Source organism: Actinocorallia aurantiaca, from assembly GCF_039533685.1.
Taxonomy (GTDB): domain Bacteria; phylum Actinomycetota; class Actinomycetes; order Streptosporangiales; family Streptosporangiaceae; genus Actinocorallia; species Actinocorallia aurantiaca.
This window is the reverse complement of sequence record NZ_BAAATZ010000003.1, coordinates 188,849-244,198: the sequence shown is the minus strand read 5'-3', so window position 1 is coordinate 244,198 and position 55,350 is coordinate 188,849. Positions and strand designations below refer to the sequence as shown.

Here is a 55,350-nt window from a genome sequence, read left to right as displayed (position 1 = left end):
TCTGAGGGCGACCACCGGGTCGAGCCTGCCCGCGCGGCTGGCCGGCACCACGCCGAAGAAGACGCCGACCGCGGCCGAGACGGTGAACGCCATCACCGGGGACCACCAGGCGATGACCGCCGGCACGGGCGAGAGCGCCGCGATGGCAAGCGCGGTCCCGACGCCGAGCAGGATGCCCAGCACCCCGCCGGTGGAGGTGAGGAGCACCGCCTCCACCAGGAACTGGGCCAGGACGTCGCGGCGGCGCGCGCCGAGCGCCTTGCGCAGGCCGATCTCCCGGGTCCGCTCCCGCACGCTGACCAGCATGATGTTGGAGACCCCGACGCCGCCGACCAGCAGCGAGATGGCGGCGATCGCGGCCAGCAGCCCGGTGAGCGCTCCCAGCACCGTCCCGATGGTCCCCAGCAGCTGGGTCTGGGTGACGGCCGAGTACCGCTCGCCCTGGTGCCGGGATTCCAGCGTCTCCACCAGCCTGCCCTGCAGCGGTTCGACGGCTTCGGCGTCCGCGGCGCGCACCGCCATGTAGTCGACGCGGGTGACGCCCAGCATGCGCTGCGCCGTCGTCAGCGGGATCTGCACCTCGTTGTCGCGGGACTGGCCGAAGGTCTGGCCGACCTCCGCGAAGACCCCGACGACCCGGAACCTGCCTCCGCCGATCGTCACCTGCCTGCCGAGCGGGTCCACCTCGCCGAACAGCCTCTCGGCCGCCTGGGAGCCGAGGACGACGACCCTGCGCCGGGTCTCCACGTCGATCTCCGACAGGTGGCGGCCCTTGGCCAGCGTCCGGACGTAGACGTTCGCGACGTTCTCGTCCGCGCCCAGCAGCGAGGCGAACACCTCGGAGGCGCCGGCCCGCACCACCTCGCTGGAGCTGAGCCCGGCCGTCACCGCGTCCTCGCCCGCGACGCGGCGCAGCGCCTCGACGTCCTCCAGGTCGAGTCTGCTGACGGTGGGGCCGCCGGAGTCGAGGCCGAACTCGCCGGGCACCACGAAGATGATGTTGGAGCCGAGCCCCTCGATCTCCCCCTCGACCATGTCCCGCGCGCCGCCGCCGATCGCCACCAGCACCACGACCGCCCACACGCCGATGATGACGCCGAGCATGGTGAGCAGGCTCCGCATCCGGTTGACGCGCAGCGCCTCGAACGCCACCCGGAACAGTTCGGACGTCCTCATGCGGCGGTGTCCCGTTCGACCAGCCCGTCCCGGATGTGGATCTGGCGGCGGGCCCGCACGGCGACGTCCGGCTCGTGCGTCACCAGGATGACCGCCACGCCCTGCTCGGTGTTGAGCCGCTCCAGCAGGGCCATCACCTCCTCACCGGTCCTGGTGTCGAGGTTGCCGGTCGGCTCGTCGGCCAGCACCAGCTGCGGCTCGCCGACCAGGGCGCGGGCGATGGCCACCCGCTGCTGCTCGCCGCCGGACATCTGGTTGGGCCGGTGGTCGAGCCGGTGCCCCAGCCCGACCTTCTCCAGCGCGGCGACCGCGCGTTCGCGTCTCTCCGGCCGCGGCACGCCCCGGTACATCAGCGGCATCCCGACGTTGTCGACGGCCGTCGTGCGGGCCAGCAGGTGGAAGGACTGGAAGACGAAGCCGATGTGCTCGTTGCGCAGTTCGGCGAGTTCGGAGTCGTCGAGCGCCGCGACGTCGCGGCCGCCGACCCGCAGCACTCCCGAGCTGGGCCGGTCCAGCGCGCCGAGGAGGTGCATGAGCGTGGACTTGCCCGAGCCTGACGGGCCGAGGATCGCCGCGTACTCGCCCTGCCCGATGGTCAGGGTGACGCCTTTGAGCGCCTCCACCCGCACGCCCTCCATCTCGTAGACGCGGGTGACGTCCACGGCTTCCAACGCCGGGACGCTCACCCGAGCTCCTGCCCCTGGCGCACCGAGTCCGCCGAGCCCACGACGATCCGGTCGCCGTCCTTCAACCCGGTCAGCACCTCGACGGACGCGTCGCCCTCCGCGCCGAGCGTGACGGTCCGCCGGACGGCCTCGCCGTTCTCGACGACCCACACGGTGCTGTCCCGGCCGCTGCTGACGACGGCGCTGGTCGGCACGACCAGCGCGTTCTCGACCTCCCGCACCTTCAACCGGACGATCGCGCTCATCCCCGGCTTGGGTTCGGGTGCCTTCGAACCGTCCGGCAGGGTGCCGTCCTCCAGTGTGAGCTGCACCTTGTAGGTGACGCCGCCGCCGGAGTTCTCCGAGGGGGTGACGCCGACGCTGTAGACCTTCGCGCCGTAGGAGGCCTCGGGCAGCGCGTCGAAGTCGGCGTCCGCCTCTCCGTCGCGCTTGACCCGGAGGATGTCCGACTCGTCGATGTCGGCGGTCAGGCGCAGCTCGGACACGTCGGTGATGGTCACGACCGCCGCGCCGGAGGAGACCGGAACACCGACCGCGATGGACGAGGGGTCACTGGACGCGCCGGGCAGGCTCAGCCCGCCGGTCAGCCCGGCCAGGGACGAGGGCATCAGGCCGGAGAGCGCCGACGACGAGCCGTTGCCCCCGGCCGGGCCGCCGAGACCGACCACGCCGGAGAACGGCGCCCTCAGCACCAGCCCGTCCACCGTGCGTTCGGCGGCCTTCACCGCGGCCCGGGTCTGCACCCTGCCGGAGGCGCCCAGGGACGACAGCGCCGAGGTGATGCTGCCCAGCCCCGTGTTCAGCCGGGTGACGGCGAGCTGGGCCGCGCCCGCGGCGGTGGCGTAGTCGCCCTCGGCCTTGGCGATCTCGGCGAGCGCCTTGGCCCGGTCCTTCGGGTCGCGGATCTTCCTGGCGGCCTCGCGGGCCTTCTTGAAGCCGCGCCGGGCGATGCGGTCGGACTGGGCGCGGAACGAGCCGAGGCTCAGGCCCGAAGGCATCGAGGCGCCGCGCGCCGCCTGCCGGTCTGCCTCCCTGGCCTGGTCGAGCTGCTCCTCTGCCGTCGGGGAGTCGATCCGGGCGAGCACCTGCCCCTTGCGCACCCGGTCTCCGTCCCTGACCGGGAGCCGGGTGATCGTGCCGTCGGCGGGGCTGCGCAGGGTCACGTCCGCCCTGGCCGTCAGGGTGGCGGGCGCCTCCACGACCTCGGCGACCGAGCCGCGGGAGACGGTGCCGAGCCTGGGCCGGTCCTCCTCGCCGCCGCCGGAGCAGCCGGACAGGAGCACGGCGGTGAGGGCCAGGGAGAGGACAGGGGGAAGGAACCGTAGCGATGCCACACCGGCATGCTATTTCTCCATAAACCCCAGAAACAGAGTCCTGGCGCAGAAGTAAGCGGAGCCTCAGCCGCCCGCGAGCTCCCTGCCCCGGTCGCGGGCCGCCTCGATCGCCTCCAGGACGGCGGCGCGGACCCCGTGCTTCTCCAGCTCGCGGATGGCCGAGATGGTCGTCCCGCCCGGCGACGTCACCGCCTCGCGCAGCAGCACCGGGTGCTCGCCGGAGTCGCGCAGCATCACCGCCGCGCCGACCGCCGACTGGATCACCAGCTCCAGGGCCGCGGCGCGCGGCATGCCCAGCAGGATGCCCGCGTCGACCATGGCCTCGACCAGGTAGTAGAAGTAGGCCGGGCCCGAGCCCGACAGCGCGGTCGCGGCGTCCTGCAGCGACTCCGGCAGCCGGGTCACCTTCCCGACGGGCCGCAGCAGCTCCTCGGCGAGCGCCAGGTGCTCCTCGCCGGCGTGCTCGCCCGCGGAGATGACGCTCATCGCCTCGTCCACCAGCACCGGGGTGTTCGACATGACCCGGACGACCGGGACGTCGGCCGACAGCCGCTCGGAGATGAAGGAGGTGGTGATGCCCGCCGCCATCGACACGACCAGGGTCCCCGGCGACACGTGCGGCCCGATCTCGGCCAGCAGCGTCCCCATGTCCTGCGGCTTCACCGCCAGCACCAGCACCGAGGCCTTGGCGGCGGCCTCGGTGTTGGCCACCGACTCCACGCCGTAGCGCTCGCGCAGCGCGGCGGCCCGCTCCTCGCGTCGGGCCGTCACCAGCAGCTCCGAGGGGCGGCGGCCGGCCCGCAGGACGCCCGCCAGCAGCGCCTCGCCCATCTTGCCGGTACCGAGAATCGCGATCATCACACACCTGACCTGGTAGTTAGGACGACTCGCAAGCCTAATGGCCCCCCGGAACCGCTATGAGCGGGTGAGGAGCGCGCGCAGGAAGAAGGCCAGGTTCGCCGGGCGTTCGGCCAGGCGCCGCACCAGGTAGCCGTACCACTCCGAGCCGTAGGGAACGTAGACCCGCACCCGCGCGCCCGTCTCCGCCAGCCGCAGCTGCTCGTCCGGGCGGATGCCGTAGAGCATCTGGTACTCGAAGGAGCCGGAGTCCCTGCCGCGGATGAGCCGCAGCGCGTCGGCGATCTCGATCAGCCGGGGGTCGTGGGTGGCGACCATCGGATAGCCGGGCCCGGCCATCAGCGTCCGCAGGCATCGGACATAGGACTTGTCGACCTCGGACCTCCTGGTGAAGGCCACCTCCGGAGGCGGGTCGTAGGCGCCCTTGCACAGCCGGACCCGCGAACCCTCGTACGCCAGCCCGGCGCAGTACTCCTCGGCGCGGCGCAGCTGGGCCTGGACCACCGCGCCGACCCACGGGTACTCCCCGCGCAGCGCGTCCAGGACGCGCAGCGTGGAGCCGACGGTCGTGTGGTCCTCCATGTCCAGGGTGACCGTGGTGCCCGCCCGAGCGGCCGCCGCGCAGACCCGGCGGGCGTTCGCCAGCGCCAGGTCCTCGTCCAGCGCCTGGCCGAGCGCGGTGAGCTTGACCGAGACCTCGGTGTCACCGGGCAGCTCCGGCAGCAGCTTCTCGTACGCCCGTACCGTCGCCTCGGCCCCGGCCCGGTCCCGGACGTCCTCGCCCAGCCGGTCCAGGCTGACCAGCAGCCCGTCGGACAGCAGCCGCGACGCGGCCTCCAGCGCCCGCTCGGAGTCGTCCCCCGCGACGAACCGCCGCACCACCCGGCGGGTCACGGGAGCGGTCACGACGGCCGTGCGCAGGGCCGGGCTGCGCGAGGCCGCCAGCAGGGTTCGGCGGAGCATCTCCTCACCCTAACTCCGGAAGCCCTCTCAGGGCGTCCGGCGGGGCAGCGTCACCGCGCCGACCAGCAGGGAGAGCAGAGTCGCGACCGTGATGACGGCGATGTCCGCGACGAAACCCGCGCCGAGCTCCGACGAGACGGTCAGATCGCTCATGGCGTCCACCGCGTACGACAGGGGCATCACGTCCGACAGCGCGGACAGCACCGGCTGCATGGAGTCGCGGGGCGCGAACAGGCCGCACAGCATCGCCTGCGGCAGGACGAACGCCGGCATGAGCTGGACCGCCTGGAACTCCGTCCGGGCGAACGCGCTGGCGAACAGGCCGAGCGCCACCCCCAGCAGCGCGTCCAGCAGCGCGATCAGCACCAGCGCCCACAGCGGCCCGGTGACGGTCAGCCCCAGGAACAGCAGCGACACCCCCATGATCACCGCGACCTGGGCCGACGCGACCACCGAGAACGCCAGGGCGTAGCCGATCAGGAGGTCGAGCTTGCCCAGCGGGGTCGTCATCAGCCGCTCCAGGGTGCCCCCGGTGCGCTCGCGCAGGGTGGCCACGCTGGTCACCACGAACATGAACGTGAACGGGAAGATGCACAGCAGCATCGGCCCGATCCGGTCGAAGGTCCGCTGGTCGTCGAAGACATACCGCAGCAGCACCATCATCAGCGCGGGGACGGCGACGAGCAGCGCCAGCGTCCGGTGGTCGTGCCTGAGCTGGTCGAGGATCCGGCGGGCCGTCGCCAGGGTCACCTTGGGGTTCACACCGTCTCCCGTTCGGTGATGAGGCGCAGGAACGCCTCCTCCAGGTTGTCCGTCCCGGTCTGCGCGCTCAGCTCCTCGGGGGTCTCGTCGGCCAGGATCCGCCCGTCGCGCATGAGGATCAGTCGCTGGCAGCGGGCCGCCTCGTCCATCACATGGCTGGAGACGATCATCGTCGTCCCCTCCTCGGCCAGCCGGTGGAACAGCGTCCACAGCTCCTGCCGCAGCACCGGGTCGAGGCCGACCGTCGGCTCGTCCAGGACGACCAGTTCGGGCGCGCCGAGCAGCGCCACGGCCAGGTTCGCCCGGCCCAGCTGCCCTCCCGACAGGTCTCCGGCGAGCTGGTCCGCCTGGGGGGCCAGGCCGACCTGCTCGATCACCCGGTCCGCGTCCGCCTTCGGCGCGCCGATCACCCTGCCGAAGTACCGCAGGTTCTCCCGCACCGTCAGGTCCAGGTAGACCGCCGGGCTCTGGGTGGCGTACCCGACCCGGCTGCGCACCTCCTTGGCGCCCGCCGGGCGGCCCAGGACCTCGACCGTCCCGCTCTCGACGACCTGCACCCCGACGATCGCCCGCATGAGCGTCGTCTTCCCGCAGCCGCTGGGCCCCAGCAGCCCGACGACGCGCCCCCGGGGCACCTCGAAGGTCAGCCCGTGCAGCACTTCGTGTCCGCCTCTTCGTACCTTCAGGTCCGCGACCCGGACGGCATAATTCACCATATGGTGAATTTAAGGCGGCACCGGAGGGCCGTCAAGGATTCGGAACGGGACAAAGACCTGTCTCCGTGGCCAGGCGACTGCGGAGAGCGAGAATCCCTCAGCCCAGATAACGCTGGAAAGTCGGCGCGAGCAGCTCCACCAGCTCCTCCTCCGTCGCCCGGACCACCGGCTCGACCTCCAGCACGAAACGCATCATCACCATGCCGAGCATCTGGGCGGCGGCCATCGCGACCCGCTCCGGCGGGACCCCCAGCCGCTCCACGACCGGATCCAGCAGCGCGGCGGTCATGAACTCCCTGAGCATCGCCGCGCCCTGCTCGCCGGCCGTGACGGAACGGAGGATGGCCAGCACCCTGGACCGCATCTCCGCGTCCTCCCACAGACCCAGGATCGTCCGGACCACCCGCTCGCCGATCTCCTCGCGCGGCCCCTCGAGGAGTTGCGGCACCAGCCGCGCCGGATCGACCGGGAACTCCATCGCCTCGACGAAGAGGGCCTCCTTGCCGGCGAAGAAGTGGTGGACCATCGCCGGATCCACCCCCGCCGTACGGGCGACCGCCCGCAGCGAGGTGCCGTCGAAGCCCCTCTCCGCGAACAGCTCGCGGGCCGCCTCCAGGATCAGCGGCCTGGTGCCGGCCGATCCCCGGCGGCGCCCCGGCCTGGCGCCCTTCTCCGGCCCGGCGTCCTTACGCGCGGACACGGTCAGCTGGTGCGCTGCCGCGAGACCTCGCCGGAGGCCGAGACCTCCCAGGTGTCGCTGGCCGCCAGGTGCAGCCGGGCGAAGGCCAGGGCCTCGGCGAGGTCCTCGATGCGCTCGGCCCGCGAGGTGGCCTTGCGGGTGTTGACCTCCAGCACGACATGGCCCTGGAATCCCTGCAGCGCCAGCCGCTCCAGGATCTCCCCGCACGGCTGGGAGCCGCGGCCCGGCACCAGGTGCTCGTCCTTGTTGGGGATGCCGACGCCGTCCGCCAGGTGCAGGTGCCGCAGCCGCTCGCCGTAGCGGTCGGCCATCGCCAGCGCGTCGCTGCCGGAGACCGCGGTGTGCGAGGTGTCCAGCGTCAGGTGGGGGTAGTCGTAGCCCGTCGGGTCCCAGTGCGGGGAGTACATGCCGAGCTCGGTGCCGCGCGCCTTGGCGGGGAACATGTTCTCCACCGCGAAGATGACGTCGGTCTCCTCCTGCATGCGCGCCAGGCCCGTCTCGAAGTCCCGGGCGTAGTCGCGCTGCCAGCGGAACGGCGGGTGCACCACCACGACCTCGGCGCCCAGCCGCTCGGCGATCTCCTTGGAGCGCATCAGCTTGCCCCACGGATCGCGGCCCCAGACCATCTGGGTGAAGATCAGGCAGGGCGCGTGGATCGACTTGATCGGCATCTGGTGGTACTCCGACAGCCGGCGCAGGACGTTGAGGTCCTGGGAGGCGGCGTCCAGGGTGACCATCACCTCCACCCCGTCGTAACCCAGCCAGGACGCCATCTCGAAGGCGCTCGGCACCTTCTCGGGATACACCGAGGCCGTGGACAGCGTGATCGGGGCGTCGGGCACCCTGATCGACTTGGCTACGTCGTTGCGGGACAAGGCTCCTCGCTCTCTCGCCGTTCTGTCGAAAGCCTATGCGTTCCGAGCCGTGACGGGACCTGTACCCGACGGGAATCAGGGACGAACCATCAGCACCGTTGGCTAACCTCGGTCCGTGGTAGAGATCGCCCCCGGTGCCGTCCCCAGTCCCAACATCTGGAACACCCCCCAGGTCTACGAGTTGGAGAACAAGGCCGTCGACCCCGACGGGGTGCTGGCCGGGGCGATGCGGGAACTGCGCCCCTGGGACGGCGCCACCGTCCTGGACGTCGGCTGCGGCACCGGCTTCCATCTGCCCTTCTTCGCCGCGTCCGCCGCCCGGGTGATCGGGGTGGAACCCCACTCCGGGCTGGCCGCCGCGGCCCGCCGCCGGGTGGCCGGACTTGATCATGTGACGGTGCGCGCCTCCGCCGCGCAGGCCCTGCCGCTACCCGACTCCAGTGTCGACGTCGTGCACGCCCGCTGGGCCTATTTCTTCGGACCGGGCTGCGAGCCCGGCCTGCGCGAGATCGCCAGGGTGATCCGGCGCGGCGGCACGGCCTTCATCATCGACAACGACGCGACGCGCTCCACCTTCGGCCGCTGGTTCCGGACCTGGCTGCCCGCCTACGACCCGGAGGGCGTGGAGCGCTTCTGGGCCCGCCAGGGCTTCTCCCGCCGTCCGCTGACCATTCGCTGGGCCTTCGCCGACCGTTCCGAGCTGGAGGCGGTGCTGAACATCGAGTTCCCCGCCGAACTGGCCGCCCGCTTCCTGGCCGAGGTCCCGGGGACCGAAGTGGACTACGCCGTCAATCTGTGGCATCGGTCCTACTGACCCCGACGGGACTTCCACAGCTAGACAGTCTGTATAACAATGCCGGGAAACAGGAGGTCTTTTATGAGTCGTCGTCATGTGATGCTGGCGGCCGCCCTCGGACTGGGCGCCGCGGGAGCCGCCGGCGGAGTGGCCCTGCAGCGGCACGCCGTCCGCCGTCTCCAGCTGCGCCCCGACCCGCACGCGGGTGAGGGCTTCGGCACGCTGCGCGGCACCCCCGTGTCGGTCCTCGCCGACGACGGCACCCGCCTGCACGCCGAGATCGACAACGACGACCGCGACGACCTCGCCATCGTCTTCTGCCACGGCTGGACCCTCACCGGGGACTCCTGGCACTTCCAGCGCAAGGCCCTGCGCGGCCTGGGCCGGCTCGTCTTCTGGGACCACCGCGGCCACGGCCGGTCCGGCACCGCCGACGACCGCACCGCCTACACCGTCGACCAGCTCGCCCACGACCTGCGCGCCGTCATCGAGCAGACCGTCCCGCCGCAGACGCCGGTCATCCTCGTCGGCCACTCCATGGGCGGCATCACGATCATGAAGTTCGCCGACGAGCACCCCGAGCTCATCGGCTCCAAGGTCAAGGCGGCCGGGCTGGTGTGCACCTCCTCCGGCGGCCTGGACGAGGTCACCCTCGGGCTGCCCGCCGGGCTCGCCCGGATCAACCGGCTGCTGCTGCCGCGCGGCATCAGGGCCGCGGGCCTGGGCTCCGGCGTGCTGGAGCGCGTCCGCCACCTGGGCCGCGACGCCGCCATGCTGGTGGAGGACCTGATCGCCTTCGGCCCCGACGCCAGCCCCTCCGCGGTGCGCTTCAGCGAGGACATGATGGCCCAGACCAGGATGGAGGCCCTCACCGGCTTCATCCTGTCGATGATCGGCACGCCGGAGCTCAGCCCCTGCGCCACCCTGCAGAAGGCCGAGACCCTCATCATCGCGGCCGAGAACGACGCGCTCACCCCGGTCGAGCACAGCCTCACCATCGCCACCAAGTGCCCCGAGGCCCGGCTGGAGGTCGTCTCCACCGCCGGCCACATGGCGATGATGGAAAGGCCCTCGCTGGTCAGCGACCACCTGGGCGACCTGATCGAACGCACCCGCAAGACCCTGTGATCCCGCGCGGGCGGGGGAACGCCTCCCGCCCGCGGGCACTCCCGGCCCGCCACTGCCGGAACCGAACGTCCGGCCGGGGCGCCTCATGCCCGCGGGCACTCCCGCGAGGCGGTTCGGAGCCTCGCCCGGAGGCCGTCGACGGGCTTCTCAAGAGCACGCGCGGCGGCCGTCACCGGCCGCTCGCGACGCGTCCCGTCAGACGTAGCGCTCCAGGATGCTGGACTCCGCCAGCCGGGACAGGCCCTCGCGCACCGAGCGGGCGCGCGCCTCGCCGACCCCGTCGACGGCCTGGAGGTCGTCGATCGTCGCGGCGAGCAGCTTCTGCAGGCCGCCGAAGTGCTCCACCAGCCGCTCCACCACGAGATTGGGCAGGCGCGGAACCTTGGCCAGCAGCCGGTAGCCCTTGGGGCTCACCGGCAGGTCCAGCGAGTCCGCGCCGCTGAAGTCCATGGTGCGGGCGACGTCGCCCAGCTCCAGCAGGTCGTTGGTGGTCAGCTCGTCCAGCGCGGCCAGGACGTCCTCGACCGGGCGCTCGCTGGGCCGGTAGTCCCGGACGATCAGCTCGCGCTCCTCCTCCACGCCGGAGACCAGCTCCTCCAGCTGCAGGGAGAGCAGCCGCCCGTCGGTGCCCAGCTCCACCACGTAGCCGTCGATCTCGTCGGCGATCCGGCGCACCATCTCCAGCCGCTGGACGACCGCGGTGACGTCGCGCACGGTGACCAGGTCCTCGATCTCCAGCGCCGACAGCGTGCCGGAGACCTCGTCGAGCCGCAGCTTGTAGCGCTCCAGCGTGGCCAGCGCCTGGTTGGCCTTGGACAGGATGGCCGCCGAGTCCTCCAGGACGTAGCGCCCGTCCAGGTACAGGGCGATGATCCGCATGGACTGGCTCACCGAGATCACCGGGTAACCGGTCTGCTTGGCCACCCGCTCCGCCGTGCGGTGCCGGGTGCCGGACTCCTCGGTCTCGATGGTCGGATCGGGCACGAGGTGCACCGCGGCCCGCACGATGCGCGTGCAGGAGGAGTCCAGCACGATCGCGCCGTCCATCTTGGCGAGCTCGCGCAGGCGTGTGGCGGAGAACTCGACGTCCAGGGCGAACCCCCCGGAGCACACCTCTTCCACGGTCTTGTCGTAGCCCAGGACGATCAGGCCGCCGGTGTGACCGCGCAGGATGCGCTCCAGGCCGTCACGAAGAGACGTCCCCGGAGCCACCGCCGCCAAAGTGGCGCGGCGCCTCTCGTCGACGATTTTTTCTTGTGCTGGCACTTGACCCCCGCAGGTCGCCGGTCGTCAACGAGGCGCGCCCTCGATCTTCCACCGGAAGAACACTTCCGAAAGACGCCCCCCGAAGGAGAATTCGGAGCGGACAGCTTATCGAGGCCGCTTCCCTCCCTGGTGTGACGCCTGATCCGGCCTATCGGTTCCCTTCTTTTTCCGCGCGGAAGGCCGGACCCTCCCTTCGGAAGGTCAGAAGCCGCCCCCGACTCCATACCCCGGAACCGTCCGGGGTCCACCCGGCCCCGCCCGGAATCGACTTTCCCTCAGGTCACACTCCCCTGCCTCCCGCCGGAACACCGCCCGGAGACGCCCACGGCGGCGGCCGGCACCTCCCTTCGGCCTCGGCGGCCTCCGGTGAGACGAGGAGGGCTCGCGTGCCCGTCGCGGTCACCGGCCTCTGCATCGCGGGCGCTTCAGGGGGCGGTGAAGGCCACCCGGGTGGCCTCCGCCAGATGATCCACTTCGATGACCTTCATGCCCTCGAACTCCACGGCGCCCAGTTGCCGCAGCGGCGAGCCCTTGCCCAGCTCCAGCGCCCCCCGGGGCACGAGCGCGCTGCGGAACCCCAGCCGCGCCGCCTCGCTCAGCCGGCGCTGGGCGCCGGGCACCGGCCGCACCTCCCCGGCGAGGCCGACCTCGCCGATCGCGATCAGCGTGGGCGACAGGGGCTGCTCGGTGTCCGAACCGGCGACGGCCAGCGCCACCGCGAGGTCCACCGAGGTCTCGGTCAGCCGCACCCCGCCCACGGTCGAGACGTAGATGTCCTTCTCGTGCATCTTCATCCGGGCGCGCTGCTGCAGCACGGCCAGCACCATCGCCACCCGGCTGGACTCCAGGCCCGAGGTGACCCGTCGGGGCGAGGGCAGGAAGCTCGGCCCCACCAGCGCCTGCACCTCGGCGACCAGCGGGCGCCTGCCCTCCAGGGTGACCGTGACGCAGGTGCCCGGCACCGGCTCCTCCCGGCGGGTGAGGAACAGCCCGCTGGGGTCGGCCAGGCCGACGATGCCGACCTCCGACAGGTCGAAGCAGCCCAGTTCGTCCGTCGGGCCGTACCGGTTCTTCACCGCGCGGATCATCCGCAGCCTGCTGTGCCTGTCGCCCTCGAAGTACAGGACCACGTCGACCAGGTGCTCCAGGAGACGCGGGCCCGCGATCGCGCCCTCCTTGGTCACGTGGCCCACCAGGACCACCGTGATGCCGCGCTCCTTGGCGACCCCGATGAGGTTGGCGGTGACCTCCCTGATCTGGGTGACCCCGCCCGGCGCCCCGTCGGCGTCCGCCGAGCCGATCGTCTGGATCGAGTCGACGATCAGCAGCCGGGGCTCCACCGTCTCGACGTGGCCCAGCAGCGCGCCCAGGTCCGTCTCGGCGGCGAGGTAGAGCTGCGCGGCGATCGCGCCGACCCGGTCGGCCCGCAGCCTGACCTGCTCGGCCGACTCCTCCCCCGTGACGTACAGCACGTTGCCCTGGTCGGCGGCGAGCGCCGCCACCTCCAGCAGCAACGTGGACTTGCCGATGCCGGGCTCGCCCGCCATCAGCACCACCGCACCGGGCACCAGCCCCCCGCCGAGCACCCGGTCGAGCTCGTCCATCCCCGTCGGCCGGCTCTGCGACGAGCGCACGTCCACCTCGCCGATCGGCCGGGCGGGCGAGCTCACCGGGCCCGCGCTGACCACCCGCGGCGGCGTCGCCGCGCCCGCCTCGGCGACGGTGCCCCAGGCCTGGCACTCACCGCACCGCCCCACCCACTTGGCGGTCTGCCAGCCACACTCACCGCACCTGTAGGCGGGTTTCACTGCTTTGGCCATGTCCAGACCCTAGGCCTCCGCACCGACAAAAGCGCTCCCGCCTCAGCACTCGGAGCCGCGCCCGCCCTCCTCCGGAGCGCACCGCCTCAGCACTCGGCCCTGCGCCCGCCCTCCTCCAGGGCACACCCCTCAGCGCTCGGAGCCGCCTCCGCCCTCCTCCGGAGCACACCCCTCAGCGCTCGGAGCCGCGCCCGCCCTCCTCCAGGGCACACCCCTCAGCGCTCGGAGCCGCGCCCGCCCTCCTCCAGGGCACACCCCTCAGCGCTCGGAGCCGCGCCCGCCCTCCTCCAGGCCACGCCCCTCAGCGCTCGGAGCCGCCTCCGCCCTCCTCCGGAGCACACCCCTCAGCGCTCGGAGCCGCGCCCGCCCTCCTCCAGGGCACACCCCTCAGCGCTCGGAGCCGCGTCCGCCCTCCTTCAGCACGAACACGCTCCGCTCGGTCTTCACGCCGCCGCCCTGGGCCTGGACGGCGTAGGTGCCGGGCAGGGCCTTGGCCCTGGGCTCGCGGCAGCCCTTGCCGCTCCTGCGCCGGTCCCAGAGGAGCGTCGTGGCGTAGGGCACGCCCCGGCGCAGCATCTGGATGGACGACCCTTCGGTGGAGTCGCAGTGCGCCGAGGACCAGATCTTGTCCGAGCCCGACTTGATCTGAGCGACGAGCCTCCGGGCGCCCACGTCGAAGGTGCAGTCCAGGTCGCCGGTGTTCACGACGGTCAGCCGGAAGGACGGCTGGGTCCCCGGCGCGAACTCCCTGACGTCGGGGGTGAGCGTGGCCACCACGTCGCGCGCCGCGCAGGCGTCCCCGCGCCTGCGCGGCGCGGCGACGGTCGCGGTCTGGGTCACCGTCACCATGACCGTCGGGATCGCCTGGGAGGCTCCCGCGCTCGCGGAGACGGTCGGGGACGGGCTCGCCGCGGGCTTCTTCTTCGCCACGGCCTCCTTCTCGCTTCCGCCGTCGCCCGAACAGCTCCAGGCCAGCGCGCCGACGACCAGGACGACCGCGCCGAGCGCGATCACCCTGCGGCGCCAGTAGGCCTCCTGGTACTCCTCGTCATCCTCGTCATCCTGACTTACCGTGGCCGAGTCCATGCGGACAGTATGCGATTATGATCTCCGGGTTCCCCGAGCGACACGCTCAAGCCCTAAGCTGGCGCCGATGTCCACCGAGATGCCCACCGAGCCCGTTCTCCAGTGGTACGCGGAGAACGCCCGTGATCTTCCGTGGCGGGAGCCGGCCGCCACCCCCTGGTCGATCCTGGTGAGCGAGCTGATGCTCCAGCAGACCCCGGTCGTCCGCGTCCTGCCCGTATGGCGCGAGTGGATGGACCGCTGGCCCACCCCCGCGGCGCTGGCCGCCGAACCGTCCGGCGAGGCCGTGCGCGCCTGGGGACGGCTGGGATACCCGCGCCGCGCCCTGCGCCTGCACGCCTGCGCCGTGGCGATCACCGAACTGCACGGCGGCGAGGTCCCCGACGACCACGCCGTCCTGCTCTCCCTGCCAGGGGTCGGCGCCTACACCGCCGCGGCCGTCGCCAGCTTCGCCTTCGGGCAGCGCCACGCCGTCCTCGACACCAACGTCCGCCGCGTCCTGGCCCGGCTGAAGAGCGGCGTGGAGCACCCTCCGCAGACCCAGACCCGGGCCGAGGTGAAGCTGGCCGAGTCCCTGCTCCCCGAGGAGCCCGCCACCGCCGCCCTCTGGGCCGTGGCCGTCATGGAACTCGGCGCCCTGGTCTGCACCGCCCGCTCACCGCGCTGCGCCGACTGCCCCGTCCTGGAGCGGTGCGCCTGGTACCTGAACGGAAAGCCCCCCTACGACGGCCCGCCCCGCCGCGGGCAGACCTACGCGGGCACCGACCGCCAGTGCCGCGGCCGCCTCCTGGCCGTCCTGCGCCAGGCTCCCGGCCCCGTGGAGAAACCCGCGCTCGACGTCGTCTGGTCGGACTCCGTCCAGCGTGAGCGCGCCCTGGACGGCCTCGTCGCCGACGGCCTCGTCGATCCCCTGGACGACGGCCGCTACGCCCTTCCCAGCTGAGACCGCAGGACGCGGCGGCCCCTCCCGCGCCGGAGGGGCCGCCGGGCCCGGATCAGAGCCGGTACCGCAGCACCTGGCCCTTGTGCGGCTTGCCGCCGCCCTCAGGGCCGGGCACGCCGGCGTTGCTGATGTAGACGTGGCGGCCGTCCCCGCCCATCGCCAGGCCCGTGGGGCCCACCAGCCCCTTGGAGAGCAGCACGGTCTTCCTCCCGCCCTTGGAGAGGCGGATCAGGGCGCCCCGGGTGTTCCCCGACAGCAGCCCCTTCTGGCTGATCTGCAGGACGAGCAGGTTCCCCTTCCGGTCGAAGGCGAGGTCGATGACGTTGGTGAAGCCGGTGGCGACGACCCGCTTCTTCCCGGACGCGGTGATCCGCCAGATCCGCGCGGAACCCTTCTCGAAGGGGAATCCGGTCAGCTCCCCCACGTAGTAGGCGCCGTCGGGGCCCTTCACGACCGACGTCGGCACCGATTCGGCCGGGACCTCGCCCTTCGCGCAGTCGCCGGGCGGCGGAGCCTGGTCGGCGGGGAAGCCCGCGGGCAGTTTCGCGCACTGAGACGGCAGCAGCGCGAGCAGCCGCACCCTGCCCTTCTTGGAGACGTGCAGCACGTCGTTGGCGCCGCCGTCGGCGACGACCATGCTCCCGTCCTTGTTGATCACGAAGGACTGGGGGTTGCTGTTCAGCCCGTCCATCGCGGGCGGGGTCCCGTCCGGGTTGTTCCTCGCCTCGTAGGCGGCGAGGTCGGCCACCACCTTGCGACCGGGCAGCGCCACGATCGTGCTGAGCCTCCTGGCCCCGGGCCCGAACTTCTTGAGCTCGGACCGCGCCATCCCGCCGAGCAGCAGCCTCAGCCGCCCCTTGGCGTCGAACGCCAGATCCTGGGCGCCCGACGTCGAGGAGTTCCGCAGGCCCAGCGAGGGCAGGCCCTTGTGGATCCGCTTCTTGCTCCCGTTCTTGATCGCGGTGATCGCGCCGGTGCTCCCCAGGCACGTCCTGGCGTCGCCCGTCCCGACGCAGCGGGACCCCGCGTTCCCGGACTCGGCCACGTAGACCGTCCCGTCCCTTCCCACGGCCAGTCCCCGCGGGTTGTCCAGCCCCTTGGCCACCACCTTCAGCCTCGGCGCCGCCTCCGCCGGCGCGGGCGCCAGCCCGAACGCCAGCGCCCCGGTGGCCAGTGCCACCACTGCCTTACGCATGTGCTCTCCTCATCCCGGTGTTCCGGTCGCCCGGATCGCCCCCCGACCAAGCCGAGACTGGCAGTCCCGGCGTCCCGCGGGCATGGGCTGGATGTCCCGGAACATCCGTGGCCTGCCGGGACGGCCTCCGGGACTCGCACATGAAGAAGGCCCGCACTCACCAGGAGTGCGGGCCTTTCAACGGGTCTGAAGGGACCTGATCAGTCCTTCTTCAGGTTCAGCGGGGAGGCACCCTCGATCTCGGCGACGTCCGGGACCGAAGACGGCTTCGGCATGCCCTTGAAGGTGAACTTGGCGGTCTCGCCCTCACCCTCGACGTCGACCACGACGATCTGGCCGGACTTGAGCTCGCCGTACAGGATCTTCTCGGACAGCGCGTCCTCGATCTCCCGCTGGATGGTCCGGCGCAGGGGCCGGGCGCCGAGCACGGGGTCGTAGCCCCGCACGGCCAGCAGGTCCTTGGCGGGCTGCTTGAGCTCGATGCCCATGTCGCGGTCGCGCAGCCGCTCGTCCAGCCGGGCGATCATCAGGTCGACGATCTGGATGATCTCCTTCGGGGTGAGCTGGTGGAAGACCACGATGTCGTCGACGCGGTTGAGGAACTCCGGCCGGAAGTGCTGCTTGAGCTCCTCGCCGACCTTGGCCTTCATCCGCTCGTAGTCGCCCTTGGCGTCGTCCGCGCGGCCGAAGCCGATGGACAGGCCCTTGGAGATGTCCCGGGTGCCGAGGTTGGTCGTCATGATGATGACGGTGTTCTTGAAGTCCACGACCCGGCCCTGGGCGTCGGTCAGGCGACCGTCCTCCAGGATCTGCAGCAGCGAGTTGAAGATGTCCGGGTGGGCCTTCTCGATCTCGTCGAACAGCACGACCGAGAACGGCTTGCGGCGGACCTTCTCGGTCAGCTGGCCGCCCTCCTCGTACCCGACGTAGCCGGGAGGCGAGCCGAACAGCCGCGAGACGGTGTGCTTCTCCATGAACTCGGACATGTCGAGGGCGATCAGCGCGTCCTCGTCGCCGAACAGGAACTCCGCCAGGGTCTTGGACAGCTCGGTCTTACCGACACCGGACGGACCGGCGAAGATGAACGAGCCACCGGGGCGCTTGGGGTCCTTCAGACCGGCCCGGGTGCGGCGGACCGACTGGGAGAGCGCCTTGATGGCGTCCTCCTGGCCGATGACCCGCCGGTGCAGCTCGTCCTCCATGCGCAGGAGCCGGGTGGACTCCTCCTCGGTGAGCTTGAAGACCGGGATGCCGGTGGCCGTGGCCAGGACCTCGGCGATCAGCTCCTCGGTGACCTCGGCGACGACGTCCATGTCGCCGGCCTTCCACTCCTTCTCCCGCTGGGACTTGGCGGCCAGGAGCTGCTTCTCCTTGTCGCGCAGCGCGGCGGCCTTCTCGAAGTCCTGCGCGTCGATCGCGCTCTCCTTCTCGCGGCGCACGTCGGCGATCTTCTCGTCGTACTCGCGCAGGTCCGGCGGCGCGGTCATCCGGCGGATGCGCATCCTGGAGCCCGCCTCGTCGATGAGGTCGATCGCCTTGTCCGGCAGGAACCGGTCGCTGATGTAGCGGTCGGCCAGCTGGGCGGCCGCCACCAGCGCGCCGTCGGTGATCGAGACCCGGTGGTGGGCCTCGTACCGGTCGCGCAGGCCCTTGAGGATCTCGATGGTGTGCGGCAGGGACGGCTCGGCGACCTGGATGGGCTGGAAGCGGCGCTCCAGGGCCGCGTCCTTCTCCAGGTGCTTGCGGTACTCGTCCAGGGTGGTGGCGCCGATGGTCTGCAGCTCGCCGCGGGCCAGCATCGGCTTGAGGATGCTGGCGGCGTCGATCGCGCCCTCGGCGGCGCCCGCGCCCACCAGGGTGTGCAGCTCGTCGATGAACAGGATGATGTCGCCGCGGGTGCGGATCTCCTTGAGCACCTTCTTCAGGCGCTCCTCGAAGTCACCGCGGTAGCGGGATCCGGCGACCAGCGCGCCGAGGTCCAGCGTGTAGAGCTGCTTGTCCTTGAGCGTCTCGGGCACCTCGCCCTTGACGATCTTCTGGGCCAGGCCCTCGACCACGGCGGTCTTGCCGACGCCGGGCTCGCCCACCAGCACCGGGTTGTTCTTGGTGCGGCGGGACAGCACCTGCATGACCCGCTCGATCTCCTTGTCGCGCCCGATCACCGGGTCCAGCTTGCCCTCGCGGGCGGCCTGGGTCAGGTTGCGGCCGAACTGGTCGAGCACGAGCGATGTGGAGGGAGCGGACTCCGACGCCGCGCCGGACGCGGCCGGCTCCTTGCCCTGGTAGCCGTGGAGCAGCTGGATCACCTGCTGGCGGACCCGGTTGAGGTCCGCTCCCAGCTTCACCAGCACCTGCGCCGCGACGCCCTCGCCCTCGCGGATCAGCCCGAGCAGGATGTGCTCGGTGCCGATGTAGTTGTGGCCCAGCTGCAGCGCCTCGCGCAGTGACAGCTCGAGCACCTTCTTGGCGCGCGGGGTGAAGGGGATGTGCCCCGACGGCGCCTGCTGACCCTGGCCGATGATCTCCTCGACCTGCTGGCGCACCGCTTCGAGACTGATCCCCAGGCTCTCAAGGGCCTTTGCGGCGACACCCTCACCCTCGTGGATCAACCCCAGGAGGATGTGCTCGGTGCCGATGTAGTTGTGGTTGAGCATCCTGGCTTCTTCCTGAGCCAGGACGACCACCCGCCGCGCACGGTCGGTGAACCTTTCGAACATCTCGTCGCTCCCTCACACCGCCCCGCAGGAGGCCATCAGGTGAAGACCTTCCCAGAGCCGAGGCTGTTCATCCTCATCCAACTACCGGTTCGCCATGCGATGTTCCCGATACGCCACAGGCGAACGAACGTCTACGACTCCGGAACCGCCATTAACCCCTGCTACCCGGTCAGACGCTCGGAATCCCAACATGGCCGCATTTTTCTATACGCCACAAGCGAACGGCCCGCCTCCGGATCAAGAGGCGGGCCGTCGCGTGATCGCGACCGCTCTAGTGGGCGGCGTCGTACTGCTCGACGACCGAGGCGGGAATGCGTCCGCGCTCATTCACCTTGATGCCCTGGCCCTTGGCCCAGGCGCGGATGTCCGCGCTGCGCTCGCGGTTGGAGGCGCCTCGCTTGGCACCGGCCGTCCGGCCGCGCTTGGCCGAACCGGCCCGGCGCGAGTGCTCGATGAAGGGCGTCAGAGAATCACGCAGCTTCTTCGCGTTCGTAGAGCTGAGGTCGATCTCATAGGCCACACCATCGAACGAGAACGACACGGTCTCGTCCGCCGCGCCGCCGTCGAGATCGTCGACCAGACGAACAATAGTTTCGCGTGCCATGGGGCTGGCCTTTCCGCATGTGTTCAGTGCCGGGCCGTCCCCGGCGAACTTGTTCAGCGCCGGGCCGTCCCCGGCAAACTCCATTCGGTTCCTAAACATATACCCGCCGTCAGCACTTGACAATTCAGAGCGCTGGGAAGATTTCTCCGGTTCTACCGCGACCGTGCAACACGGCCGCGTAACACACGGTAATCGACTCCTACGGGCCAATCTCAGCCGAGTTTCATAGAGTACCGGCCGCCCCGAAGACGATCTTCATAGGTCCGGAATCCACGTTCATACCCCGGATAACCCAACAGCAGTGTCACCTCGGGACGCATCCCCCATAAAGAGGAGATAAGTTGAGAATTGCGTGATCTTGGACTCTACGGACACTCTGCCCGCTCTCCCGCTCAACTCTATCCGCGTGCCGAAGGCCCTCCGGAAGAAGATCCCGAAGGGCCCCGAGTCAAAGCACCTGTGATGAAGCTCTCGCTATGGGTTCCACTCCGCGTGGTCGTCCACCACCACGGTTCCCGCGTAACGGTCATGGATCGCCTGGAAGAGCGGACGGTCCCAGATCGACCACAGGTAGGCCATGAGCACCCCGGCCGCCGCGACGAACATGAAGAAGAGAAAGAAGGACCAGACCTTCACGCCCAAGAGCAAGAACAGGAAAATACCCAGCATGTAACCGAGATTGTTGATGGCCGCACGCCATACCGCCGTCATCAGGGGCAGCTGGTCCCCCGCGGGATCCGCCAGCACGACCCGCAGGCCGATCTGGCGCTTGCCGAGCGTCCGGCCCCAGAAGGCGAGCTGTACGGCCTCGTAGAGGAACGGCAGCAGCGCCACCACGACGAATGTCGTCCACAGGACCGGAGTCGACCAGGCGCCGTCCTCCTCCTTGTTCACGCCGATGGAGGCGAGAACGATGGGGAAGACCAGCGCGAAGCCGGCGACCCACACCAGGCCGGCGTCGATGAGCCGGGCCAGTGCGCGTTGCTTGAATGCCGCCAGCGGAAGGTTCTCGGCCGGGTGCGGACCGGAGGGCACGGGCGGTTGATAAGTCTGCCGGGGCGCTTCCTCTCGTTCGGGATATGAAGAGTTCGGTGGTCCATATCCCGAGTGCCCGTCATATCCCGGACTGGGCGGACCATACCCGGGCTGTTGCGGGGGGCGAGGAGCCCCGTAAGGACCTTGCGCGGGCGGGGGCGGGCCATATCCGCCACCGGAACGCGGGCCGTACGGGTTGGGGGGTTCGGTCATGATGTCGTCATTCCTCCAAGCGGAGCAGCATCCGCGTGTTTCCCAGCGTGTTCGGCTTCACCCGATCCAGGTCGAGGAACTCCGCGACCCCGTCGTCATAGGACCGCAGAAGCTCTTCATAGACAGCATGCGACACCGGAGTGCCCTGGATCTCTCGGAAACCGTGACGCGCGAAGAACTCCACCTCGAAGGTAAGGCAAAAAACTCGCCGGACACCCAGTTCTCGCGCAGTGGACAGAAGTCGGCCGACGATCTGGTGGCCGATCCCCATGCCCCGGCATTCCGGATCGATTGCGACGGTGCGAACCTCGGCGAGGTCCTCCCAGATCACATGGAGGGCACCGCATCCGATGATCCCTCCCAGTTGCGGGGCATCGGCGACCCAGAACTCCTGGACGTCCTCGTAGAGGTTCACCGTGCTCTTCTCGAGAAGACGCCGTCCGGGGCCGCCGTACGTGTCGACGAGACGCCGGATGTCACGGACATCGGGCGTGCGCGCCCGCCGGATCGTCAACTCCATAGAGCCTTGAGACTAGTGGCAACGGGCGACTTCACGGACCCGGAACGACCTGCGAAATCAGTCGCCGTGGTTGGCACGGACGGCAGACTTCGTTAGTCTCCTCCGCTGAGTGTCGACAGCAGTTCGCATCTGCTGTACCCGCCGCATCCCGACCGCTCCGCGCGAAGGGAGCCGGGGACCAGCGCAGGACCCCGGGTGCAACCGCGAAGGCGCGGAGGGGCTGCTCCGGCCCCCACCCGAAAGCTGACCCGGTAGGCGGCCGAGGAGAGGAAAACCGTGAAGCTCGCCCACCACCGTCTGCTCGCCCTGATCTGCGGTGTCACCGCCGTCGCCGTGTCCGTCCCGGGCATCGCGCACGCCGAACCCGACCCGATGAAGCGGATCGAGTCCGTTCACGAGGAACTGGAAAAGGTCAGCGAGCAGATCAACGGACTCAAGGTCAAGCTGAAGCAGGCCGAACGCGCGGCCAAGGTCGCCTCGGACAACGCCTCGCGCCAGCAGAAGGCTCTGGACGCCATAGCGCAGGAGGTGAGCGGGCTGGCCGCCAACAGCTACATGAGGGGCGGCACCGACCAGGCGCTCATCCTCGCCACCTCCGACGACCCCCAGGAGTTCCTGGACCAGAGCTCGACGCTCACCTACTTCGCCTCCCAGAGCGGCACCAAGGTGACGGAGCTGCTTTCGGCGATGCAGGCGGCGCAGCGCGCGAAGAAGGCGGCCGACGACCGGGCGGGACAGGTCCGCAAGCTCAACAACCAGCTGACCGACCGGCAGAAGAAGCTCAAGGACGACTACACCCAGATCCGCGACAAAATCGTCCGCAAGGATCCCAAGAAGATCGTCGACATCCCGCCGGTGCCGGGGGCGGGCAAGGCCGCCGAAGCGCTGCGGCTGGCGCTCTCCCAGCTCGGCAAGCCCTACGTCTGGGGCGCGGACGGGCCTAACAGCTACGACTGCTCCGGGCTCACCATGTGGGCCTACGCGCAGGTCGGCATCAACCTGCCGCACTACACCGGAAGCCAGTGGAACGCCGGCGCCCACGTCGGCCGGGACGAACTGCAGCCGGGCGACCTCGTCTTCTTCTACAGCGACCTGCACCACGTCGGCCTCTACATCGGCGACGGACAGATGGTGCACGCCCCCCAGACGGGCGACGTCGTGAAAATCGCGCCGATCGGCGGGAGGCCCTTCGCGGGCGGCGTACGCGTCGCCTGAGGGCGCTCCGGAACGGGACACGGGAGAACGGAAACGCCGTCACGGGAACCCGGAGGTTCCTGTGACGGCGGCGTTCGCCGGGCTTCACCGGGGTCTCCGGCTCACCCGCTCCGCGGTCGTCGCTAGATGAGTTGCCGGCGAGCCGCCCACACGACGGCCTCGATGGGGGTGTTGACGTCGAGACGGTCGCAGATGGCCCGAAGCCGGCGACGCAGGGTGCGCGCGCTGAGTTCGAGCTTCCGGGCCGCCACGTCGGCGGTCACGCCGCTGGCGATCTGAGCCAGCAACTTCAGTTCATCCTCGCTCAGCCGGGGTTCGTCGAAGGCCCGGCGCGCGAGTGTGCCCTGATCCACTCCATTCCTCCCTCGTCGCTGATGCTGACCGCGGGGGTGCAGCTCGTCGCTGCTTCGGGCGATGGGTCCAGTACTACTGATCGTCGGTGGCCGGACTCGGCCGATGCGTCGTTCGGATGCCATTCGCGGGGAACGCTGAGTAACGTCGGCTCGAGAGAAGGGTCATCGGTTGCAGCCTTCCCCTCTCCGGTCCGTGAATCGTTTCAAGCTCCCTACGATCCGGAACGCTAGGCGGCCGGATCCGGACCGTCAAGCTCCCGGAGAGCGCGAAAAGTGACCCCTGAATCACGTCCCGTGCCGTCGCCGAGGCGCGTCGACCCACGAAAAGCCGTTAACCTGCGACAACCCATCCCGACTCGGGGGGAGTGGACTGATGCGAGCAAGTATTCGTGAGGTTGCGCGTCGCGCGGGAGTTTCAGTTGGGACCGTTTCGAATGTCCTAAACCGGCCAGACGTCGTGGCCGAAGCCACCCGGGTCCGCGTCCTCACCGCCATCGAGGAACTCGGTTTCGTCCGCAACGAAGCGGCGCGGACCCTGCGCAAGGGCTCGGGGCGAACACTCGGAGTGATCGTCGAGGACATCTCCAACCCCTACTTCACCGACCTCGCACGGGGGGTCGAGGACGCCTCGAACGCCGGCGGCTACGACCTCATCTGGTGCACCAGCGACGGCAGCCCGGAGAAGGAGCGGCGACGGCTGGACTTCCTGGAGCAGCAGGGCGTCTCCGGCGTCGTCATCACCCCCGTCGCGCTGGACCGCGACCGCATCGCCCGGCTGCGCGCCCGGGACGTCCGGATGGCGCTGGTCGACCGGCGCATGCCGGGAACGGGCGCGTGCTCGGTGAACGTCGACCACGTCCAGGGCGGCAGGCTCGCGATGCGCCACCTCATCGAGCTGGGCCGGCACGACGTGGCGTTCGTCACCGCCGAACCGGAGTCCCCTCCCGTCCGGCAGCGGCGCGGCGGCGCGCTGCGCGCGCTGACCCGGGCGGGCTACGCGCCGGAGCAGGTGCTCACCATCGCCGAGGAGGAGCTCACCGCGGAGGCGGGGCAGCACGCGGCGCGGAGGCTCCTGGAGTTTGGAACGCTCCCCACCGGCATCTTCTGCGCCAACGACCTGCTGGCCATCGGGCTCATCAACGAACTCACCCGCAACGGGGTGAAGGTCCCCCAGGACGTCGCGGTCGTCGGATACGACGACATCGCCCCCGCGGCCACCTGCGTCGTCCCTCTCACGACCGTGTGCCAGCCCCGGCACGAACTGGGCGTCACCGCGACGGAGCTCCTGCTGGCGGGCATCGACAACCAGCAGGTCACGCTGACGCCGGAACTCGTCGTCCGCGAGTCCGCCTGCTGAGGCACGCGGTCGGCACCATGTACCGGCCGCGTGCCCGCGGCGTTCTCAGGAACCCGGCTTGACCAGCGGGAAGAGGATGGTCTCGCGGATGTTCTTGCCGGTGAAGGCCATGATCATCCGGTCGATCCCCGCACCCATGCCGCCGGTCGGCGGCATCGCGTACTCCAGCGCGCGCAGGAAGTCCTCGTCCAGCTGCATCGCCTCCGGGTCCCCCCCGGCGGCCAGCAGCGACTGCTCGGTGAGCCTGCGGCGCTGCTCGATCGGGTCGACCAGCTCCGAGTAGGCGGTGCCCAGCTCGGTGCCGAAGCCGATGAGGTCCCACTTCTCGGTCAGCAGCGGCTCGTCGCGGTGCTGGCGGGTCAGCGGGGAGGTCTCCAGCGGGTAGTCCATGACGAACGTCGGCTGCCTCAGGGTGTGCTCGACGAGCTCCTCGAAGAGCTCCTGCACCAGCTTGCCCTGCCCCCACTTGGGGTCCCAGTGCACCTCGCGGGCGTCGGCGAGCTTGCGCACGGCCTCGATCGGGGTGTGCGGGGTCAGCTCCTCGCCCAGCGCCTCGGAGACCGAGCCGTACAGCGTGATCCGCGGCCACACCGGCAGGCTCAGGTCGTACTCCCGGCCGTCGTGCACGACCACCGAGTGTCCCAGCGCGGCGACCACGGCCTTCTGGTACATGCGCTGGGTGAGGTCGGCCATGTCGTTGTAGTCGAGGTAGGTGCCGTACGCCTCGAGCATCGTGAACTCGGGGTTGTGCGTCGAGTCCGCGCCCTCGTTGCGGAAGTTGCGGTTGATCTCGAAGACCTTCTCGATCCCGCCGACCACCAGCCGCTTGAGGTAGAGCTCGATCGCGATGCGGAGGTAGAGCTCCATGTCGTAGGCGTTGATGTGGGTCTTGAACGGCCGGGCCGTCGCGCCGCCGTGGATCGGCTGCAGCATCGGCGTCTCGACCTCGAGGTAACCCTCCTCGTGCCAGAAGTCGCGGACCGCGCGCACGGTGTCGCTGCGCAGCCGCGCCATCCTCCGGGCCTCGTCGTTGACGATGAGGTCGACGTAGCGGTACCGCACCCGGGCCTCGGGGTCGGTGAGCCCGGCGTGCTTCTCCGGCAGCGGGCGCAGGCACTTGGAGGTCAGCGTCCAGGAGTCCGCCATGATCGACAGCTCGCCGCGCCGGGAGGAGATGACCTCGCCCTCGACGCCGACGTGGTCGCCGAGGTCGATGTCGTGCTTCCAGGCGGCCAGCGCCTCCTCGCCCACCCCGGCCAGGGAGACCATGACCTGGATCTCGGCGGTGCCGTCCTTGAGGGTGGCGAAGCAGAGCTTGCCGCCGACGCGCGAGAGCATGACCCGCCCGGCGATCGCGACCTTCTCCCCCGTCTCCGTCCCGGGTTCGAGGTCGGGGTGTTTCCCGCGGACCTCGGCGATGGTGTGGGTCCGCGGGAAGTTCACCGGGTAGGGCTCGACACCGCTCTCCCGGAGCCGCGCCACCTTGTCCAGGCGGACACGCATCTGCTCCGGGGCGTCCTCGTAGGTCTGCTCGCTCACGCCGTCAAGGCTATCCACCCCGGAAAACCGGCGCGAACGCCGTCCTCAGGATCCGCCCACGTTGCGCTCGTAGATCAGCCTCAGGCCGTGCAGGGTGAGCCACGGCTCGAAGGTGTCGATGCTGCGCGCCTCCTCCAGCACCAGGGGTGCCAGGCCGCCGGTGGCGATGACCTTCACCTCGTCGGGATTGTCCGACAGTTCCTCGGCCATCCGGTCCACCAGGCCGTCGACCTGACCGGCGAAGCCGAAGATGATGCCGGACTGCAGGGCCTCGACGGTGTTCTTGGCGATGACGTGCCGGGGCCGCACCAGCTCGATCCGGTGCAGCTGGGCGCCGCGCTTGGACAGCGCGTCGATGGACAGCTCGATGCCGGGGGCGATGGCCCCGCCCACGTACTCGCTCTTGGCGGAGATGCAGTCGAACGTCGTGGCGGTGCCGAAGTCCACCACGATCGCCGGGCCGCCGAAGAGGTGGATGGCGGCCAGCGAGTTCACGATCCGGTCGGCCCCGACCTCCTTGGGGTTGTCCATGCGCACCGGCACCCCGGTCTTCACTCCGGGCTCCACGATGACCGCGGGGACGTCGCCGTAGTAGCGGCGGCACATCTCCCGCATCTCGTGCAGGACCGAAGGCACCGTGGAGCACAGGGAGATGCCGCTGATGTCGGTCTCCACCAGCAGCGGGCTCTGGTTCACCAGCCCCTGCAGGACGACGGCGATCTCGTCCGCGGTCCGCCGCGGATCGGTGTTGATCCGCCAGTGCTCGATGACCTCCTCGCCCTCGAAGAGGCCGAGGACGGTATGGGTGTTGCCGACGTCGATCGTGAGAAGCATCAGGTCCCCGCTGCGGTACGGAAGTCAAGGCCGATGTCGAGGGCCGTCGCGGAATGCGTGAGGCCGCCCACCGCAAGGTAGTCCACCCCCGTGGCGGCGGCATCTCGGGCCCTGTCCAAGCTCAGGCCTCCCGATGCTTCCAGCTTGGCGCGGCCGGCGGTGAGCCGGACGGCCTCGGCCATCATCATGTCCGACATATTGTCCAGCAGAATGTCGGTGGCTCCGGCCGTCAATGCCTCTTCGAGCTGCTCCAGGGTGTCCACCTCGACCTGGATGTGCAACTCGGGATAACGCGCGCGGATGGCCTCGTACGCGGCCGTGACCCCTCCCGCCGCGGCGACGTGGTTGTCCTTGACGAGCGCGGCGTCCTCGAGGGACATGCGGTGGTTCACGCCTCCGCCGCAGCGGACCGCCCACTTCTGGAGCCCGCGCAGGCCCGGCAGCGTCTTGCGGCTGTCGCGCACCCGGGCGCCCGTCCCCTCGATCGCCTCGACCCACCGTGCCGTCTGGGAGGCGATACCCGACAGGTGCGTCATGAAGTTGAGGGCGACGCGCTCGGCGCGCAGGAGCTGGACCGTCGGGGCCGTGACGGTCAGCAGCACGTCGCCCTTCCCGATGCGGTCGCCGTCCCGGACACGCCGCTCCAGCCGGGCCTCTCCGCCCATCAGGACGTCGAAGACGACCTCGGCGACCAGCAGCCCGGCCGCGACGCCCTCGGCGCGGGCCGCGAAGTCGGCCGTGGAGACCTGCTCGGGATCGAAGATGGGCTCGCTGGTGACGTCGGTCTCGCCGTCCTCCGCCAGTGCCGCCTTGACCAGGCTCTCCACCGCCAGCGGGTCGAGCCCCTGGTCCTGTAGCCGCTGTGCCAGCTCGGGCGTCATGGTTTCCTCACTCACTCACTTGCTCGCGGCCCGGCCCGTCGGCCGTGCTCGCCAGGGGGATGGGCGTGCCTGATCCTGCCGGTCAGACGACGGCGCCCGAAGCGGAACGCGCCTGGGCGGCGGTGGTCCGTCGGGGCCGCTCGGAGGCCTCGGATCCGGGCGCTTCGGACGCGAGGGTTTCGGGGGCGGGCCTCTCGAGGGCGAAGGCCAGCCGGAACGTCCCGGCCTCCAGCCGCCCGCTCAGCCGCCCGAGCCAGCGGACGTCGTCGCGGTCGGGGAAGTCGTCGCGCCAGTGGCTGCCCCTGGTCTCCTCACGGCGTTCGGCCGCCGCGACGACGGCCGTGGCCACGGTGTGGAGGTTGGTGGCCTCCCACGCCTCCACGCACGGGTCATCACAGACGCGCCCGCCCAGCTCCTCCAGGAGGCGGCGGGCCTCGGCCAGCCCCTCCGCCGAACGCAGGACCCCGCAGTGGGTGCTCATGACCCGCTGGATCTCACCGCGGACGGACGGGTCGAGCAAGCCCTTCCTCCGCGGCCGTGCCGGAGCCCCGTCGCCGTCGGCGAGCGGTTCCCGCTCCTCCGCGAGGGCCTCACCGATGCGCTCGGCGAAGACGAGGCCCTCCAGGAGCGAGTTGGAAGCGAGCCTGTTCGCGCCGTGGACACCGGTGCAGGCCGTCTCCCCGCAGGCGTACAGGCCGGGGATGGACGTGCGCCCGTACCCGTCGGTGCGAACGCCTCCGCTGGCGTAGTGGGCGGCCGGGACGACGGGGATCGGCCGCGTCACCGGGTCGATTCCGTGCTCCCGGCAGCTGGCCAGGATGGTGGGGAAGCGCGTCTCCCAGAACCGGGCGCCCAGGTGGCGGCCGTCGAGCAGCATGTGCGGCTCGCCCGTCTCGCGCATGCGGTTCATGATCCCCTTGGCGACCACGTCGCGCGGCGCGAGCTCGGCCAGCTCGTGCCTCCCGACCATGAACCGTTCGCCCGAGGCGTCGACGAGGTGAGCACCCTCGCCCCTGACCGCCTCGGAGATCAGCGGCTGCTGGCCCGTGGCCCCCGGGCCAAGCCACATCACCGTCGGGTGGAACTGCACGAACTCCAGGTCGGCCACCTCGGCTCCGGCGCGCAGCGCCAGCGCCACGCCGTCGCCGGTGGAGACCACCGGGTTGGTGGTGGCGGAGAAGACCTGCCCGAGCCCGCCGGTGGCCAGTACGACGGAACGGGCCCGCACCGCGCCCACCCCGTCCCGCTGCCCCTCGCCCATGACGTGCAGGGTGACCCCGGCGACGCGGCCGCCCTCCATGACCAGGTCGAGCACCAGGGCGTGCTCGATGACCTCCACGCCCTCGGTCTGCTTGAGCGCGGCCAGCAGCGCCCGGCTGATCTCGGCGCCGGTGGCGTCTCCCCCGGCGTGGGCGATGCGCCGCCGGTGGTGGCCGCCCTCGCGGGTGAGCGAGACCGTGCCGTCGGCGGCGAGGTCGAAGTGCGCGCCCGTCTCGATGAGCCTGCGCACCGCGTCGGGCCCCTCGGTGACGAGGGCGCGGACGGCCTCGGCGTCGCACAGGCCCGCACCGGCGGTGAGGGTGTCGGCCAGGTGCTCCTCCGGGCTGTCCTCCGGGGCGAGCGCGGCGGCGATGCCGCCCTGCGCCCACCGGGTGGACCCGGCGTCCAGGAGCGCCTTGGTGACCAGCAGCACCCGTCCGTGCCGCGCCGCGCGCATCGCCGCCACCAGGCCCGCGATGCCGGAACCGATCACCACCGCGTCGGTGCGCGCGGTCCAGCCGGGTGTGCCGGCGGCCAGCTCGTCGATCATGACGCCCTCCTCCGGGGGGTTTTCGTCAGTATGACACTAATCCGGGAAGGGCTATTCCCCCGGGGTCAGTGGACGAGGTCCGGACGGCGGGTGTCGGTGCCCGGGACGGGCTCGGCCGGGTCGTCGCCCAGCAGGACGATCCTGTTGTCCGCGTCGACGTGCACCACCGACGGGCGGAAGGAGCGCGCGTCGGCGTCGGACATCGCGGCGTAGCTGATGAGGATGACCAGGTCGCCCGGGTGCACCAGGTGGGCGGCCGCGCCGTTGATCCCGATCACCCCGGTGCCGCGCGGCCCCTCGATGACGTAGGTCTCCAGCCGGGCCCCGTTGGTGATGTCGACGATGTGGACCTGCTCGCCGGGCAGCAGGTCGGCGGCCTCCATCAGGTCCGCGTCGACGGTGACCGAACCGACGTAGTGCAGGTCCGCCTGGGTGACGGTGGCCCGGTGGATCTTGGACTTGAACATGGTCCGGAACATCAGAACTCCAGGGGGAGGTTGTCGATCAGACGGGTGGCGCCGACGCGTGCCGCGACGGCCAGGACCGCCGGGCCGCGGTGGCCGGGCTCGACGGGGTCGAAGGTCGCCGGGTCGGCGAGGACGAGGTAGTCCGGCAGCAGGGGGGGCTCCGCCGTCGCCGCCTCCTCCAGGACGGGGCGTGCCGCCGCGAGGACCGCCTCCGCCCCGCCCGGCACGGCGTCGCGCCCCGCGAACAGGGCCCGGGAGAGCGCGAGGGCCGTGCTCCTCTCCTCGCCCGAGAGGAACCTGTTGCGGCTGGAGAGCGCCAGGCCGTCCGGCTCCCGGACGGTCGGCACCGCGACGACCTCGACGCCGAGGTTGAGGTCCTCGACGAGCCGGCGGATCACCGCGAGCTGCTGGGCGTCCTTCTGGCCGAAGAACGCCTTGTCCGGACGGACCATCCCGAAGAGCTTGGCCACCACCGTGGCCATCCCGTCGAAGTGCCCCGGCCGGGCCTCCCCTTCCACGATGCGTCCCATCCGGCCGGTGCTGACGGAGACCTCCAGCGGCCGGGGGTAGACGTCCGAGACGGACGGCGCGAACACGATCGCCACCCCCTCCGCGTCGCAGATCGCCGCGTCGGCCTCCAGCGTCCGGGGGTAGCGTTCGAGGTCCGCCTGCTCGCCGAACTGCAGGGGGTTGACGAAGACGCTGACCACCACGTGGTCGGCGTCCTTGCCCGCCCACCTGATCAGCTCCCGGTGCCCGTCGTGCAGCGCCCCCATCGTGGGGACGAACGCGACGGTGCCCGGCAGCCGCCCGCGGGCGCGCGCCAGGTCGGCGAGAGAATGAACGATCATCGAGGTCCTTCCTGAATCAGGGATCACCGGTGCGCCGGGACTCGGGCCGCCCGGTTCACGGGGAGTCGGCCAGCACGCCCAGCAGCCGTTCGGCGGCCTCCGGCTTGAGCAGCCCGGAGTCCAGCGCCAGGTCGGCGGTGCGCCGGGCCAGCGCCAGGTAGCCCGGCACCGCGTCCGGTTCGACCGCCTTCAGCGCGGCCAGATGGTCCGAGACGGTGCCCGCGTCGCCCCGAGCCACCGGCCCGGTCAACCCCTGGCCGCCCAGGCGCAGCGCGTTGTCCAGGGCCGCGCCCAGCAGCGGGCCGAGCATCCGGCCGGGCTCGGCGACCCCGGCGGCGCTCAGCAGGCCGCAGGACTCCACGACCAGGGTGACCAGGTGGTTGGCGCCCAGCGCCAGCGCGGCGTGGTACGTCGTGCGGTGCTCCTCCTCGATCCAGACGGGCTCGGCGCCCATCTCCACCACGAGGGCCTCGGCCACCGGGCGCAGCGGCCCGGGCGCGGTCACCCCGAAGGAGATGCCGCTGAGCCGCTCCAGGTCGCCCGTGCGGCCGGTGAAGGTCATCACCGGGTGCAGAGCGAGCGGCAGCCCGCCCTCCCGGGCGAGCGGGGCCAGGACGGCGGTGCCGTGGCGCCCGCTGGCGTGGGCGAAGAGCTTGCCCTGGACTCCGACCCCCGCGGCGACCATGCCCTCGGCGAGTTCGGCGAGGGCGTCGTCGGGGACGGTCAGCAGGACGAGGTCGGCGGCGGCCACGACCTCCTGGGGAGCCAGGAAGGGCACGCCGGGCAGCAGTTCCTCCGCCCGGAGGCGTGAGGAGACGGCGGACGCCGCGACGACGCGGTGACCGGCGCGCGCGAGGGCGGCGGCCAGCACGGCGCCGACCCGGCCCGCGCCGACGACGCCGACCTTCAGCCGGCCCGGCCGCTGGGTAGGCAGATCCATGAACGTTCCAGTCCTCGAAAGGGGTACCGGACGGTGCGAGCCAAGGGTACCCAAGTCGCGGAGCGGCTCATCTGACGCCTCCCCTGACTCAGGGTCACCACATGGTCACCCCGACGGTCATTACCCCTCGAGGGTGTCACGGGACAAGGTGGTGCTCCTCGCAATCCACAGGGGGGAGGCGCCCAAGGCGGAACTTCATCCAGCGACTCCAGGGGTCCCGAAGACCGCCGTCCCGCCGCCTTCCGGGGGGACGGCGGCACCCTGCGTCCGGTGGCGCTCCAGGCTCACCGGGCCCTTGGCCTGCATCAGCCAGCCGAACCCGCCCAGCCCGTCCGGATCGGTGAGTTCGGCGGCCTCCCCGGCCCGCGAGAGCTCGGCGAGATAGGCGCGCGGGTCACTGAACGCCAGTTCCCTGTCCGGCCGCCGTCCGCTGATCCCCAGGGCGTGCAGGGCCTCCCGCTGGGTGATGAGAACGGTCTCCAGGCCGGGCACCGCGCAGGCGTCCAGCGCGACGTGCGCGGTGACGTCACAGGACCCGTCGGGGACGGGCCAGACCGCCATGCCGTGGCGGTACCCGGCGAGAGTGGGCCGCCGGGTCTCCACGTCGTGGGAGTAGTCGACGGCGACGGCGACCCCCGCCTCCAGCCGCCCGACGAGCCGGGCCCAGGCCTCGTCCCGGCTCCTGCCGACCTCCGCCCGGCCTCCGCGCTCCGGCCACCAGCGGGCCAGCCACGCCAGGTCCGCCTCCGCGGGCTCGGGTCCCGGCCGCTCGTTTCCTTCGGCGTCCACCAGCATCAGGCGGGGACCCTCGGGGGTGTACTCCACGATGTCCAGCGGCACGTTGTCGAGCCACTCGTTGGCGACGACGAGCCCGACGATCCCCTCCGGCGGCTCGGTGGCCCAGACGACGCCCTCCGGACCCGTCCTGGGCTCGAACTCGACGGCCACCGGGCGCAGCCGCCGCGCCACGTCCGGGGGGACCGCCTCCCGGATTCCGGCGAGCAGCGAGCCCGAGCCCGCGCCCATGTCCACCACGTCGAGCCGGCCGGGCCTGCCGAGCTGGACGTCGACGTCCTCCAGCAGGCGGGCCAGGGCGCGGGCGAACAGCGGCGAGGCGTGCACCGAGGTCCGGAAGTGCGCCTCGGGACGTTCCCGCCGGTAGAACCCTTCGGGTCCGTACAGGGCCCGCTCCATCGCCGCATGCCAGGTGATCACCCCACCAGGGTCGCACGCACCGGCGGCCGGGCGGAGCCGATGCTCTCTAAACCCCCATAAGAGGACAGGCTCAGCCTCCAAGGTAATCAAATGGTCATGCTTGGTCATGACTAAGGCAACCTTTCGCCACCCGGGTTCGCACTACCCGCGAGTAGCTGAATAACTACTCTCCGTACGGCCGGGGTTGCTGCGCAGGTATTCCCGGCGTCGTCAAAGTCCAGGGAGGATCCCCTAAATGACGCTCAAGAAGTTCGCTGCCGCCGGTGCGCTCGCCCTCGGTGTCATGGCCGTCGCCGGCCCCGCTCTCGCCCACCCGAAGCCGCACCCGCACGGTCCGTTCTTCGGCGGCCCCGACGTCATCAGCCCCACCAGCGTGGACGGCAACGGCATTCTGAACAACGCCATCTCGCTGAACATCTGCGGCACCAACCTGGTGCCGATCGAGCTGATCCCCGTGCTCAGCCCGACCACCGCGATCTGCGAGGACAGCCAGAACGAGGACGTCATCAAGGTCGAGGACTGACCAGTCCCACAGCCTGCCAGGCCGGAGCCCCCTCGGGGGGCTCCGGCCTTCCCTTTTATGCGCTGCAATCCAACGAGACCGCAGCGACACTCCCCTTACCGGCATGCCCGGACAAAGTAACTACCTAGAGTCATCAATGAGTCACCCGATCGCACAAGTAGAGTAACTCTCCGTCACCAGGGGTCGCTCTACTCGCGAGTAGCTGAGTAACTACTCTACGTATGGCCGGGGTTGCTGCGCAGGTGCTCCGGCGTTGTCAACGTACAGGGAGGATCCCCTAAATGACGCTCAAGAAGTTCGCTGCCGCCGGTGCGCTCGCCCTCGGTGTCATGGCCGCCGCCGGCCCGGCTCTCGCCGGCGAACACCCACGCGGCCCGCACTTCGGCGGTCCGCACTTCGGTGGCCCCGATGTCATCAGCCCGACCAGTGTCGACGGCAACGGCATCGCCAACAACCTGCTCTCGCTGAACATCTGCGGCACCAACGTGATCCCGATCGAGATCATCCCGGTACTCAGCCCGACCACGGCGGTCTGCAAGGACAGCCAGAACGAAGACGTCATCGAAATCGACGACTGACCTCGTCCCGAGTTCGTCCGGCCGGGGCCCTTCAGGGGGCTCCGGCCTTCCCCCACATGCACGAGCGATCGGCTCGACTGGCATAACCCCAGGTCTCCCACCACAAGCAGACAAGTCGACTACTTAAAGTCATGGAACGGTCACGCTTGGATAGAGGTCGGGTAACTCTCTGTCACTAGGGGTCGCACTACCCGTGAGTAGCTGAATAACTACTCTACGTATGGCCGGGGTTGCTGCGCAGGTACCCCGGCATCGTCAAACGTACAGGGAGGATCCCCTAATGACGCTCAAGAACTTCGCCGCGGCCGGTGCGCTCGCTCTGTCCGCGGTCGGCGTTTTCGGCGCCGCCGCCAACGCCAACCCGCACCCGCACTTCGGTGGGCCGGACGTCATCAGCCCCACCAGTGTCGACGGCAACGGCATCCTGAACAACCTGCTCTCGCTGAACATCTGCGGCACCAACGTGATCCCGATCGAGCTCATCCCGGTCGTGAGCCCGACCACCGCGTCCTGCGAGGACAGCCAGAACGATGACGTCATCGAGGTGGAGCGGAACAAGTTCCACCACTGATCCTCAAAGCGGTTCCAGCCGGGGTCCCCATCGGGGGCCCCGGCCCTTTTTGTCCCCGCTAGCCCGCCCAGCGCTCCAGCGAACCGGACCTGGCCCTGGCCGGCCTGGCACGCGACACCGTCTCGTCCACCAGGTCCCGGGCCCGCGCCACGTCCCAGTCCACCGCCGCCACCTGGACCGGCCCCGGCGGAACGTCCACCTGGACGGTGCCCAGACCCAGCAGCCGCTGGACCGGCGAGGAGGTCAGCCGGACGGACTGGGCCCGGGCGAAGTCCACCACGTCCCACGTCCGGCAGAATCTGCCCCTCCGGGACAGGAAGGCCTCGCGGGTGATGCCCGCCGCGTCCCGCGCCCTCCACCGCGACTTCGCGGGCGTCAACGCGACGCCCTCCAGCGAGACCCCCGGGAACACCTCGGAGACCAGCGCGAAGGCGGCCTCCCTCGGACCCACCGGCAGCAGCGTCGAGGACAGGGCCTGCCGCTCCCCTCCGTAACCGGCGACGGTCATGTCCACCCGGGCCCAGCCGAAGTACCGCCACATCCACGGCTCCACCACCCGGAGCGCCTGGATCCGGCCCGGCGGCACCGTCTGCAGCCGGCTCTCCAGCAGCCCGAAGCGCAGCCGGATGCCGTCCGGCGAGATCGACGAACGGAACCGGGCGTACATCACCAGCGGCGCGATCACCTCGCGGCACAGGCCCAGCATGATCGGGATGGCCACGCCCAGCACCGCCAGCTCCTTGACGACGATCCCGAAGACGACCAGCGCGACGAACAGCGCGAACGACAGCAGCACCGGGATCCGCAGCACCAGCGAGGTGAACAGCGCCCCGAACCCCACCCGGCAGAACGGCCGCTCCGGCGCCTCCGGAGTGTGGCCGGGCAGCCCCGCCGCCAGCGCCACCAGTTCGGCCCGCAACGCCTGCGCCCGCCGTCCGCCCAGATACCGCAGCGTGATCTCCGCCGAACTGCCCCCGGCGAGTTCCAGCCTCACCTCCGCCAACCCGAGCAGCCGGCCCAGCAGCGGGCTCGACACGTCGACGCCCTGCATCCGCGACAGCGGGATGCGCCTGATCCGGCTGCGCACCGCCCCGGTGTCGACCACCAGGTCGTCGCCGTCGATCCAGAACCGCACCGACCACCACGCCCACACGCCCACCAGGCCCGCCACCAGCGCCACCGGAAGGGTGACCAGCAGAAAGAGCAGGACCCGGGCGGGCTGCAGCGTGAACCAGTCGTCTCCGGAGGTGTCCAGCAGCAGCCACATCCCGATCAGGACGAAGTAGACGACCACGATGTTCAGCGAACGCAGCGGCGCGGTGGCCCAGTGCAGGCGGTGCACCTCCACCGTCGGCCGGGGCGGCGGCGCCGGGCGGTAGGGCCGCGGCGGATACGGGTAGGGGTTCACAGGCCCGCCCCCTCGTCGCCCCGGGCCGCCAGCCGGTCCCGCAGCTGGTCCGCGACCGCGACGGGCAGTCCCGGAATCGAGGCGTCCGTCGTCGCCGCCGCGGTGTGCAGCCGTACCGTCGCCAGCCCGAACGCCTGCTCCAGCGGACCCGACGTCACGTCCACGAACTGCATGCGGGCGTAGGGGACGATGACGATCCTGCGCTGGAAGACCCCCGAGGTGATGACGAGGTCGTCGCCGCGTTCCAGGAAACCCCAGGCCTGGTAGGCCTGCTCGGCCACCAGCCAGGCCAGGACGAAGGCCAGGACCGTCGCCACGCCCCAGATGAGCGCGCCGGGCGTTCCGCCCGTCCTGGCCACGACGAACGCGCCGAGCGGGCCCGCGAGCAGCGCGACGGCCGTCGCGACCGTTCGGCGGTGCCATTTGTAGCGGGCGGACACCCGCCACCACCGGGCGCCCTCGGGCGGCGCGAACGCCTCCTCCCGGGTGCGCTGGCGGTAGGGCTGCGGAGGCAGGATCTGCGGCTGCTCGTTCATCGCGTCCCAGTCAACAGGAAACACCCTCTTTTTGGCATCAAAGCCACCAGCACCACCCGTACCGGAGAGGAGGGCGACGCGAATGCGTGCCCGCCAGAGGAGTCTGCGACCATGTCGATTATGGAGACGCGCACTGTCGGCATCGGCGCGGGGGCCAGGGAGCTCGCGACCGAGGACATGGTCCTCAACATCGGACCGCAACATCCCTCCACCCACGGGGTCCTTCGGCTGCGCCTCACCCTCGACGGTGAGCTCATCGACTCGGCCGAACCGATCATCGGGTACATGCACCGGGGCGCCGAGAAGCTCTTCGAGGTGCGCGACCTGCGGCAGATCGTGGTGCTGGCCAACCGGCACGACTGGCTGTCGGCGTTCGCCAACGAGCTGGGCGTGGTGCTGGCCGCCGAACGCGTGCTCGGCATGGAGGTGCCGGTGCGCGCCGTCTGGGCGCGCACCCTGCTCGCCGAGCTCAACCGGGTGCTGAACCATCTCATGTTCCTGGGGTCCTACCCGCTGGAGATCGGCGCGATCACCCCGATGTTCTACGCCTTCCGTGAACGCGAGGAGCTGCAGCGGGTGCTGGAGGAGGTCTCCGGCGGCCGCATGCACTACATGTTCAACCGGGTCGGCGGGCTCAAGGAGGACCTGCCGTTCGGCTGGCTGGAGCGCACCCGGCGGGCCGTCGCCCTCGTCCGCTCCCGGATGCCCGACATCTCCGACCTGATCCTGGGGAACGAGATCTTCCGGGCCCGCACCCGCGGCGTGGGCGTCCTCACCCGCGAGCAGATCCTGCAGTACGGGGTGAGCGGCCCCATCGCCCGCGCCTCCGGGGTCGACTTCGACCTGCGCCGCGACGAGCCCTACCTGGCCTACGGCGAACTCGACGTCCCCGTCGTCACCCGATCCGAGGGCGACTGCCTGGCCCGCTTCGAGTGCCTCCACGACCAGGCGCTCGTCTCCCTCGACCTCGCCGACGCCTGCCTGGACCGGCTCGCCGACCTCCCGCCCGGCCCCATCAACCAGCGCCTCCCCAAGATCCTCAAGATCCCGGTGGGCCACACCTACGCCTGGACCGAGAACCCCCTCGGCCTCAACGGCTACTACCTCGTCTCCCGCGGCGAGAAGACCCCCTGGCGCCTCAAGCTCCGCAGCGCCAGCTACAACAACGTCCAGGTCCTGCCCGAAATGCTGAAGGGCCAACTCGTCGCCGACATGGTCGCCATCCTCGGCTCCATGTTCTTCGTCGTCGGCGACATCGATAAATAGGCCCGTTCCATGACGGTCGCGCTCCGCGCGGCCGAGCGTCGCGACGTCGTCGGCGCACTCGACGGGGGCCGGCCACACCGGCGAACCGCAGGACGGCCCTGGTCGAGGGATCCCTCGACCAGGGCCGTCCTGGTGCCGTGCCCAGGGTCAGCGGCGGTCGTTCCGTTCGGCTTCGGGGTCCTTGGGGACCCGGCAGCAGTACTCCAGGAAGAGGGCCGCGCCGGTGAGGGCCAGGGCCGAGACCGTGGTGGCGACGCTGACGATGAAGTCGTGGCGGGGGGTGGGGAGGTCGATGTCGGGCAGGACGTGCAGGACGAAACCGAGGAAGACACCGGTGAGCGCGGCGGCGGCGTGGGCGCTGGCCTTGCCGAGCGCGGCCATGTTCGCGACACTCAACGGGTCGACGGGTCGGGCCTCCTCCGCGGCGGCCTTGTGGTGGATCTTGTTGCGGAGGTGCACGCCGGCGACGATCTCGCCGAGCGCCAGCAGCAGCAGCGTCGGCACCGCCGTCCACGGCAGCGGCGGCAGCTGCGAGTACAGGCCTTCGAGCAACGCCCACACCGCCAGCGCCGCCACGAGGACCAGCGCCAGCAGGACCGCCGGCCGGGACGCCCTCACGCCGGCCGCTGAAGGTTCAGGTCGTCACGCCGGACGACCTCCTGGCCCCCAGCCGCGGCGGCCAGCTCGGCGACCGGGCCGTGTCCCGGAAGCACCGCCTCCGGGTCGATCTCGGCCCACGGCACCAGCACGAACGCGCGTTCGTGCGCGCGGGGGTGCGGCAACGTCAACCGGGGATCGTCCGAGACGATCTCCCCGAACTGCACGATGTCGATGTCGAGGGTGCGCGGACCCCAGCGGACGATCCTCTCCCGCCGCATCGACTCCTCGATCGAGAGGCTGCGCTCCAGCAGCGTCTCGGGCGTCAACAGGGTCTCCGCGACGACCACGACGTTGAGGAAGTCGTCCTGCTCGACCCCGCCCCAGGGCGCGGTCTCGTACACCGGGGAGAGCTCCACCAGCGTGAGGCCGGGAGCGTCGAACAGCGCGTCGAGCCCCTCCTGCAGGTTCTCCACCCGGTCTCCGAGGTTGCTGCCGAGCGAGAGCACCACCCGGTGTCCGATCAGCATGTGCCCCCCGGTGGGGGTCCGGTCCGTCATACGCGGCTCCTGGTGATCGTGACGGCGACGTCGGTGAACGGGTGCGGAATGGGGGCGGCCGGCTTGTGCACCGTCACCTCGGTGCTCAGCACCCGGGGATCGGCCAGGCACACCTCGGCCAGCCGCTCGGCGAGCGTCTCGATCAGATCGACGGGTTCGCCGGTCACCACCTCGACCAGCCGGTCCGCCAGCTCCCCGTAGTGCACGGTCAGCGCGACGTCGTCCTTCTCCGCGGCGGGCCGCAGATCGAGCCCCAGCGCGACGTCGACCACGAACTCCTGGCCGAGTTCGCGCTCGGCCGGCAGCACGCCGTGGAATCCCCGGGCACGCAGCCCGCGCAGCTCAATCCGATCCGTCATCCCGCATCCCGTCCAGCACCGGGGAACCGTGGTGGACCCACAGTCGCCACTGACCTTCATCACGTACGAACACCTTCGTCGTGACCACGCTTCCCCCTGCGAGGAAACCCTCCTCGTCCTTGTCCGCCGTGAGGATGTTCTCCTCGCAGGTGAGGATCGCGTAGTCGCCCCTGACCTCGGTGTGCACCCCGGTGAGCACGAACTGGATGTAGGCGGTGTTCGCCATGATCAGAGCCCAGGAGCGCAGCACCTCGCCGCGACCGCGCAGCAGCGCCCAGCCCGGGTGGACGCATGTCACGCCCTCGGCGTAGTCACCGTCGGCCCAGACCTCGTGCATGAGGTCCAGGTCACCCGTCTCGAAGGCGGTGTAGAACCTGGCATTCGCGGCCTCTACCGCTGCGGCGTCATCCACGCGCCGAGCCTACGGCCGCAGCCACCCGTACCGCGTCCGCGTTGGGGCGAACGTTGTGGACCCGTACGCACCAGGCGCCCGCCGCGGCGGCCAGCGTGGTGACCGCCAGGGTCGCGTCGTCGCACTCCGCGAACGGGCGCGGAGTGCCGTCCGGGTCGGCCAGCAGCCGTCCGAGGAAGCGTTTGCGCGAGGCGCCCACCAGGATCGGGAACTCCTCGCTCAGCTCGCCGAGGTCGGCCAGCAGCTTCCAGTTGTGCTCCGCCTGCTTGGCGAAACCCAGTCCCGGATCGAGCACGATCATCGACGGGTCGACGCCCTGCGCGACCACCGCCTCGACCCGGAGGAGCAGCTCCTCCCGGACCTCGGCGACCACGTCCCGGTAGACGGCCCGGTTCTGCATGTCGTGGCTGTGCCCGCGCCAGTGCATCACCACGTACGGCACCCGCGCCCGCGCCACCACCTGCGGCATGTCCGGATCGGCCAGCCCGCCGCTGACGTCGTTGACCAGCAGCGCCCCCGCGGCCACCGCGGCCTCGGCCACCTCGGCCCGCATCGTGTCGACGCTGACCGGCACCCCCTCGCGGGTCAGCGCCTCGATCACCGGGACGACCCGCCTGAGCTCCTCCGACAGCGACACCCGCTGGGCCCCGGGCCGGGTCGACTCGCCCCCCACGTCGATCAGGTCGGCCCCGTCCCGCACCAGCTCCAGCCCGTGCTTGACGGCCCGCTCCTGATCAAACCACTCCCCGCCGTCACTGAAGGAGTCCGGCGTGATGTTCACCACGCCCATGACCAGGCACCGCTCATGGTCAGGCAGCCCGGAAACACTCATGTGCCCAGCCTAAGCCCTCCCCCCGCCCCTTCCCGAGTCCTCCCGACCCCTCACCGCGCCTCCGGATGCCGCAGACACGGCGAAGAGATGTTCACCCCGATCCGCGGACTCCCCGGAACCGAGGTGATCCCCTGCAGGACCGCGCCGTAGCCCTCCTGCGGCGCCGCGATCCGCAGCACCGCCTGACTCGTCGGACTTCCCGCGCCGAACTCGACCGTCCGCCACCCGATCCCTTCCAGGACCGCCTTCAGCCTGGTCAGCGCCTCGCCGATCACTTCTTCGTCGGGTACCTCGATGTAGGTGATGATCCCCTCTGAGTAGGGGCTGTACCCCACCCACCAGGTATCAAGATCGACGTTGCGACCCGGCACCTGCTTCGCGTTGTACTCGTTCCCACAGGGGCTCGGAGAGACATTGGGATTTTCGAAGCCTCTGCCCACTGCCAGACCATCGACAATTTCTTTTCCATACTGGCTTATCGTGGCGACCACGCCTCTCGGATGCGCGACCGGAAAGTCATCTTCCACCATCAGTCCCCCCAATCCGGTACGGGAACACCCAGAGAAAAGCACCACGGACCCAAGCAGCAAAGCCAATCGTGCCATCTTCAACCGAGATGCCGACCTACTCCTCAAGATCAATCAGCCTTCAGAACCGGATCGTCCGTGGGAACAAAATTATCGTAGGTACGGGTCATGACTTTGACCTGGTTGTCCAAGCTCTTACTTCCTTCATTCCAGTAGTCGCTATGCCCTTGGGTATCGGTTTCGAGGACCTGTCCGCCGAACAGCGGGTCCGATGGCACCAGCGGCACGATGTTGGGCACAACCCCCCACCGCTTCTCCGGGTCCGGTCGTCCGTGCCCGATACGGCCGGCGTTGGGCACCGGGTCCCCTTCTGCCGCCTGCACCCAGACGTGCTCTGCTCCGATGCCGAGTTCTCCTGCTTTTCCAACATGCATTCCCGGGCTCCCCGCGACGACGATGTCGTCCACAGCGAGATCCCCTTGCCTGGCAGCCTCTCCCACGACAACCGAACCGTAGCTATGTCCAATTATCGTCAGATGTTTTTCCAACTCTTTCTGGCCAACACGGACACCATTGACGAATTTCTTCAACTTAGGCGCCCCTGCATCTGCGTACAGATTCCTCGGGGCGTCTGCGACGATTCCGTCAGGCGCGTCATATCCGAGCCACATGACCGTGGAGACCTCATTTTTCAGAGCATATTTCTGGCTCTGCTTCCACAAGCTCATGACCCTGTCGACATCACCTTCGATGTTGTCGAGCTGGGCCGTGGTGCCGGGGACGTAGATCCCGGTGTGGCGGGAGGTGTCGGGGTCGCCGATGGCGATGATGACGCGGCCGTCGGGGCCCTTGGTGGGGTCGGTGACGAAGCGGGGCATGGAGGCGGCGAAGGGGACCTCCTTGTCGTGCCGGTCCCAGGGGCCGGCGAGGGTGGAGGACAGGCCGAGGAGGTAGGCCTTCTGGCCGGTGTCCCGCTCCACGGAGGCGAGTTTGTCCGCCAGCCGTCCGAGCCGTCCCAGGTCGCGGATCTCGAAGGGCGTCAGCGTCCCGGGGCGCCGCTCCCGCAGCTCGCCGAGGCGGAGTTCGAGGCTGAACCGGTTGGCCTTGTCCCGCGCGACGGCCGGGACCCCGTCCGCCCATCCGATCAGTGCCGGGAAGGCCCGCAGGTAGAGGCGCCGCTGTTCCCGGGTGAGGTGTTCCCACCAGGCGCGCACGTCGGACGCCTCGCCCCGCGGCATGTCCGCCGGATCCACACCGGCCTCGATGAGCCGCGCGTACAGCCGTCGGTCGGCGGCCTTCACCGCCCGCATCATCGTGAGCGAGACGACCATCCACGCCACGCGCTCGATCCCGGCGCCCTCGCGTGCGAGGAGTTCGCGCCGGCGCCTGAGGTCCGGGATCTCCCCCAGCAGGTCCGTGCCGAGCGCTTCGACCCGGTTCCCCGGCCCGCCTCCGGCGCCGATCCCGACCAGGAGACCCCACAGTTCCCGCCCGGCCTCCTGCCAGGTCCGGGCCATCCGCCCCAGCTCGATCATCAGGTCGCTCAGCCCGTCGGGGCTTCCTTCCCCGACTCCGGGTTCTCCCGCGGGCGGGCGCCCCAGCCCCGGGAAGGCGAAGGGCGCCACCCGTACGGGCGGGAACGTGGCCCTGCCCACCGTCTCGACCCGACCCGAGGCGTCCTCGAAGGCGCGTCCCACTTCGAGATGCCTTCCCGCCACCCGGTGGAACAGGGCCACCGAGGCGGGTCCCACCAGCACCCCGGCCTCCAGCAGCCGCTGGACCCTCGTCCCCGCTCGCCGGGCCGTCTCGGCCAGTTCCCCGACCCGGTTCCCCGCCCACCGCACCTGTTCAGGCGTCACCACACCGCTCCCCCGACGGCACCCGGACACCTTTCGTGACACAGCGTGCCGAAGCAATTGTGGGCAGTGACGAGGCTCTCCGCCACCTCTTACGCCCCGTGCCGCTTTATCCACAACAACTGGTGAAGTCGCTGCGCGAGGAGGCGGGGCGACCTACCGTGACAGGTGAAGCACGTTCCCCCACTGAGAGGACGACCCATGGGTGCGGATCGCAGAGGCGGCAACATCGCCCAGATGGAAGAACTCGCCCGCCTGTTCTCCCGGCACTCCAAGAACCTCGACGCCCTGATCAAGGACCTCAACGGCCGCACCGTCGGCTCCGCCGAGATCTGGTGGGGCCCCGGAGCCGACCGCTTCCGCGCCGCCTGGGCCGAGGCCAAGTCCGCCTTCGACAAGATGGCCGTCGCCCTCGAAGAGGGCTCCGCCGACGTCCGCCGCTCCCAGCAGAACATCGAGTCCGCCACCCGCTGACCCCCGCCCCGGCGGGCCCGACGGGTCCGCCCCACCGTCCCGCCGGGGCCGAAGGCCGCTCAGCGATGCCCGGAAAGACGAAGACCGCCCCGGATGTACCGGGACGGTCCGTCGGTCGGGTGAGCGGAGGGCTCGGAATCAGTGGCGGCCGAGGATGAGGCTCATGGCCTCGCTGCGGGTCTCGGCGTGAGTGCGGAAGTCGCCTCGGACTGCGGAGGTGACGGTCTTGGCCCCGGGCTTGCGGACGCCGCGCATGGTCATGCAGAGGTGTTCGGCCTCGATGACGACGATGACGCCGCGGGGCTTGAGGGATTCCATCAGGGCGTCGGCGACCTGGCTGGTCAGCCGCTCCTGGACCTGGGGGCGGCGGGAGTAGACGTCGACGAGGCGGGCGAGCTTCGACAGGCCGGTGATCTGGCCGTTGTCGCCGGGGGTGTAGCCGACGTGCGCGACCCCGTGGAAGGGCACCAGGTGGTGCTCGCAGGTCGAGTACAGCTCGATGTCCCTGACCAGGACCATCTCGTCGTGGTCGGCCTCGAAGACCGTGGTCAGGACGTCCTCGGGACCCATCGCGAGGCCCGCGAACTGCTCCGCGTAGGCGCGGGCGACGCGGGACGGCGTGTCCCGGAGCCCGTCACGGTCGGGATCCTCACCGATGGCGTACAGGATCTCCCGTACGGCCTTCTCGATCCGTCCGTGATCGAACTCCGGGGCAGCACTCATAACGGACACTCTACGCGGATCCGCTAGTTGTCCGATTCGCCGGTAGGCAGTTCCACCGCCGTGGCATCCGCGGGAGCGGTCAGCGACAGTTCCTTGGGCGTCATGACCGGAGGCCGGTCGGACGGAAGGCGCTTGCCGTAACCGGTGTAGGACTTCTGGTGCGGGCGCTTGCGGATCGGAGCGAAGATCTGCAGGACCTGGTCCTTGCTCAGCGTCTCCTTCTCCATCAGCTCCAGCACCAGGTGGTCCAGCACGTCCCGGTACTCGGTGAGGATCTCCCAGGCGACGTCGTGGGAGCTCTCGATCAGGCGGCGCACCTCGTCGTCGATCGCCGAGGCGATGTCCTCGGAGTAGTCCCGCTCGTGCCCCATGTCGCGGCCGAGGAAGACCTCGCCCTGGCCGCCGCCGAACTTGCGGGCGCCGAGCCGTTCGCTCATGCCGTACTCGGTGACCATGTTGCGGGCGATCGCCGTGGCCTTCTCGATGTCGTTGGAGGCGCCCGTGGTGGGCTCGTGGAACACGAGCTCCTCCGCCGTCCGGCCGCCGAGCAGCATGGCGAGCTGGTCGTTCATCTCCGAACGGGTGGTGAGGAACTTGTCCTCCATCGGCAGGGTCATCGTGTAACCGAGGGCCCGGCCGCGCGGCAGGATCGTCACCTTGTGCACCGGGTCCGCGTTCGGCAGCGCGTGCGCCACCAGGGCGTGGCCGCCCTCGTGGTAGGCGATGATCTTCTTCTCCGCGTCCGACATGACCCGGGTCTTGCGCTCCGGGCCGGCCATCACGCGGTCGATGGACTCCTCGAGGGTCTCCATGTCGATCAGCTTGCGATCGAACCGGGCGGTCAGCAGCGCCGCCTCGTTGATGACGTTCGCGAGGTCCGCGCCGGTGAACCCGGGGGTGCGGCGCGCGATGATGTCGAGGTCGACGTCGGGCGCGAACGGCTTGCCCTTGCCGTGGACGCGCAGGATCCCCTTGCGGCCCTCGAGGTCGGGACGGTCCACGGTCACCTGGCGGTCGAACCGGCCGGGACGCAGCAGCGCCGGGTCCAGGATGTCGGGCCGGTTGGTGGCGGCGATGAGGATGACGCCGGCCTTGGCGTCGAAGCCGTCCATCTCGACCAGCAGCTGGTTGAGGGTCTGCTCGCGCTCGTCGTGGCCGCCACCCAGGCCGGCGCCGCGGTGGCGGCCGACCGCGTCGATCTCGTCGATGAAGATGATCGACGGGGCGTTCGCCTTGGCCTGCTCGAACAGGTCGCGGACCCGGGAGGCGCCCACGCCGACGAACATCTCGACGAAGTCGGAGCCGGAGATCGAGTAGAACGGCACCCCGGCCTCGCCCGCGACGGCCCGCGCCAGCAGCGTCTTACCGGTGCCGGGAGGGCCGAAGAGCAGCACGCCCTTGGGGATCTTGGCGCCGATGGCCTGGAACTTGGCGGGGTTCTGCAGGAAGTCGCGGATCTCCTTGAGCTCCTCGATCGCCTCCTCGGCGCCCGCGACGTCGGAGAAGGTGGTCTTCGGGGTGTCCTTGGTGATGAGCTTGGCCTTGGACTTGCCGAAGTTCATCACCCGAGAGCCGCCGCCCTGCATCTGGTTCATGATGAACAGGAAGATCAGGATGATGATGATCATCGGCAGGAGGCTGAACATCAGGCTCAGGAAGACGCTCTGCTTGGGAACGTCGACCTTGTAGGACTGGGTCTTACCGGCCTGGATCTGCTGCTGCAACTGCTCCTGCAGCTTGATCCCCTGGCCGCCGACCCAGCTCGCCTGCTGGTGCTTGCCGTCCTGGGTGGTGATCTGGATGACCTGGTCCTTGTCGACGATCTTCGCCGACTTCACCTGGCCGTTCTGAATGGCGGAGACCACTGTGGAGGTGTCGACCTTCTCGTACGTCTGGCCGGGGTTGACACCCCACATGACGAGGGCGACCAGGACACCGAAGAGGAGGACCCACAGCAGTGGTCCGCGGAAGTAGCGCTTCACGTCCATATGTGCGGCGCCCCCGGACGGGGCCCGTCCCTCCTGACCAACGTCTGCGGAAAGCTAACTACTGAAGGTACACCGGACGAAGCGAAGCATGCAGCCAGCGATCTCCCCAGCGTCTTACCAACGAACGGCTGGCCCGGGTTGTTCCCCGAGTTCAGTTGCTGTACACGTGCGGGGCAAGCGTCCCGACAAAGGGGAGATTGCGGTACTTCTCTGAATAATCCAGCCCATAACCCACGACGAACTCGTTCGGGATGTCGAAGCCGATGTACTTCACATCGATCTCGGTCTTGACCGCCTCCGGCTTGCGCATGATCGCGCAGACCTCGAGGCTGGCCGGCTGCCGCGTGCGGAGGTTGTCGATCAGCCACGAGAGCGTGAGGCCGGAGTCGACGATGTCCTCGACGATGAGCACGTGCCTGCCCGAGATGTCGGCGTCGAGGTCCTTGAGGATGCGGACCACGCCCGAGGACTTGGTACCCGAGCCGTAGGACGACACCGCCATGAAGTCGAGCGAGACATGGCTCTGCAGCGCCCTGGACAGGTCGGCCATCACCATGACCGCGCCCTTGAGAACGGCGACCAGCAGCAGGTCCTTGTTCGCGTAGTCGGTGTCGATCTGACCCGCCAGCTCCCGGATCTTCGCCTGGAGCTCCTCCTCCGTGATCAGTACCTTGGCCAGGTCGTTGCCCAGGTCCTTCTCGTCCACCCCTACGCCCTTCGTCGTTCATTCCCCCGGCCCTGCCACTCCGGCGGGTCCGAAATGCAGCTTGCCATACCGCCGGATCGCCCTGACGCGCCCGGGCAGGTCGACACCGCGCTGCCCGTGCCAGTCCGTGACCAGCCTGTCCACGGCCGCCACATGCACCGCCGCGAGCGTCCCCGCCGGGCTTCCGGCCGCCACGGCGGCCCGTCGCAGCACTCGAGAACGCACGGCCTGGGGCAGTTCCTCCAACACCCGCACGTCCAGCGAGTGTTCCAAATCACTCGCTTTCTCCAGTGCCCGGACCGCCCATCCGTCAAGTGCGTCGGCGTCCTCCCGCAGCTGTGAGGCCGTCCGGGCCAGCGCCTCGGCTACGCCCGGGCCCAGCTCTCTCTCCAGCAGGGGCAGCACCGTCCGCCGGACGCGCACCCGCGCGTAAGCCGGGTCCTCGTTGTGCGGGTCGTCCCAGGGGGCGAGTCCCATCGCCAGGCATGCCCGCCGCACCTCGGCTCGGGTGAGCCCCAGGAAGGGCCTGCGGTAGCGCTCTCCGGACCGCGCCATTCCCGCCAGCGACCGCGCCCCGGAACCGCGCGCGAGTCTCAGCAGGACCGTCTCGGCCTGATCGTCGAGGGTGTGTCCCACCAGCACCACCCGGGCCCCGAGCCGCTCCGCCGCCTCGTTCAGGGCCGCGTAGCGCGCTTCACGCGCGGCGGCCTCAGGTCCTCCATGCCGCCCCACCGATACCGCGACGGACTCCACCGGATCGAGCCCGAGGCCCCGCAGCAGCCCGGCGACCTCCTCGGCCCGTTCCGCGGACCCCCGCTGAAGACCGTGGTCGACCGTGACTCCCCCCGCGCGCAGTCCCGTCCGGGCGGCCACGAAGGACAGCGCTCCCGCCAGGGCGAGCGAATCGGCTCCCCCGCTGCACGCCACGAGTACCAGCGCGCCCGGCGCCAGGTCGGCCAGCGACGCCCGTACCGCCGAACGCGCGCCGGCGACAGCAGGATCCGGCCCCAACCCCAGCCTCCGTCCTCCCGGCGGACGCGCCGCCGAACCGGTCAGGCCTTCAGGGTGTCACGAACGCGCGCCGGACGGTCCGCGGCTCATGACTCGGTGCCGTTGGGCTTCTCCAGGGACAGCACCTCGCCGTTCAGCGAGGGAAGGCCCACCCGCCTGATCCACAGGGACGGGTCGCTGATCTCGGCCATCGTCGGCAGCGTCTCGGGCGACGTCCACACCCTGTTGAAGCCGGCCATGCCGATCTCGGTGTGCACCCTGCGGACGAAACGCGAGCCCTCGGCGTACTGCTTCATCTTCAGGTCGATGCCGAGCAGGCGCCGCATCGTCTTGTCCACCTTGGACCCGCCGCCGCGCCGCGAGCTGAACTTGGCGCGGATCTGCGCGACGGACGGCACGACCTCGGGGCCGACCGCGTCCATGACGAAGTCGCCGTGGCCCTCCACCAGGGTCATCACCGCGGTGAGCCGGTTCAGGATCTCGCGCTGCGCGGGCGTCTGGATCGCGTCGATCAGGCTGGACTCGCCGCCTCGCACGGCGTCGGCCACCGCCTCGGCGGCGTCCTTGATCCGGTCGAACAGCTCGGTCGGGCTGATGTCGGAGGCGAGCAGGAACTGTGTCATCTGCTCCTGGACGTAGGCCCTCAGCCAGGGGACGGCGGTGAACTGGGCGCGGTGCGTCTCCTCGTGCAGGCACACCCACAGCCGGAAGTCCCTCTGGTCCACGGAGAGCTCCTGCTCGACGTGGACGATGTTGGGCGCGACCAGCGTCAGCCGTCCCGTGGGAGCGTCGCCGGACGGGTCCGGCGGCAGGAACAGCTCGTACTGGCCCAGCACGCGGCTGGCCATGTACGCGAGGATCGCCCCCATCTGCATGCCCGTGACGCGGGGCCCGACGATGTCGGCCGCGATCCCCACAGGGCCCGTCGGCACCGTACGACGCTGTGAGAGCTGGTCGACGAGCGGCTCCAGCACCACCCGGAAGCCCTCGACGTTCGCCTTGATCCAGCCCGGACGGTCCACCACGGTGGCCGGCTGCGTGGAAGGCGGCACGTCCATGCGGGTGAACTCCCGCACGTGCCCCTCCGCCATGGCCGACAGCTCTCGGAGTTCCATCACGACGGCCCGTGCCTCATGCGGGGAGACCTGCGGGCCGGGACGTACCAGGCGGGCACCGGTCTGAACCGCGGTACCCCAGTCGATCATGCCGCTCACGCCTGCTCCCCTCACCGCGACTCCGGATCCCGGACGGGCCTGACTCGCGTCATCACCTCGGCGTAGGGACTAACGCCTCACTGCCTTGAGGCGTTCCCCGAAACCCCTCTGCCAACCTGGACGGCCAGCCCCAAATGGACATATCCCCCACCTCATCGGGGCTGCGGAGGACCGCTTCCGCGACGGTCCGTTCAGCAGTCGCAGGTGGCGACCGCGGTGGCGAGCCTGTCGAGAACGGCGCGGGCCGCTCCCAGGTCCTCCACCCCGTTCGCCATGAAGGCGAAGGTGAGCAGACGCCCGTTCTTGTGCATGATGACGCCCGCCAGCGTCGCGACGTGGTTGAGGGTGCCCGTCTTCGCACGGACGACTCCGGCACCGGGCGTGCCGAGGAAACGGGCCGCGAGGGTGCCGCTGAAACCGGCCACGGGCATGCCGGTGATGACGGTGCGCAGCTCCGCCCGATCGCCCAGGGCGTTCATGGAGATCATCTTGGCGAGCCCGAGCGGGGTGATGCGGTTGAGAGGCGACAGGCCGCTGCCGTCCCGCGTGTCGACGCCCTGGGCGACCCCCAGCGACTGCAGGACTCCCCGCACCGCCTGCGCGGCCCCGTCGAAGCTGGCGGGCAGCCCCTTCTTCAGGGCCACCTGCCGGGCCAGGGCCTCGGAGACGTCGTTGTCGCTGCAGTCCATGAGGTGCTCGACCAGCGCGGAGACCGGCGGCGACTGGACGTCCGCGACCTTCTGACCGCCCTCCCCGGAGCCGGGACGGCCGACCGCGGCCTTCACGCCGTAGCGCTTCAGCCACTGGACGAACACCTGCGTGGCGTGCTTCGGCCCGTCCTCGACGGGCGCGAGAGTGCCCTCGCACGGGTTGGGGGCCACCCTGCCGTTGTCGACCATCAGTGCCGAGACCGGGGCGACGCTCCCCTCGGTGAAGTAGGTCGGCTTCCAGCCCGGACCCAGCGACGAGCCGGAGTAGAGGGACGCGTCGTAGTCGACGGTGATCCGGGTCGTCCCGTTCGCCTTGAGCGCCTCGGCCGTCTCGCGGGCCAGGTCCGCGACGGAGGCGGGCTCGGGGTAGCTCTTCGGATCGTCCTGGGACGACAGCGTCGGGTCGCCCCCGCCGACCAGCACCAGCCGTCCGTCCTTGGAGACCACCCGGGTGGTCATCCGCGCCGACGGGTCGAGCGCGGCGAGCACCGCCGTCGAAGTAACGATCTTGGTGGTCGAGGCGGGCACCGCCGCCTGGCCGGACCTGGCGTCGAACAGGCTCTGCCGGGTCGCGCCGTCCAGCACCACCCCGATGATCCGGCCGTCCGGATCGAGTTTCGCGAGTTTCGCGGCCAGCTGTGCTCCGGAGACCCGCGTATCGGCGATACCCTGCGTGGTCTTGTCGGGAACTACGATCTCCCTGTGGGCCACCGAGGCCGGCCGAGGAGAGAGCTCCCGCTCGGGTGTGATTTTCACCACACCAGCGCCCGCACCCACGGTGAAGACTTGGAGCAGGAAGAGAGTGACCACGGCCACAGGCCTGTCGACGGCCGCCACGTCATGCCCCTTCCCCGTCCAGAACTATCACTGGAGTGCGACATCCTTGTATACACACAACACCCCATGAGCCACGCATCAAACGCGGCAGCTTCGGAAACTGGTAAGCGGAGGACACAGTGGAATTCGACGTGACTATCGAGATCCCCAAGGGATCTCGTAACAAGTACGAAGTGGACCACGAGACGGGCCGTATCCGTCTCGATCGTCTGCTGTTCACCTCCACCCAGTACCCCACCGACTACGGTTTCGTGGAGAACACCCTCGGCGAGGACGGCGACCCGCTGGACGCCCTGGTCCTGCTGCAGGAGCCGACCTTCCCCGGCTGCCTCATCCTGTGCCGCACGGTCGGCATGTTCCGGATGACCGACGAGGCGGGCGGCGACGACAAGCTGCTGTGCGTGCCGGCCACCGACCCGCGCTTCGAGCACGTGCGGGACATCCACCACGTGGCCGAGTTCGACCGGCTGGAGATCCAGCACTTCTTCGAGGTCTACAAGGACCTCGAGCCCGGGAAGTCCGTCGAGGGCGCCAACTGGGTGGGCCGTGTCGAGGCCGAGGAGGAGATCCTCCGCTCCCGCAAGCGCCTCCAGGACCAGGGCGGTCACTGAGCCGGACCGGAGCTCCGCTAGGCGGGCCGGACCGCTCCGATGAGGCCCTTGCGCCAAATGGAGGAGATCCGGACCCGCGCCCCGGTGTAAGGCGCCTCCACCATCCGGCCGCGGCCAATGAAGATCCCGACATGATGGATCGTGTCGGGATCTTTAATGTTCCTGGCGAAGAAGACCAGGTCGCCCGGGCTGGCCATGCTGATCGGGATGCGCGGTCCGGAGTTCCACTGCAGACCGGTGTAGTGGCCGAGCTTCACTCCGGCCTGCCCCCAGGCGTAGAGGGCGAGACCCGAGCAGTCGAAACCGCGCGTCCTCGCGCCTCGGCCGATGCCGTAACTGGGGCCCGAGGCGTTGCCGCCGCCCCAGGAGTAGGGCGTGCCGATCCACTTGAGGGCGGACTGGACGACCAGCCTGCCGCGGGCCGCGCCTCGCGCGAACCGGCGGTTCTTGCCCTTCGCCTTGCTGACGACCGCGCGGGCGGACCCCGCGTCCCGAGCACTCGCACGCCTGTCCGCCAGAAAGACGACGTCGTTCTCCGCGAGCAGGCGCTTCCTCAGCGTGCGGAGCCGGGTGACCGCGGACTCCTGCTCCTCGTACGCCGCGTCGGCCTTCGTCTTGGCCTTCCGGGCGGCGGCGAACTCCTCCTTCTGACGCTCGTACGTCCGGCGTGCCTCCGCGCGGAGTGAGAGAGCCTTCGTGTGCGCCGTCCTCAGCTCCTCGAAGCGCGTGGCCCGATTCCGGGAGACGCCCGTCACCCGGGTGTTCGCGGTCTCGGACCGGGTGTCCTCCGCGCCTTCCGTCCCGTCCTTCTCAGCCTCGGCCGTCTCGGTCTTCTCGGACTCCTCGGCAACGTCCGAGGCCTCCGCCTTCGCGTCCTCCGCGGTCTTCATCGCGTCCGCGAAGTACGTGGCGTACTTCTTGTAGTCGGGGTACTCGGCGGCCTGGGAGGCCCCGCCTTCCGCGGAGTCCTCCCGCTTACTGTGCTCGCCGTCATCGGTCTCCGACTCCGCGGCCTGCACTTCATCACTCTGCGTGTCCTCGGCGTGTATGTTCTCCGGCTGCGGGCCGCCATCCTGTACGTTCTGCCGTACGGACTCCGCTCGCGAGGGCTCCACGCCGCGGGAGGGCTCCGCCCGCGCGGCCTCGTCCCGGACGTTCTCGTACTTCGCGGCGGCCGTCCGCGCCTGCTGCCGGGCCTCCACGAACGCCTTGCGCGTCCGTTTCAGCGCCGCTGCCTCTTCGGCGTATCGTTTCTGCGCCTGCTCGGCGCGTTCCCCGAGCTCCGCCAACTCGGCCTTCGCCCGTTTGAGCCGGCTCGTGACCTGTTCCGTTCGCTGCCCTTTCTCACGGACGGTATGTCTGCTCTCGGCCAGATCCTTGGTGCTGGAAGGCTCCGGCGGAGCGGCCAGCACGGGCGTCCCCACCGCGACGAGGGCTCCGGTCATGAGTACCACCAGGCTCCGGGTTGGCTGGGTCACGCTTTCCTCCTCCTGCCCGACATACCGACATGCCGAACATTTCAGGGTGATCACTGTACGTAATCAATCGCTCACCGAGAGGGTGTCTACCCGGAGACCAGCCGCGCTCACACCATTCAGGCGATCATGTTTCTGCTTGGTGGAACGTTTCTCAATACCCTCCTGAAAAACCCGGCGGAGACGGGCATATCGCAGGGACGTCGAGGAAATCCAGCGGCGGTGAACTCGGTGTTCCTGGTCGCGACGAAAAGCCGGTAACCCTGCAATTCGGGATCGGTAAAACAGTTCATCACTCGCACTCTTAGCGAGGCGGGTGGATGTGCGTAAGGCGACAATCCCAGAACCTTCGCCGGAGAAAACGTCCTTGACGGTGCATAGCTCTCGCAGAGCGCGCACTCACCGGCATGGGCCAGAAGCCTCGCCCTGACGCTGGGGTCGAGCTCCCCGGCCACCCGCTCGGCGAGGACGTCGCCGCGTCCGCGGCAGCCGTGCGGACCCAGCCGCGCCAGGATCTCCACGGTCAGGGCGAGCGCGAGGTCCTCCTCCGCGTTCTGGAGCAGCGTCTTGGCGCCCCTTCTGGAGAGCCCGAGGACGGAGGCCAGGCCCGGAAGGGACAGCTGGTGGCGCAACCGCAGCTCCAGTGCCTCGTGGGCCCGCCGGGACAGGGATCTCAGGGCCCGCCAGGCGATCATCCGCCGGTCGACGTCGTCCTGATCGTGCCGGGCGACCGCCAGATCGGGGCCGCCGTCCGTGAGCCCGGCGCGGTGCGAGCACTCGACCCCGGCTATCGCGTACAGCCAGGGCAGGACGTCCGCGGGATCGCGCAACCGCCCGATCTGGGCTTCCGCGACGATGAGCGTGTCGCGCAAGGCCGCCTGGGCGGCGTCCTGATGGAGCAGATGAAACCAGCAATACGCATAAAGCCTGGCGGCATAAGCGTCATAAACGGCGGCAGGCGCGCCCGGGTCCCGGGAACGCAGCGCCTCCACGAGCAGAACGTCTTCCATGAGCGAGGAACCTAGGGCTTTTCACTTCCGCCCTCCAGCGCCCCTTCGCCTTTGGTCTGACCCCTCTTCCCATAAGAATTCCCACTTCATCGGAGGAAAGAGACGTTCTGCCGCCACGGCGATCGTCGCCACCTGGGCGGTGGTGAAAATGACCGGATGCGACTTGATGAATCCTGGAATCATCCGACCTCGGAGGAAAGTGACGTCACCGTATTCGAAACCCTCTGAAGCCACCCGTCCCGACTGGACGGCGATGACCGGGACGACGTCCATCTCGCTGTCCAGCTCCTCCGAAAGGAACTCCGCGACGAGTTCCGCGGCCAGTGCCACCGTGGCCGTCTCCAGACCGGACGCGGGCTGCTCCCCCACCCACAGCTGCTCTTCGTCCGTCCAGACGCGTGCGCCGCGGCGCACGCTCCGGGTGACGACGGCGTAGACACCGGTCAGGCCGATGACCAGGTGGTCGAGATTGGTCGTCGGAAGCTGCGGGACCTCGCGGTCGTGCAGAACGCTGTAACCGCCTCCCAGGCGTCCCAGGTCGCGTCCGGTACGCCGCTCGGCACGGGCGCCGCGCCGCCAGTTGGTCTCCACTCCCGGCGCGAAGTAGCCGGACAGGTAGTGCGCGGCGGTCAGGACTCCCCCCACCGCCATGCCGAGACGCCAGTCGAGCAGGCCCGCGACCACCATTCCGCCGGCCGTTCCGAGCGCCGCCGAGACGGCGAGTCTTTCGGCCCGGAACGAGAGCCGCCGGTACCGGGCCCAGGCGGACGCCCCCGCCATACCCGCCTCGCTCCGCCGCACCGGCCTCACCCCCGCGCCCAGCGTGCTGCGCCCGGGCGTCGCATTCAAGGACTTCCGCCCGCCCCGCAGGTGTCGCAGAGGGCGAACCGCCCTCAATCCGATAGATCCGGCGCCGGTTGACACTGTAATGATGACAGTGTCACTATTGCAGCATGGACACCTGGACGATCTCCGAACTGGCCTCACGGGCGGCCGCCGCGCTGGCCGACCTCGAGGTGAACGGACGCGTCCAGGACGTCCCGAACGAACGCCTCATCCGCTGGTACACCACTCTCGGACTGCTCGACCCCCCTCTCCGCCGGGGACGCACGGCCCGTTACACCGCCCGCCACCTCCTCCAGCTGGTGGCGGTCAAGCGCCGCCAGGCCTCCGGCCGTTCCCTCGCCGAAATCCAGGCCGAACTCACCGGCGCCCCCGTCGAAGCCCTCCTCTCCGTCACCGGCCCCCTCCCCGGCGCCGACCGCCTCGCCCCGCCGCCCTCCGCGCCCCCGCGCCGCTTCTGGGCGGCGCCCTCCCCCGCGCTCGGATCGTCCGCCACGCCCTCCGCCGTCGGATCGCATGCCGACGCGGGCGAGGACGTCGGGCCGGTGGACGTGCGCTGGGCATCGGGTGAGGGAAGCGGGAGGGCCGAGACGGCTCCCGCGCGAAGCGACGGCGGGACGGGCCCCGCCGGGAGCACGGCGCTGCAGGGGATCCGGCTCGGACCGGGTGTGACGCTGCTGCTGGAGACCTCGGCGCTGAGCGCGGAGGACGTCGCCGCCCTCCGCTCGGCCGCCGCGCCGCTCCTGGACGAACTCATCGAACGAGAACTGCTGGCGAGGGCGTCCACGAGAGGGGAGGGCGAACCCCACCACCTGTAGCACGGCCTTCGGCGGTGAGGAGCGTCACCGCCGGGACACCCGCCGCGTCC

Annotated in this window: 56 protein-coding genes and 1 riboswitch (1 of these 57 running past the window's edge); of the genes, 12 read left to right on the top strand and 44 right to left on the bottom strand. The window is 70.2% G+C overall.

Going from position 1 to position 55,350, the window contains the following annotated elements:
• The 9 genes from ABD327_RS04260 to ABD327_RS04220 form a co-directional block, all read right to left on the bottom strand.
• A protein-coding gene (locus ABD327_RS04260) for an ABC transporter permease (RefSeq protein ID WP_344448800.1) crosses the window boundary here: on the bottom strand, positions 1 to 1,176 show its 5' portion. The gene continues 9 nt to the left of window position 1, outside the view; the window shows 1,176 of its 1,185 coding nt (coding positions 1-1,176); it begins with the start codon at positions 1,174 to 1,176; its stop codon lies beyond the left edge, outside the window.
• Positions 1,173 to 1,862: an ABC transporter ATP-binding protein gene (locus ABD327_RS04255; RefSeq protein WP_344448798.1), complete on the bottom strand. Its 690-nt coding sequence runs from the start codon at positions 1,860 to 1,862 to the stop codon at positions 1,173 to 1,175. The genes ABD327_RS04260 and ABD327_RS04255 overlap by 4 nt, the downstream gene beginning before the upstream one ends.
• Positions 1,859 to 3,196 carry an efflux RND transporter periplasmic adaptor subunit gene (locus ABD327_RS04250; RefSeq protein ID WP_344448797.1) on the bottom strand — a complete coding sequence of 446 codons (1,338 nt, stop codon included), beginning with the start codon at positions 3,194 to 3,196 and terminating at the stop codon, positions 1,859 to 1,861. The genes ABD327_RS04255 and ABD327_RS04250 overlap by 4 nt, the downstream gene beginning before the upstream one ends.
• Before the next feature lie 63 nt (positions 3,197 to 3,259).
• Positions 3,260 to 4,054: a pyrroline-5-carboxylate reductase gene (proC, locus tag ABD327_RS04245; protein ID WP_344448796.1), complete on the bottom strand. Its 795-nt coding sequence runs from the start codon at positions 4,052 to 4,054 to the stop codon at positions 3,260 to 3,262.
• A 57-nt stretch (positions 4,055 to 4,111) separates the two neighbouring features.
• Complete coding sequence (locus tag ABD327_RS04240) at positions 4,112 to 5,017, bottom strand: proline dehydrogenase family protein (protein ID WP_344448795.1); 906 nt, start codon at positions 5,015 to 5,017, stop codon at positions 4,112 to 4,114.
• Between the two features lie 27 nt (positions 5,018 to 5,044).
• The gene (locus tag ABD327_RS04235; RefSeq protein WP_344448794.1) at positions 5,045 to 5,779 is read right to left on the bottom strand and encodes an ABC transporter permease; all 735 of its coding nucleotides are present in this window, start codon (positions 5,777 to 5,779) and stop codon (positions 5,045 to 5,047) included.
• Positions 5,776 to 6,495 (bottom strand): ABC transporter ATP-binding protein, encoded by a 720-nt coding sequence (locus ABD327_RS04230; RefSeq protein ID WP_344448793.1) that lies wholly within the window; start codon positions 6,493 to 6,495, stop codon positions 5,776 to 5,778. The genes ABD327_RS04235 and ABD327_RS04230 overlap by 4 nt, the downstream gene beginning before the upstream one ends.
• A 97-nt stretch (positions 6,496 to 6,592) precedes the next feature.
• Positions 6,593 to 7,195 (bottom strand): TetR/AcrR family transcriptional regulator, encoded by a 603-nt coding sequence (locus ABD327_RS04225; protein ID WP_344448792.1) that lies wholly within the window; start codon positions 7,193 to 7,195, stop codon positions 6,593 to 6,595.
• A 2-nt stretch (positions 7,196 to 7,197) separates the two neighbouring features.
• On the bottom strand, positions 7,198 to 8,070 hold the full coding sequence (locus ABD327_RS04220) for a sugar phosphate isomerase/epimerase family protein (protein WP_344448791.1): 873 nt from the start codon (positions 8,068 to 8,070) through the stop codon (positions 7,198 to 7,200).
• A gap of 115 nt (positions 8,071 to 8,185) precedes the next feature.
• On the opposite strand from ABD327_RS04220, the gene ABD327_RS04215 reads away from it, so the two are divergent.
• Both ABD327_RS04215 and ABD327_RS04210 read left to right on the top strand, forming a co-directional pair.
• A complete protein-coding gene (locus ABD327_RS04215) occupies positions 8,186 to 8,884 on the top strand; it encodes a class I SAM-dependent methyltransferase (RefSeq protein ID WP_344448790.1) in 699 nt (232 codons plus the stop codon).
• 63 nt (positions 8,885 to 8,947) lie between these two features.
• Positions 8,948 to 9,994 (top strand): alpha/beta fold hydrolase, encoded by a 1,047-nt coding sequence (locus ABD327_RS04210; protein ID WP_344448789.1) that lies wholly within the window; start codon positions 8,948 to 8,950, stop codon positions 9,992 to 9,994.
• Positions 9,995 to 10,189: 195 nt separating this feature from the next.
• On the opposite strand, the gene disA is transcribed toward ABD327_RS04210, so the two are convergent.
• The 3 genes from disA to ABD327_RS04195 all read right to left on the bottom strand — a co-directional run bounded on the left by disA (position 10,190) and on the right by ABD327_RS04195 (position 14,166).
• Positions 10,190 to 11,260 (bottom strand): DNA integrity scanning diadenylate cyclase DisA, encoded by a 1,071-nt coding sequence (gene disA / locus ABD327_RS04205; protein ID WP_344448788.1) that lies wholly within the window; start codon positions 11,258 to 11,260, stop codon positions 10,190 to 10,192.
• A 425-nt stretch (positions 11,261 to 11,685) separates the two neighbouring features.
• Positions 11,686 to 13,080, bottom strand: coding sequence for a DNA repair protein RadA (radA, locus tag ABD327_RS04200; protein WP_344448787.1), 1,395 nt, complete (start codon positions 13,078 to 13,080; stop codon positions 11,686 to 11,688).
• Positions 13,081 to 13,467: 387 nt separating this feature from the next.
• Positions 13,468 to 14,166 (bottom strand): hypothetical protein, encoded by a 699-nt coding sequence (locus tag ABD327_RS04195; protein ID WP_344448786.1) that lies wholly within the window; start codon positions 14,164 to 14,166, stop codon positions 13,468 to 13,470.
• 67 nt (positions 14,167 to 14,233) lie between these two features.
• On the opposite strand from ABD327_RS04195, the gene ABD327_RS04190 reads away from it, so the two are divergent.
• Complete coding sequence (locus tag ABD327_RS04190; RefSeq protein WP_344448785.1) at positions 14,234 to 15,109, top strand: HhH-GPD family protein; 876 nt, start codon at positions 14,234 to 14,236, stop codon at positions 15,107 to 15,109.
• A 52-nt stretch (positions 15,110 to 15,161) separates the two neighbouring features.
• On the opposite strand, the gene ABD327_RS04185 is transcribed toward ABD327_RS04190, so the two are convergent.
• From ABD327_RS04185 to ABD327_RS04165, 5 genes are all read right to left on the bottom strand, one after another.
• Positions 15,162 to 16,304: a ScyD/ScyE family protein gene (locus ABD327_RS04185; protein ID WP_344448784.1), complete on the bottom strand. Its 1,143-nt coding sequence runs from the start codon at positions 16,302 to 16,304 to the stop codon at positions 15,162 to 15,164.
• Between the two features lie 200 nt (positions 16,305 to 16,504).
• Positions 16,505 to 19,021, bottom strand: coding sequence for an ATP-dependent Clp protease ATP-binding subunit (locus ABD327_RS04180; RefSeq protein ID WP_344448783.1), 2,517 nt, complete (start codon positions 19,019 to 19,021; stop codon positions 16,505 to 16,507).
• 271 nt (positions 19,022 to 19,292) lie between these two features.
• Complete coding sequence (locus ABD327_RS04175) at positions 19,293 to 19,625, bottom strand: histone-like nucleoid-structuring protein Lsr2 (protein ID WP_344449073.1); 333 nt, start codon at positions 19,623 to 19,625, stop codon at positions 19,293 to 19,295.
• A gap of 474 nt (positions 19,626 to 20,099) precedes the next feature.
• Entirely contained in the window at positions 20,100 to 20,660 is a 561-nt protein-coding gene (locus ABD327_RS04170; RefSeq protein WP_344448782.1) for an RDD family protein, read from the bottom strand.
• A 220-nt stretch (positions 20,661 to 20,880) separates the two neighbouring features.
• Positions 20,881 to 21,393: an amino-acid N-acetyltransferase gene (locus ABD327_RS04165; RefSeq protein ID WP_344448781.1), complete on the bottom strand. Its 513-nt coding sequence runs from the start codon at positions 21,391 to 21,393 to the stop codon at positions 20,881 to 20,883.
• Between the two features lie 129 nt (positions 21,394 to 21,522).
• A riboswitch (cyclic di-AMP (ydaO/yuaA leader) is annotated at positions 21,523 to 21,667 on the top strand.
• Between the two features lie 2 nt (positions 21,668 to 21,669).
• Here ABD327_RS04165 and ABD327_RS04160 point away from each other — a divergent pair.
• A complete protein-coding gene (locus tag ABD327_RS04160; RefSeq protein WP_344448780.1) occupies positions 21,670 to 22,608 on the top strand; it encodes a C40 family peptidase in 939 nt (312 codons plus the stop codon).
• A 122-nt stretch (positions 22,609 to 22,730) separates the two neighbouring features.
• On the opposite strand, the gene ABD327_RS04155 is transcribed toward ABD327_RS04160, so the two are convergent.
• On the bottom strand, positions 22,731 to 22,961 hold the full coding sequence (locus ABD327_RS04155; protein WP_344448779.1) for a LuxR C-terminal-related transcriptional regulator: 231 nt from the start codon (positions 22,959 to 22,961) through the stop codon (positions 22,731 to 22,733).
• Positions 22,962 to 23,334: 373 nt separating this feature from the next.
• Between ABD327_RS04155 and ABD327_RS04150 the strand changes: the two genes are divergently transcribed.
• A complete protein-coding gene (locus ABD327_RS04150; protein WP_344448777.1) occupies positions 23,335 to 24,318 on the top strand; it encodes a LacI family DNA-binding transcriptional regulator in 984 nt (327 codons plus the stop codon).
• A gap of 45 nt (positions 24,319 to 24,363) precedes the next feature.
• Here ABD327_RS04150 and lysX read toward each other — a convergent pair whose 3' ends face one another.
• The 8 genes from lysX to ABD327_RS04110 all read right to left on the bottom strand — a co-directional run bounded on the left by lysX (position 24,364) and on the right by ABD327_RS04110 (position 32,855).
• Positions 24,364 to 25,857 carry a bifunctional lysylphosphatidylglycerol synthetase/lysine--tRNA ligase LysX gene (gene lysX, locus ABD327_RS04145; RefSeq protein ID WP_344448776.1) on the bottom strand — a complete coding sequence of 498 codons (1,494 nt, stop codon included), beginning with the start codon at positions 25,855 to 25,857 and terminating at the stop codon, positions 24,364 to 24,366.
• A gap of 45 nt (positions 25,858 to 25,902) precedes the next feature.
• Positions 25,903 to 26,691, bottom strand: coding sequence for a type III pantothenate kinase (locus tag ABD327_RS04140; RefSeq protein WP_344448775.1), 789 nt, complete (start codon positions 26,689 to 26,691; stop codon positions 25,903 to 25,905).
• Entirely contained in the window at positions 26,691 to 27,572 is an 882-nt protein-coding gene (gene nadC, locus ABD327_RS04135) for a carboxylating nicotinate-nucleotide diphosphorylase (RefSeq protein ID WP_344448774.1), read from the bottom strand. Before nadC ends, ABD327_RS04140 begins: the two co-directional genes overlap by 1 nt.
• A gap of 82 nt (positions 27,573 to 27,654) precedes the next feature.
• Positions 27,655 to 29,382, bottom strand: coding sequence for an L-aspartate oxidase (locus tag ABD327_RS04130; RefSeq protein ID WP_425547054.1), 1,728 nt, complete (start codon positions 29,380 to 29,382; stop codon positions 27,655 to 27,657).
• Between the two features lie 65 nt (positions 29,383 to 29,447).
• Positions 29,448 to 29,861 carry an aspartate 1-decarboxylase gene (gene panD / locus ABD327_RS04125; protein WP_344448772.1) on the bottom strand — a complete coding sequence of 138 codons (414 nt, stop codon included), beginning with the start codon at positions 29,859 to 29,861 and terminating at the stop codon, positions 29,448 to 29,450.
• Positions 29,861 to 30,700, bottom strand: coding sequence for a pantoate--beta-alanine ligase (panC, locus tag ABD327_RS04120; protein ID WP_344448771.1), 840 nt, complete (start codon positions 30,698 to 30,700; stop codon positions 29,861 to 29,863). The genes panD and panC overlap by 1 nt, the downstream gene beginning before the upstream one ends.
• Positions 30,701 to 30,755: 55 nt before the next feature.
• A complete protein-coding gene (locus tag ABD327_RS04115) occupies positions 30,756 to 31,640 on the bottom strand; it encodes a Rossmann-like and DUF2520 domain-containing protein (protein ID WP_344448770.1) in 885 nt (294 codons plus the stop codon).
• 195 nt (positions 31,641 to 31,835) lie between these two features.
• A complete protein-coding gene (locus tag ABD327_RS04110) occupies positions 31,836 to 32,855 on the bottom strand; it encodes an SAM-dependent methyltransferase (protein WP_344448769.1) in 1,020 nt (339 codons plus the stop codon).
• 235 nt (positions 32,856 to 33,090) lie between these two features.
• Here ABD327_RS04110 and ABD327_RS04105 point away from each other — a divergent pair, with 235 nt between their 5' ends.
• The 3 genes from ABD327_RS04105 (at position 33,091) to ABD327_RS04095 (ending at position 34,527) form a co-directional block, all read left to right on the top strand.
• Positions 33,091 to 33,378 (top strand): hypothetical protein, encoded by a 288-nt coding sequence (locus ABD327_RS04105; protein WP_344448768.1) that lies wholly within the window; start codon positions 33,091 to 33,093, stop codon positions 33,376 to 33,378.
• A gap of 281 nt (positions 33,379 to 33,659) precedes the next feature.
• The gene (locus ABD327_RS04100) at positions 33,660 to 33,956 is read left to right on the top strand and encodes a hypothetical protein (protein WP_344448767.1); all 297 of its coding nucleotides are present in this window, start codon (positions 33,660 to 33,662) and stop codon (positions 33,954 to 33,956) included.
• Between the two features lie 280 nt (positions 33,957 to 34,236).
• Positions 34,237 to 34,527: a hypothetical protein gene (locus ABD327_RS04095; protein WP_344448766.1), complete on the top strand. Its 291-nt coding sequence runs from the start codon at positions 34,237 to 34,239 to the stop codon at positions 34,525 to 34,527.
• A gap of 58 nt (positions 34,528 to 34,585) precedes the next feature.
• Here ABD327_RS04095 and ABD327_RS04090 read toward each other — a convergent pair whose 3' ends face one another.
• Positions 34,586 to 35,935 (bottom strand): PH domain-containing protein, encoded by a 1,350-nt coding sequence (locus ABD327_RS04090; RefSeq protein ID WP_344448765.1) that lies wholly within the window; start codon positions 35,933 to 35,935, stop codon positions 34,586 to 34,588.
• Entirely contained in the window at positions 35,932 to 36,471 is a 540-nt protein-coding gene (locus ABD327_RS04085; RefSeq protein WP_344448764.1) for a PH domain-containing protein, read from the bottom strand. Before ABD327_RS04085 ends, ABD327_RS04090 begins: the two co-directional genes overlap by 4 nt.
• 120 nt (positions 36,472 to 36,591) lie before the next feature.
• Between ABD327_RS04085 and ABD327_RS04080 the strand changes: the two genes are divergently transcribed.
• A complete protein-coding gene (locus ABD327_RS04080) occupies positions 36,592 to 37,737 on the top strand; it encodes an NADH-quinone oxidoreductase subunit D (RefSeq protein WP_425547053.1) in 1,146 nt (381 codons plus the stop codon).
• A 147-nt stretch (positions 37,738 to 37,884) separates the two neighbouring features.
• On the opposite strand, the gene ABD327_RS04075 is transcribed toward ABD327_RS04080, so the two are convergent.
• The 7 genes from ABD327_RS04075 to ABD327_RS04045 all read right to left on the bottom strand — a co-directional run bounded on the left by ABD327_RS04075 (position 37,885) and on the right by ABD327_RS04045 (position 42,559).
• Positions 37,885 to 38,355 carry a DUF3180 domain-containing protein gene (locus tag ABD327_RS04075; RefSeq protein ID WP_344448761.1) on the bottom strand — a complete coding sequence of 157 codons (471 nt, stop codon included), beginning with the start codon at positions 38,353 to 38,355 and terminating at the stop codon, positions 37,885 to 37,887.
• On the bottom strand, positions 38,352 to 38,894 hold the full coding sequence (gene folK / locus ABD327_RS04070; protein ID WP_344448760.1) for a 2-amino-4-hydroxy-6-hydroxymethyldihydropteridine diphosphokinase: 543 nt from the start codon (positions 38,892 to 38,894) through the stop codon (positions 38,352 to 38,354). The genes ABD327_RS04075 and folK overlap by 4 nt, the downstream gene beginning before the upstream one ends.
• Positions 38,891 to 39,253, bottom strand: coding sequence for a dihydroneopterin aldolase (folB, locus tag ABD327_RS04065; RefSeq protein WP_344448759.1), 363 nt, complete (start codon positions 39,251 to 39,253; stop codon positions 38,891 to 38,893). Before folB ends, folK begins: the two co-directional genes overlap by 4 nt.
• Positions 39,237 to 39,665: a nuclear transport factor 2 family protein gene (locus tag ABD327_RS04060; protein ID WP_344448757.1), complete on the bottom strand. Its 429-nt coding sequence runs from the start codon at positions 39,663 to 39,665 to the stop codon at positions 39,237 to 39,239. The genes folB and ABD327_RS04060 overlap by 17 nt, the downstream gene beginning before the upstream one ends.
• The gene (gene folP / locus ABD327_RS04055; RefSeq protein ID WP_486303494.1) at positions 39,658 to 40,497 is read right to left on the bottom strand and encodes a dihydropteroate synthase; all 840 of its coding nucleotides are present in this window, start codon (positions 40,495 to 40,497) and stop codon (positions 39,658 to 39,660) included. Before folP ends, ABD327_RS04060 begins: the two co-directional genes overlap by 8 nt.
• A 50-nt stretch (positions 40,498 to 40,547) precedes the next feature.
• A complete protein-coding gene (locus tag ABD327_RS04050; protein ID WP_344448756.1) occupies positions 40,548 to 41,027 on the bottom strand; it encodes a hypothetical protein in 480 nt (159 codons plus the stop codon).
• A 107-nt stretch (positions 41,028 to 41,134) separates the two neighbouring features.
• Complete coding sequence (locus ABD327_RS04045; protein WP_344448755.1) at positions 41,135 to 42,559, bottom strand: alpha/beta hydrolase; 1,425 nt, start codon at positions 42,557 to 42,559, stop codon at positions 41,135 to 41,137.
• A 522-nt stretch (positions 42,560 to 43,081) separates the two neighbouring features.
• Here ABD327_RS04045 and ABD327_RS04040 point away from each other — a divergent pair.
• Positions 43,082 to 43,354 (top strand): WXG100 family type VII secretion target, encoded by a 273-nt coding sequence (locus ABD327_RS04040; RefSeq protein WP_344447966.1) that lies wholly within the window; start codon positions 43,082 to 43,084, stop codon positions 43,352 to 43,354.
• Positions 43,355 to 43,492: 138 nt separating this feature from the next.
• Here ABD327_RS04040 and folE read toward each other — a convergent pair whose 3' ends face one another.
• The 6 genes from folE to dacB form a co-directional block, all read right to left on the bottom strand.
• The gene (gene folE / locus ABD327_RS04035; protein ID WP_344448754.1) at positions 43,493 to 44,077 is read right to left on the bottom strand and encodes a GTP cyclohydrolase I FolE; all 585 of its coding nucleotides are present in this window, start codon (positions 44,075 to 44,077) and stop codon (positions 43,493 to 43,495) included.
• 23 nt (positions 44,078 to 44,100) lie between these two features.
• Positions 44,101 to 46,065 carry an ATP-dependent zinc metalloprotease FtsH gene (ftsH, locus tag ABD327_RS04030; protein ID WP_344448753.1) on the bottom strand — a complete coding sequence of 655 codons (1,965 nt, stop codon included), beginning with the start codon at positions 46,063 to 46,065 and terminating at the stop codon, positions 44,101 to 44,103.
• Positions 46,066 to 46,216: 151 nt separating this feature from the next.
• A complete protein-coding gene (hpt, locus tag ABD327_RS04025; protein ID WP_344448752.1) occupies positions 46,217 to 46,771 on the bottom strand; it encodes a hypoxanthine phosphoribosyltransferase in 555 nt (184 codons plus the stop codon).
• A gap of 18 nt (positions 46,772 to 46,789) precedes the next feature.
• A complete protein-coding gene (gene tilS, locus ABD327_RS04020; protein ID WP_344448751.1) occupies positions 46,790 to 47,782 on the bottom strand; it encodes a tRNA lysidine(34) synthetase TilS in 993 nt (330 codons plus the stop codon).
• 86 nt (positions 47,783 to 47,868) lie between these two features.
• Positions 47,869 to 48,987, bottom strand: coding sequence for a zinc-dependent metalloprotease (locus ABD327_RS04015; RefSeq protein ID WP_344449071.1), 1,119 nt, complete (start codon positions 48,985 to 48,987; stop codon positions 47,869 to 47,871).
• Between the two features lie 200 nt (positions 48,988 to 49,187).
• Positions 49,188 to 50,462, bottom strand: a complete 1,275-nt coding sequence (gene dacB / locus ABD327_RS04010) for a D-alanyl-D-alanine carboxypeptidase/D-alanyl-D-alanine endopeptidase (protein ID WP_344448750.1) — start codon at positions 50,460 to 50,462, stop codon at positions 49,188 to 49,190.
• Between the two features lie 200 nt (positions 50,463 to 50,662).
• On the opposite strand from dacB, the gene ABD327_RS04005 reads away from it, so the two are divergent.
• Positions 50,663 to 51,154, top strand: a complete 492-nt coding sequence (locus tag ABD327_RS04005; protein ID WP_344448749.1) for an inorganic diphosphatase — start codon at positions 50,663 to 50,665, stop codon at positions 51,152 to 51,154.
• A gap of 17 nt (positions 51,155 to 51,171) precedes the next feature.
• Here ABD327_RS04005 and ABD327_RS04000 read toward each other — a convergent pair whose 3' ends face one another.
• The 3 genes from ABD327_RS04000 to ABD327_RS03990 form a co-directional block, all read right to left on the bottom strand.
• Complete coding sequence (locus ABD327_RS04000; protein ID WP_344448748.1) at positions 51,172 to 52,632, bottom strand: C40 family peptidase; 1,461 nt, start codon at positions 52,630 to 52,632, stop codon at positions 51,172 to 51,174.
• A gap of 116 nt (positions 52,633 to 52,748) precedes the next feature.
• Entirely contained in the window at positions 52,749 to 53,639 is an 891-nt protein-coding gene (locus ABD327_RS03995) for an RNA polymerase sigma factor (protein WP_344448747.1), read from the bottom strand.
• Between the two features lie 21 nt (positions 53,640 to 53,660).
• Complete coding sequence (locus ABD327_RS03990; RefSeq protein ID WP_344448746.1) at positions 53,661 to 54,488, bottom strand: NERD domain-containing protein; 828 nt, start codon at positions 54,486 to 54,488, stop codon at positions 53,661 to 53,663.
• A 104-nt stretch (positions 54,489 to 54,592) separates the two neighbouring features.
• On the opposite strand from ABD327_RS03990, the gene ABD327_RS03985 reads away from it, so the two are divergent.
• The gene (locus ABD327_RS03985; RefSeq protein WP_344448745.1) at positions 54,593 to 55,300 is read left to right on the top strand and encodes a MerR family transcriptional regulator; all 708 of its coding nucleotides are present in this window, start codon (positions 54,593 to 54,595) and stop codon (positions 55,298 to 55,300) included.
• Positions 55,301 to 55,350 lie beyond the last annotated feature (50 nt).

Bases quoted from the DNA above. Each gene is read 5' to 3' on its own strand.
- ABD327_RS04050 (WP_344448756.1), bottom strand. From the start codon at position 41,027: ATGGTGGAAGATGACTTTCCGGTCGCGCATCCGAGAGGCGTGGTCGCC.
- proC (WP_344448796.1), bottom strand. From the start codon at position 4,054: ATGATCGCGATTCTCGGTACCGGCAAGATGGGCGAGGCGCTGCTGGCG.
- ABD327_RS04165 (WP_344448781.1), bottom strand. From the start codon at position 21,393: ATGGAGTTGACGATCCGGCGGGCGCGCACGCCCGATGTCCGTGACATC.
- ABD327_RS04240 (WP_344448795.1), bottom strand. From the start codon at position 5,017: ATGCTCCGCCGAACCCTGCTGGCGGCCTCGCGCAGCCCGGCCCTGCGC.
- ABD327_RS04015 (WP_344449071.1), bottom strand. From the start codon at position 48,987: ATGATCGACTGGGGTACCGCGGTTCAGACCGGTGCCCGCCTGGTACGT.
- folK (WP_344448760.1), bottom strand. From the start codon at position 38,894: ATGACGGACCGGACCCCCACCGGGGGGCACATGCTGATCGGACACCGG.
- ABD327_RS04230 (WP_344448793.1), bottom strand. From the start codon at position 6,495: ATGGTGAATTATGCCGTCCGGGTCGCGGACCTGAAGGTACGAAGAGGC.
- ABD327_RS04085 (WP_344448764.1), bottom strand. From the start codon at position 36,471: ATGAACGAGCAGCCGCAGATCCTGCCTCCGCAGCCCTACCGCCAGCGC.
- ABD327_RS04080 (WP_425547053.1), top strand. From the start codon at position 36,592: ATGGAGACGCGCACTGTCGGCATCGGCGCGGGGGCCAGGGAGCTCGCG.
- radA (WP_344448787.1), bottom strand. From the start codon at position 13,080: ATGGCCAAAGCAGTGAAACCCGCCTACAGGTGCGGTGAGTGTGGCTGG.
- ABD327_RS04045 (WP_344448755.1), bottom strand. From the start codon at position 42,559: ATGATCGAGCTGGGGCGGATGGCCCGGACCTGGCAGGAGGCCGGGCGG.
- ABD327_RS04040 (WP_344447966.1), top strand. From the start codon at position 43,082: ATGGGTGCGGATCGCAGAGGCGGCAACATCGCCCAGATGGAAGAACTC.
- ABD327_RS04195 (WP_344448786.1), bottom strand. From the start codon at position 14,166: ATGGACTCGGCCACGGTAAGTCAGGATGACGAGGATGACGAGGAGTAC.
- ABD327_RS04175 (WP_344449073.1), bottom strand. From the start codon at position 19,625: ATGGCACGCGAAACTATTGTTCGTCTGGTCGACGATCTCGACGGCGGC.
- ABD327_RS04100 (WP_344448767.1), top strand. From the start codon at position 33,660: ATGACGCTCAAGAAGTTCGCTGCCGCCGGTGCGCTCGCCCTCGGTGTC.
- ABD327_RS04190 (WP_344448785.1), top strand. From the start codon at position 14,234: ATGTCCACCGAGATGCCCACCGAGCCCGTTCTCCAGTGGTACGCGGAG.
- ABD327_RS04130 (WP_425547054.1), bottom strand. From the start codon at position 29,382: ATGATCGACGAGCTGGCCGCCGGCACACCCGGCTGGACCGCGCGCACC.
- ABD327_RS04115 (WP_344448770.1), bottom strand. From the start codon at position 31,640: ATGGATCTGCCTACCCAGCGGCCGGGCCGGCTGAAGGTCGGCGTCGTC.
- ftsH (WP_344448753.1), bottom strand. From the start codon at position 46,065: ATGGACGTGAAGCGCTACTTCCGCGGACCACTGCTGTGGGTCCTCCTC.
- folE (WP_344448754.1), bottom strand. From the start codon at position 44,077: ATGAGTGCTGCCCCGGAGTTCGATCACGGACGGATCGAGAAGGCCGTA.
- folP (WP_486303494.1), bottom strand. From the start codon at position 40,497: ATGAGTGTTTCCGGGCTGCCTGACCATGAGCGGTGCCTGGTCATGGGC.
- folB (WP_344448759.1), bottom strand. From the start codon at position 39,253: ATGACGGATCGGATTGAGCTGCGCGGGCTGCGTGCCCGGGGATTCCAC.
- ABD327_RS03995 (WP_344448747.1), bottom strand. From the start codon at position 53,639: ATGGAAGACGTTCTGCTCGTGGAGGCGCTGCGTTCCCGGGACCCGGGC.
- ABD327_RS04105 (WP_344448768.1), top strand. From the start codon at position 33,091: ATGACGCTCAAGAAGTTCGCTGCCGCCGGTGCGCTCGCCCTCGGTGTC.
- ABD327_RS04185 (WP_344448784.1), bottom strand. From the start codon at position 16,304: ATGCGTAAGGCAGTGGTGGCACTGGCCACCGGGGCGCTGGCGTTCGGG.
- panD (WP_344448772.1), bottom strand. From the start codon at position 29,861: ATGTTCCGGACCATGTTCAAGTCCAAGATCCACCGGGCCACCGTCACC.
- nadC (WP_344448774.1), bottom strand. From the start codon at position 27,572: ATGACGCCCGAGCTGGCACAGCGGCTACAGGACCAGGGGCTCGACCCG.
- ABD327_RS04180 (WP_344448783.1), bottom strand. From the start codon at position 19,021: ATGTTCGAAAGGTTCACCGACCGTGCGCGGCGGGTGGTCGTCCTGGCT.
- panC (WP_344448771.1), bottom strand. From the start codon at position 30,700: ATGATCGTTCATTCTCTCGCCGACCTGGCGCGCGCCCGCGGGCGGCTG.
- ABD327_RS04150 (WP_344448777.1), top strand. From the start codon at position 23,335: ATGCGAGCAAGTATTCGTGAGGTTGCGCGTCGCGCGGGAGTTTCAGTT.
- ABD327_RS03985 (WP_344448745.1), top strand. From the start codon at position 54,593: ATGGACACCTGGACGATCTCCGAACTGGCCTCACGGGCGGCCGCCGCG.
- ABD327_RS04140 (WP_344448775.1), bottom strand. From the start codon at position 26,691: ATGCTTCTCACGATCGACGTCGGCAACACCCATACCGTCCTCGGCCTC.
- ABD327_RS04210 (WP_344448789.1), top strand. From the start codon at position 8,948: ATGAGTCGTCGTCATGTGATGCTGGCGGCCGCCCTCGGACTGGGCGCC.
- ABD327_RS04095 (WP_344448766.1), top strand. From the start codon at position 34,237: ATGACGCTCAAGAACTTCGCCGCGGCCGGTGCGCTCGCTCTGTCCGCG.